Source organism: Streptomyces sp. NPDC050388 (assembly GCF_040655635.1).
Taxonomy (GTDB): Bacteria; Actinomycetota; Actinomycetes; order Streptomycetales; family Streptomycetaceae; genus Streptomyces.
Genome location: NZ_JBFAKH010000042.1, coordinates 1 through 46328 on the forward strand (window position 1 = coordinate 1; position 46328 = coordinate 46328).

General features: G+C 70.1%; 45 protein-coding genes and 1 pseudogene. 30 read left to right on the forward strand and 16 right to left on the reverse strand.

Going from position 1 to position 46328, the window contains the following annotated elements:
- Positions 1-710, forward strand: a 710-nt coding sequence (locus AB0I73_RS23525) for a pirin family protein (protein WP_363040334.1), incomplete at its 5' end; no start/stop codon positions are given.
- A gap of 530 nt (positions 711-1240) precedes the next feature.
- Here AB0I73_RS23525 and AB0I73_RS23530 read toward each other — a convergent pair.
- The 4 genes and pseudogenes from AB0I73_RS23530 to AB0I73_RS23545 all read right to left on the reverse strand — a co-directional run bounded on the left by AB0I73_RS23530 (position 1241) and on the right by AB0I73_RS23545 (position 7105).
- Positions 1241-1903 (reverse strand): recombinase family protein, encoded by a 663-nt coding sequence (locus AB0I73_RS23530; protein WP_363040336.1) that lies wholly within the window; start codon positions 1901-1903, stop codon positions 1241-1243.
- Between the two features lie 407 nt (positions 1904-2310).
- Positions 2311-3552: an MFS transporter gene (locus AB0I73_RS23535; protein ID WP_363040338.1), complete on the reverse strand. Its 1242-nt coding sequence runs from the start codon at positions 3550-3552 to the stop codon at positions 2311-2313.
- 30 nt (positions 3553-3582) lie between these two features.
- Positions 3583-3669 (reverse strand): annotated as a pseudogene (locus AB0I73_RS23540) (beta-ketoacyl-ACP reductase); the annotation flags it as partial.
- 232 nt (positions 3670-3901) lie between these two features.
- Positions 3902-7105, reverse strand: a complete 3204-nt coding sequence (locus tag AB0I73_RS23545) for a Tn3 family transposase (RefSeq protein ID WP_363040340.1) — start codon at positions 7103-7105, stop codon at positions 3902-3904.
- A 119-nt stretch (positions 7106-7224) separates the two neighbouring features.
- Between AB0I73_RS23545 and AB0I73_RS23550 the strand changes: the two genes are divergently transcribed.
- On the forward strand, positions 7225-7458 hold the full coding sequence (locus tag AB0I73_RS23550) for a DUF6372 family protein (protein ID WP_363040342.1): 234 nt from the start codon (positions 7225-7227) through the stop codon (positions 7456-7458).
- A gap of 853 nt (positions 7459-8311) precedes the next feature.
- Positions 8312-8521 (forward strand): YozE family protein, encoded by a 210-nt coding sequence (locus AB0I73_RS23555; RefSeq protein ID WP_363040344.1) that lies wholly within the window; start codon positions 8312-8314, stop codon positions 8519-8521.
- Between the two features lie 237 nt (positions 8522-8758).
- Here AB0I73_RS23555 and AB0I73_RS23560 read toward each other — a convergent pair whose 3' ends face one another.
- The 4 genes from AB0I73_RS23560 to AB0I73_RS23575 all read right to left on the reverse strand — a co-directional run bounded on the left by AB0I73_RS23560 (position 8759) and on the right by AB0I73_RS23575 (position 13230).
- Positions 8759-10405: an ATP-binding protein gene (locus AB0I73_RS23560; protein ID WP_363040346.1), complete on the reverse strand. Its 1647-nt coding sequence runs from the start codon at positions 10403-10405 to the stop codon at positions 8759-8761.
- A 181-nt stretch (positions 10406-10586) separates the two neighbouring features.
- Complete coding sequence (locus AB0I73_RS23565) at positions 10587-11516, reverse strand: bifunctional DNA primase/polymerase (RefSeq protein WP_363040348.1); 930 nt, start codon at positions 11514-11516, stop codon at positions 10587-10589.
- Between the two features lie 302 nt (positions 11517-11818).
- Positions 11819-12367 carry a UTRA domain-containing protein gene (locus AB0I73_RS23570; protein WP_363040350.1) on the reverse strand — a complete coding sequence of 183 codons (549 nt, stop codon included), beginning with the start codon at positions 12365-12367 and terminating at the stop codon, positions 11819-11821.
- 11 nt (positions 12368-12378) lie between these two features.
- The gene (locus AB0I73_RS23575) at positions 12379-13230 is read right to left on the reverse strand and encodes a GntR family transcriptional regulator (protein ID WP_363040352.1); all 852 of its coding nucleotides are present in this window, start codon (positions 13228-13230) and stop codon (positions 12379-12381) included.
- Between the two features lie 258 nt (positions 13231-13488).
- Between AB0I73_RS23575 and AB0I73_RS23580 the strand changes: the two genes are divergently transcribed.
- The 21 genes from AB0I73_RS23580 to mobF all read left to right on the forward strand — a co-directional run bounded on the left by AB0I73_RS23580 (position 13489) and on the right by mobF (position 31235).
- Positions 13489-13776 (forward strand): hypothetical protein, encoded by a 288-nt coding sequence (locus AB0I73_RS23580; RefSeq protein WP_363040354.1) that lies wholly within the window; start codon positions 13489-13491, stop codon positions 13774-13776.
- Positions 13773-14018 (forward strand): hypothetical protein, encoded by a 246-nt coding sequence (locus AB0I73_RS23585; RefSeq protein ID WP_363040356.1) that lies wholly within the window; start codon positions 13773-13775, stop codon positions 14016-14018. Before AB0I73_RS23580 ends, AB0I73_RS23585 begins: the two co-directional genes overlap by 4 nt.
- A complete protein-coding gene (locus tag AB0I73_RS23590) occupies positions 14015-15409 on the forward strand; it encodes a DUF2637 domain-containing protein (RefSeq protein WP_363040358.1) in 1395 nt (464 codons plus the stop codon). Before AB0I73_RS23585 ends, AB0I73_RS23590 begins: the two co-directional genes overlap by 4 nt.
- Positions 15410-15412: 3 nt before the next feature.
- Entirely contained in the window at positions 15413-15793 is a 381-nt protein-coding gene (locus AB0I73_RS23595) for an RRQRL motif-containing zinc-binding protein (protein ID WP_363040360.1), read from the forward strand.
- Positions 15794-15883: 90 nt separating this feature from the next.
- Positions 15884-18163, forward strand: a complete 2280-nt coding sequence (locus AB0I73_RS23600) for an FtsK/SpoIIIE domain-containing protein (RefSeq protein ID WP_363040362.1) — start codon at positions 15884-15886, stop codon at positions 18161-18163.
- Between the two features lie 239 nt (positions 18164-18402).
- The gene (locus tag AB0I73_RS23605; RefSeq protein ID WP_363040363.1) at positions 18403-19113 is read left to right on the forward strand and encodes a hypothetical protein; all 711 of its coding nucleotides are present in this window, start codon (positions 18403-18405) and stop codon (positions 19111-19113) included.
- 169 nt (positions 19114-19282) lie between these two features.
- Positions 19283-20218: a DUF4097 family beta strand repeat-containing protein gene (locus AB0I73_RS23610; RefSeq protein WP_363040365.1), complete on the forward strand. Its 936-nt coding sequence runs from the start codon at positions 19283-19285 to the stop codon at positions 20216-20218.
- Positions 20219-20284: 66 nt separating this feature from the next.
- Positions 20285-20662 carry a hypothetical protein gene (locus AB0I73_RS23615; protein ID WP_363040367.1) on the forward strand — a complete coding sequence of 126 codons (378 nt, stop codon included), beginning with the start codon at positions 20285-20287 and terminating at the stop codon, positions 20660-20662.
- Positions 20663-20786: 124 nt separating this feature from the next.
- Complete coding sequence (locus tag AB0I73_RS23620) at positions 20787-21032, forward strand: hypothetical protein (RefSeq protein ID WP_363040369.1); 246 nt, start codon at positions 20787-20789, stop codon at positions 21030-21032.
- A gap of 68 nt (positions 21033-21100) precedes the next feature.
- Entirely contained in the window at positions 21101-21601 is a 501-nt protein-coding gene (locus AB0I73_RS23625; RefSeq protein WP_363040371.1) for a hypothetical protein, read from the forward strand.
- A 12-nt stretch (positions 21602-21613) separates the two neighbouring features.
- The gene (locus tag AB0I73_RS23630; protein ID WP_363040373.1) at positions 21614-21781 is read left to right on the forward strand and encodes a pRL2-8; all 168 of its coding nucleotides are present in this window, start codon (positions 21614-21616) and stop codon (positions 21779-21781) included.
- 2 nt (positions 21782-21783) lie between these two features.
- Complete coding sequence (locus tag AB0I73_RS23635; protein WP_363040375.1) at positions 21784-22419, forward strand: hypothetical protein; 636 nt, start codon at positions 21784-21786, stop codon at positions 22417-22419.
- Positions 22420-22925: 506 nt separating this feature from the next.
- On the forward strand, positions 22926-23120 hold the full coding sequence (locus AB0I73_RS23640) for a hypothetical protein (protein ID WP_363040377.1): 195 nt from the start codon (positions 22926-22928) through the stop codon (positions 23118-23120).
- Between the two features lie 41 nt (positions 23121-23161).
- Complete coding sequence (locus AB0I73_RS23645) at positions 23162-23653, forward strand: transcriptional regulator (RefSeq protein WP_363040379.1); 492 nt, start codon at positions 23162-23164, stop codon at positions 23651-23653.
- 59 nt (positions 23654-23712) lie between these two features.
- Positions 23713-24198, forward strand: a complete 486-nt coding sequence (locus AB0I73_RS23650; RefSeq protein WP_363040380.1) for a hypothetical protein — start codon at positions 23713-23715, stop codon at positions 24196-24198.
- 3 nt (positions 24199-24201) lie between these two features.
- Positions 24202-24612 carry an RNase adapter RapZ gene (locus tag AB0I73_RS23655; RefSeq protein WP_363040382.1) on the forward strand — a complete coding sequence of 137 codons (411 nt, stop codon included), beginning with the start codon at positions 24202-24204 and terminating at the stop codon, positions 24610-24612.
- A gap of 97 nt (positions 24613-24709) precedes the next feature.
- Positions 24710-25066, forward strand: a complete 357-nt coding sequence (locus AB0I73_RS23660) for a hypothetical protein (protein ID WP_363040384.1) — start codon at positions 24710-24712, stop codon at positions 25064-25066.
- Between the two features lie 66 nt (positions 25067-25132).
- The gene (locus AB0I73_RS23665; RefSeq protein ID WP_363040385.1) at positions 25133-26020 is read left to right on the forward strand and encodes a hypothetical protein; all 888 of its coding nucleotides are present in this window, start codon (positions 25133-25135) and stop codon (positions 26018-26020) included.
- Positions 26021-26051: 31 nt separating this feature from the next.
- Entirely contained in the window at positions 26052-26333 is a 282-nt protein-coding gene (locus AB0I73_RS23670) for a hypothetical protein (RefSeq protein WP_363040387.1), read from the forward strand.
- Positions 26330-26620, forward strand: coding sequence for a hypothetical protein (locus tag AB0I73_RS23675; protein WP_363040389.1), 291 nt, complete (start codon positions 26330-26332; stop codon positions 26618-26620). Before AB0I73_RS23670 ends, AB0I73_RS23675 begins: the two co-directional genes overlap by 4 nt.
- Before the next feature lie 475 nt (positions 26621-27095).
- Positions 27096-31235, forward strand: coding sequence for a MobF family relaxase (gene mobF / locus AB0I73_RS23680; RefSeq protein WP_363040391.1), 4140 nt, complete (start codon positions 27096-27098; stop codon positions 31233-31235).
- 67 nt (positions 31236-31302) lie between these two features.
- On the opposite strand, the gene AB0I73_RS23685 is transcribed toward mobF, so the two are convergent.
- Positions 31303-31746, reverse strand: coding sequence for a hypothetical protein (locus tag AB0I73_RS23685; protein ID WP_363040393.1), 444 nt, complete (start codon positions 31744-31746; stop codon positions 31303-31305).
- 328 nt (positions 31747-32074) lie between these two features.
- Between AB0I73_RS23685 and AB0I73_RS23690 the strand changes: the two genes are divergently transcribed.
- A complete protein-coding gene (locus AB0I73_RS23690; RefSeq protein ID WP_363040395.1) occupies positions 32075-33337 on the forward strand; it encodes a competence protein CoiA family protein in 1263 nt (420 codons plus the stop codon).
- 140 nt (positions 33338-33477) lie between these two features.
- Here the strand turns inward: AB0I73_RS23690 and AB0I73_RS23695 are convergent, their stop codons facing one another.
- From AB0I73_RS23695 to AB0I73_RS23705, 3 genes are all read right to left on the reverse strand, one after another.
- Positions 33478-34374, reverse strand: coding sequence for a recombinase family protein (locus tag AB0I73_RS23695; RefSeq protein ID WP_363040397.1), 897 nt, complete (start codon positions 34372-34374; stop codon positions 33478-33480).
- Between the two features lie 329 nt (positions 34375-34703).
- The gene (locus AB0I73_RS23700; RefSeq protein ID WP_363040399.1) at positions 34704-35213 is read right to left on the reverse strand and encodes a hypothetical protein; all 510 of its coding nucleotides are present in this window, start codon (positions 35211-35213) and stop codon (positions 34704-34706) included.
- 249 nt (positions 35214-35462) lie between these two features.
- The gene (locus AB0I73_RS23705) at positions 35463-38777 is read right to left on the reverse strand and encodes a type ISP restriction/modification enzyme (RefSeq protein ID WP_363040401.1); all 3315 of its coding nucleotides are present in this window, start codon (positions 38775-38777) and stop codon (positions 35463-35465) included.
- Between the two features lie 29 nt (positions 38778-38806).
- Between AB0I73_RS23705 and AB0I73_RS23710 the strand changes: the two genes are divergently transcribed.
- Together AB0I73_RS23710 and AB0I73_RS23715 are read left to right on the forward strand one after the other, a co-directional pair.
- On the forward strand, positions 38807-39079 hold the full coding sequence (locus AB0I73_RS23710) for a hypothetical protein (protein ID WP_363040403.1): 273 nt from the start codon (positions 38807-38809) through the stop codon (positions 39077-39079).
- Between the two features lie 82 nt (positions 39080-39161).
- Complete coding sequence (locus tag AB0I73_RS23715) at positions 39162-39857, forward strand: DCL family protein (protein WP_363040405.1); 696 nt, start codon at positions 39162-39164, stop codon at positions 39855-39857.
- A gap of 16 nt (positions 39858-39873) precedes the next feature.
- Here AB0I73_RS23715 and AB0I73_RS23720 read toward each other — a convergent pair whose 3' ends face one another.
- The 4 genes from AB0I73_RS23720 to AB0I73_RS23735 all read right to left on the reverse strand — a co-directional run bounded on the left by AB0I73_RS23720 (position 39874) and on the right by AB0I73_RS23735 (position 43747).
- Positions 39874-40782 carry a hypothetical protein gene (locus tag AB0I73_RS23720; RefSeq protein ID WP_363040407.1) on the reverse strand — a complete coding sequence of 303 codons (909 nt, stop codon included), beginning with the start codon at positions 40780-40782 and terminating at the stop codon, positions 39874-39876.
- Positions 40783-41260: 478 nt separating this feature from the next.
- Positions 41261-41695, reverse strand: coding sequence for a hypothetical protein (locus AB0I73_RS23725; RefSeq protein WP_363040408.1), 435 nt, complete (start codon positions 41693-41695; stop codon positions 41261-41263).
- 41 nt (positions 41696-41736) lie between these two features.
- Positions 41737-42948 carry an XRE family transcriptional regulator gene (locus tag AB0I73_RS23730; protein WP_363040410.1) on the reverse strand — a complete coding sequence of 404 codons (1212 nt, stop codon included), beginning with the start codon at positions 42946-42948 and terminating at the stop codon, positions 41737-41739.
- Positions 42941-43747 carry a hypothetical protein gene (locus AB0I73_RS23735; protein WP_363040412.1) on the reverse strand — a complete coding sequence of 269 codons (807 nt, stop codon included), beginning with the start codon at positions 43745-43747 and terminating at the stop codon, positions 42941-42943. Before AB0I73_RS23735 ends, AB0I73_RS23730 begins: the two co-directional genes overlap by 8 nt.
- Before the next feature lie 258 nt (positions 43748-44005).
- Between AB0I73_RS23735 and AB0I73_RS23740 the strand changes: the two genes are divergently transcribed.
- From AB0I73_RS23740 to AB0I73_RS23750, 3 genes are all read left to right on the forward strand, one after another.
- The gene (locus AB0I73_RS23740) at positions 44006-44689 is read left to right on the forward strand and encodes a hypothetical protein (protein WP_363040414.1); all 684 of its coding nucleotides are present in this window, start codon (positions 44006-44008) and stop codon (positions 44687-44689) included.
- A gap of 213 nt (positions 44690-44902) precedes the next feature.
- Complete coding sequence (locus AB0I73_RS23745; protein ID WP_363040416.1) at positions 44903-45736, forward strand: ParA family protein; 834 nt, start codon at positions 44903-44905, stop codon at positions 45734-45736.
- Positions 45736-46197, forward strand: coding sequence for a hypothetical protein (locus AB0I73_RS23750; protein ID WP_363040418.1), 462 nt, complete (start codon positions 45736-45738; stop codon positions 46195-46197). Before AB0I73_RS23745 ends, AB0I73_RS23750 begins: the two co-directional genes overlap by 1 nt.
- The last annotated feature ends 131 nt before the right edge of the window (positions 46198-46328 follow it).

Consider the following 46328-nt stretch of genomic DNA (forward strand, 5'->3'; position numbering starts at 1 on the left):
CCGGCTGGCTCGACTCCCGGCACTCCTTCTCCTTCTCCCGCCACTGGGATCCCAAGAACACCCACTTCGGACTGCTGCTGGTCTCCAACGACGACATCGTCGCGCCGGGCACCGGCTTCGACACCCACCCCCACCACGACATGGAGATCATCACCTGGGTGCTGGACGGCGGTCTGGTCCACCAGGACTCCGAGGGCCACAACGGAGTGATCTACCCGGGCCTCGCCCAGCGGATGAGCGCCGGCACCGGCATCCTCCACAGCGAGAAGAACGACTCCTGGACCCTCACCGGTGAGCCCGCCCACCAGGACCCCGTCCACTTCATCCAGATGTGGGTCATCCCCGACGAGGCCGGCATCAAGCCCGGCTACGAGCAGCTGGACATCAACGACGAACTCGCCCGCGGCGGCTGGACCACCCTCGCCTCCGGCATGCCCCGGCACGCCCACCAGCGCGCGATCGGCCTCCGGCAGAAGCACGCCGCCCTGCACGTCGCCCGCATCCGCCCCGACGAGACCCTCCCGCTCGTCACCGCCCCCTTCACCCACCTCTTCCTCGCCCGCGGCAGCGCCGAACTGGAGGGCGCGGGCCCGCTGGCCACCGGCGACGCGGTCCGCATCACCGGCGCGGAGGGCCAGCGCATCACCGCCGGCCCCGACGGCGCCGAGGTCCTGATGTGGGAAATGCACGCCGCCGTCACCACGGCGTGACCCGCGCACCGATCCGTGCAGTCGGCCTGTGGGGTACGAGCTGACGAAAGCTTCCGCAATGCGGCCGGTTCAACGGATCCTCCCGTCCCGGGGCCGAAGACCGGCCGGCGGAAGCGGACAGCGCATACGGGCTCCGCACCGGACCGCCCGGGCCGAGAACCGGCGGGCGCCGTTCCGGCCCTCCAGGTGCCCCGCGCGGTGGCCTCCTCCCGGGCTGGTCGGTGAACTTCGCCCCGCACCGCGTGCACACCGGTCGCCATGCCTCCCGCCCAGCCGCCCGTCACCGCTCCTCTTCCGCATCGGTCTGCGCGGCCTGGCGGCGGTAGAGGACCTCGCCGTCGGGGGTGTCGAGCACGGGGGTCGGCGTCCGCACACCGTCGCACCCCAGGCGCCGCCGCACCACCGCGTCCGCACCCCGCTCGCAGCTGCTCCAGGGTGGTGACGACGACGGGCACGGCCTGGCCCCAGTCCCGGGCCGTGATGGGGTCCAGCCAAGGTGAGGCCAAAAGCCACAACGGCTCCGCCGTGAGCTACGAGGTACTGCCTTCGAGCTGGCGCGGAACGCGGGAGGCGCGTAGTTCGCGCAGGTCGGGGATGTGGTTGTAGAGGGTGCCGACGGAGACACCGAGGAGTTTCGCGATGGACTCGATGCTGTTCTCCGGGTTGGGGAGCATGTCGCGGGCCGCGCGCAGGAGCTCGGGCGTGATGACCGAGGGGCGCCCGCCGGTCCGGCCGCGGGCACGGGCGGCGGCCAGGCCCTCGTTCGTCCCCGCGACGATGAGCTCGCGGATGAACTCCGCGAGCGCGGCGAAGACGTGGAAGATCAGACGCCCACCGGGCGTGGTGGTGTCCAGGTTCTCGTGGAGCGAGGTGAAGCCGACACCGCGCTCGCGCAGCTCGGCGACCATCGTCACGAGGTCCTTGAGAGAGCGGCCGTAGCGGTCGAGGGAGGGCACCACGAGGGTGTCGCCCTCGGCCAGGAAGGCGTGGCACGCCTTGAGCTCGGGGCGCAGGTCGTTCCTGCCTGACTTCTTGTCGGCGAAGACGCGGCGGCAGCCGGCCGCATTGAGCGCGTCGAGCTGGCGGTCGAGTTTCTGGCCTCCGGTGGAGACCCGGGCGTAACCGATCTTGATGTCGGTCCGTACGGCAGGCTCGGCGACGAGGAGTTCGAAGGACTCGGAGGGTGCGTTCACCCCCGGATCTTCTCAAGAAACGGTGGTCGGAGGTTGTTGAAGCACCAGGGTTTTTGAGGGAGTTTTTGAAGGCGACCCGGGGGCCGTGCGCACCGATTCCGTGATCCTCAATAAACGATGGTTTCTTGAAGGTCACCGAACTCCAGGAGGTCGCACCACCGCAGCGAGCCCGAGCCAGAGTGCCACGCTGAGCTACATGTCACTTGGTTCGCAGGTCGTTAATGGCACCCCACAGGGTGAGACCGCAGTTCGCCGCGGGTGACGGCGCGGTCCAGCAGGGCCCACGGCTCGTCGTCAGGCCCCCGCCGCAAGAAGTCCTCGCCCCACCAGTGCGCGCCCGACGCGGCCGACAGCCCTCCCGCACTCATGCGTCGAGCCGATCGTCATACGGATGGCCGGGCTTGCCCTCACGCCTCATGACCTTCCCTTCTCGCCGCGGGTTTCGCGCCGTCGCGCATCGAACCGGTCTCGCTGATGCCGCCCGACGGTGTGAAGTACCAGCGAGCGGTGAGGAGCATCGGAAGTCCCATCACACTGGCCACGATCATCGCCGCGGCCGAGACGGACGTACCCGCGAGCCATGCGCCGAAGGCGCTCCCCAGGAACATGCAGGCATCGCCCACGGGGATCAGCGCGGCGTAGTAGTAGCCCATGACGGAGCGCGGGATCCGGATCTGCACCTCGGCGTAGTACAGGACGTAGCCGGCCGACTCCATGATCCCAATGATGATCATCACGGCCATCGCGGCGGAGAAGTTCGGCAACCACGGCAGGGACAGCCACCCCACCGCCTCGATCAGCATCACGGCGACGTAGAGGGCGCCGGTGCTGCTCCGCTTGAAGCGCCCGATGAGCAGGCTTCCGCACAGGCCGCCCACGCCCATCGCGGCCAGCATCCAGCCGTAGAACCCGGAGATGTCGGAGTAGTGCTGCGCCCCCATGACGACCAGCATCATCCGGCCCAGCGTCACGGCCAGGAGATAGCTGAACGAGGTGAGGGTCGCGCCGCGGATGAACGCGTCGGCCGAGATGACGCGCAGGAGCGCCCGGGTGCTGGTGACGTACGCCGTCCTGAGCGCCTTGCGGTCCTTGGCGCCCGGGGACTGGGCTTCCTCGCCCGCGGCCGGCGGCAAGGGCGGGACCCGGAGCATCATGACCACCGCGACGAGTGAGGTCGCCGCCTCGAGGAGGAAGGCGACCCACAGCGGCCAGCCGATGGCGATGATGACGCCGACCAGCGGGGGACCGGAGAGGGTGGACACCCGCTGAGCGGCCATGAGCAGGCCGTTGCCGCGTCGCTCGTCGCCCTCGCTCACCACCGCGGGACGCAGAACGAGCCGGGCGGGGCCAGCGAGCATCACGGTGAGGCCGATGCCGAGCGTGAGGATCTGGATCTGCCACAGCGCCCCGCACACCGGGATGAGCGCGGCGAACAGGGCGGACAGGAGCGAGCTGAGCATGGCGATACGGCGTGGGTCCCGCCTGGCCAGGAGCCTGCCCACGATCGGCCCGGCGGCCATGCTGGGAACCAGCCTGATGGCCAGGGTCAGCCCTGCGGCCAACGTGGTTCCGTAGTCGCGGATCAGGAGCAGGGGAAGAGCGACGGCGGTCATGCTCGTTCCCAGGTCGACAGTGAAGATGCTGACCATCAACGGGATGAGGCCCGGTTTCCGCACGCGTCAATGCCCCATGCCCAGGCCGCCGTCCACGGGGATCACGGCCCCGGTGACAAACCCCGCTCCGGGCGAAGCCAGCTGCTGCACCGCGACGATCTCGTCCTGTCGTTTCTGGGTGAGCCCCTTCCTCATGTCCGGGCCCAACTCCCTTGCGAGGGAACGGGTGAGATCGACGATGCGCGCGGCCTGGCGGCGGGTGAAGGCCGACAGGAAGGAGCTGATCCGCTGTAATTCTGAGTTTGGCATGGGGGGAGCGTAGGCAGCCGTGGACCACAGCCGCCTGCGAATTACCCCCGGCGGGGCGCAGGCTTCTCGGGAACCTTCAGGCCGCTTCCGCTTCTGGGACCGCGTCGGGGTCGAGCTGGGTGAAGTCGACGTCGAGGTGCACTTCGTACGCCTCTGGCGTGTCGCCGAGCTCGTGGGTGGAGTATTCGCCGAATCGCATGATGTGCTCGGTCAGGTACGGGGAGATCTCCGCCAGGTCCTCCGGCTCGATTTTCCAACCTTCGGCCTGGAGCTCGCGGACGATGTCGGCGATGTCCAGGGTGTTGTGAAAGATGACCGTGTTCGTGAGCAGAGAGTTGAACTTCATCGCTTTCTCTTGCTCGATGGGGTCGTTGTCGGCGATGACCCCGCGGTTGCCGAAGTGCAACCACTCGGCGAACCCGTTGTACGCCTCAACCTTGTTCGTCGCGGCCGTCACCCGCCGACGTATGGACGCGTCTGAGAGGTACGTCAGCAGCTGGACTGTGCGGATCACGCGCCCGACCTCGCGGAACGCGGCGTAGTGCGCGTTCTTGCGGGAGCCGGAGCGCAGGCGCCGCAGCAGCAGCGTGGAGGAGATCGTGCCTTCGCGTACGGAGATCGCCACCCGCATCAGGTCGCGGAAGTGCGTCTCGATGAGGTCCCAGTTGACAACGTTCTTGCCCGCCTCGCCGAACAGGGCGTCGATGTGGCGGTACTGGACGGTGCGGGTGGGCCGGTAAAAGTTGAGGTCCTTCCAGTTCCTGATCCTGGGCATCAGCTCGAAGCCCAGCAAGTGGGCGAGGCTGAAGACAGGGAAGCTCTGGCCCTGGGTATCGGCGTGGATGGTGGTGGGCTTGACCTCGGAGGCGTTCTTGAGCAGGCCCTCGATGATGTAGACGGCCTCCCAGACCCCGCACGGGATGAAGTGCGTGAACAGCGCGATGTAGGTGTCGGCGATGTGGTGGTAGGCGATGCCGCCGGACTCCCCGAGCCGTACCGAGGTCTCGGAGAGCAGATTGTTGAGGTAGGTGTCCATGTGGGTGCCGTCCGCGCCCACCGTCGTCCCGTCCCCCCAGGCCCGTGACATATCCAGGCGGGCGTGCGCGTTGACGACGTCGGTGATCGCCTCGTTCAGCTTGGCGATGTTGAAGTGCCGGTTGGCCGCCATCGACAGCTCGTGACCGGACACCCCGGCGATGTGCCGGGCCGCCTCGTAGGGGCCCATGTTCGTGCCGTTCACGAAGGTGGTGATGACGTACCGGCCGAACGGGTCCTTCAGTTTGGGGTCGTTGCCCGAGGCCGGTCCGAACCGGCGCCACCATTCGATCCAGTACGCGGTCCGGGCCAGAATCCCGATCAGGGAGCGCTCCGGCATCCGCGCTTTGATCTCCTGTTCCAGCCGCTTCGCGCTGGGCCGCTGGTCGTCCGCGCGGCGCTTCTTCAGCGTCGGGACGCCGGTGGCCGGGTCGATGAACAGGTCCTCGTTGTCCGGGTAGCCGGCGTCCGCGGCCGCGGCGGCCGCGGTGAGCTTGTCCTGCAACTGGGCAGTGAAGGCGGCCGCGTCGAACGGACTGTCGTCACCGGCCTCGCGTAGGCCCACCTCCACCAGGTAGGCGGGCAGCTTGGCCTGCACCGCAGACCAGGGCAGCAGTTGCTCGCTCCAGTCGGCGTACTCCTCTGAGCCGATCACCGCGACGTCGCCGGTTCGCAGTTCCTCGGCGAGAGAGCAGAACACCATTGCCTCGAAGTGCTTGCGGACGAACGCCCCGGGCCGGTTCTTGTTCCTGATGGCCTTCTGCCAGTTCTGGGTGGCGAAGGAGACGTCGATCTTCCGCCCATCCTCGCCGATGTCCGGGATGGTCTCGCGGGAGGTCCTGTACCGCTTGGCGTGCGCGAGCGCGTCCAGCACCCGCCCGTCCTCGCTGGTGGCCCTGAGCTCCAGCAGCCCCGTCAGATCGAACATCACCGCACGGTCCCGGCCGATCTGCCCGTACAGCAGCACCTCCCAGTTGTCACCGTGGTGCGCGGAGACCTTCTCGATCTGCTCGTACTGCTGGGCAAACCCGCCGAAGCCGTCCACCGCGGCTGTTACTGCGCCGAGCCCGCCGGCCTGCACGCGCAGCGCCTTGGCCAGGGCCAGCAGCGCGGGCGAGACCCGGCCGTCCAAACGGCGGGCGGCCTCGGCCGCATCCGCTTCCTCCTCCAGGCCCGCGACAGCCCCCAGCACCTCGCCCGTCATAGCCGCGGCCCTGGCCCGAGCAGTCTGCGCGGGCCCACCGTCGTCGACCTGCTGGAGCAGCGTGCGGTAGTTCCCGACCAGCGCCTCCACCATGGCCTGCTGGTTCTTGCGGATCTCCTCCAGCTCCTCCTTGGCCTTCTTCACCTTCGTGGCAATGCGCTTGGTGAACATCGTCGTGAGATCGTCCCGGGCCCGCATCCGTGCCTTGTGGACCAGGCACGCGATCAGCGCGGCCCGCTTCATGGGCGTGTAGTCGCGCAGCACGCCCGCGTCCGCGGCGGCCGCCTCCCCGGCGAAGTCGGTGACCTTTCCCGATGCCACTCCGTCCAGCCACACGGCGGAATCGCCCAGTCCGTCGACCCACTCCAGGTGTTTGGCGAGGTTCTTGAAGTGTGACCAGGTCGCCCGCTGGGCGGGTTGCTTGAGCCGGTTGAACGGCGTCTTCCCATCGAGCCCCATCACGTCCAAGAGTCCGAGCAGCCGGGCCCGGCGGGCCTCGCTCAACCGGTCGTGGATACCGACGCAGATCGCGGCGTTCACCTCGCCGCGCAGCGCCGAGGCCATCGCATCCAGGGTCGAGAAGGCCGGCAGCTCCAGCCCAGCCTCCACCAGCTTCTCCAGCGCGATGTTGATCAGGTCCGCCGGATTGTTCTTCGCCTCCGCCTCGGCACGGATCGTCTCCCCCGCCACCGCGCGGGCACCGGCCGCGTCGTACTTCGCGCCGAGCCGCTTGCGGACCAGGGCGCGGTGCTGCTCGGCCGACCGCTGCGAGGCGTACACCGGCAGGGTCCCCTCCGGCAGCTCCACCACCCGCCGCACGAAGTCCACCACCATGTTCGGGATCTCCGCCAGCTTCGGGAAACACCCCATACGCTGGTACGACTTCAGCATCAACAGCAGCGCGAGCCGGTGCTCAGCCGACTGCGTACGGCTCACCGCCCACTCGGCTTCCTCCCGGCTCGGCGAGAAGAACAGGTGCAGCTCACGCGCGGTGATCAGCCGCTTGAACCGCGGATACGCCGTCCGCTCGATCGAGGTCACGCCCCACCCCACCCAGGTGCCACAAGCCGTCGTGACTCCAACGACATTGCGCCGAGCGGGTGACGGCCTCCACGGGCTCAGAACACCCCGGTCGCCTCGTTGTGGCTTTTGGCCTCACCTTGGCTGGACCCCTACTGACCATCGTGCTGCCCGCGATGTTCGAGTGGGAGCAGGACCGGCCCGGCGGGTGCCGGTGCGCCTGCGCCGTCTTCCACCAGTCGCAGATGCGCCCGGCCTGCACGCACCCGGCCGATCCGGGTCTGCTCGTGCGGGTGCAGACGCCCGCCGAGACTTCCCGGCCACTGCCGGTCTGCCTGGGCTGCTATCACGACCTGGTCCCGCTCACCGCCTGAGCCAGCCCCGGCTTTCCGCCCGCGTTTCCACCTGCTTTTCCGCACACGGGAACGCGGGCGCATTGCTGTCCGCGGCCCCGTCGGCAGGGACGCACCCGCCGACAGGGGCACCTCGGCGGCGCGACCTGGAGGGGAGAAGCAAAGCGGACGGGCGTGTCCACGCCCGGCGCCCCGGGTGCGGCCCCCCTGCGGGCCGCGCGTTCACCGGCGACGGCCGAACCGGCCGCGGCCGGCCTCCCGGCCGTCGCCGGGCGCGGCCCGCCGCCTGCCCACGTCACGCGCCCCGCCCCGCTCTTGCGGACCGCTGAGCGCCGCGGCCCGGCTCACGCAAGGTGGTGCCTGCCTTCTGTCCTCTCGCGGCTTGAGGCCGCAGGGGGCTGATCGGTGCCACCCAAAGGCGGGGCGTGGTGCTCGGCGGTAAGGATCGTCGCCGTCTGCGGCACGGAGGTGATCACCGTCTGTAGATCGGGGGTGCGGTTTGCCCGGTATGCGAGGGACGCAGGGACGCACTTTTCCCCTGCATCTCTGATCCCTCTCCTCTTCTCTTCTTCTCCTTGTCATTCCAACAGAGATGAGGGGGTCAAGTGCGTCCCTGCGTCCCTCCAAAAGCCGCATAGCGGATACGCGGCAGGTCAGAGGCAGGGACGCACCAGGGTCGCACCAGGGACGGACTGCGTCCCCAGGGACGCACTTGGCGCCCCGAGGGACGCACTTTTCACGGGTGCGTCCCTGGGAGCGTCCCTCCCGGAGGGCAAGTGCGTCCCTGCCGTCACTCACGCAGCGTGAGGAGCGGCTGCCGGGGGCCGGCGGTAGGCTCCGGCCGGTCGGACCAGACACCTCGAAGGGGCGGCACGTGAGCGGATTCGGAACCTGGCTGGAGCGGTTCACACAGGTCAGGAGCGCAATCGGCGACCTCGCCCGGGACGCGGCCGCAGACCCCGACTGGCCGGACGGCCCCGACGAGCTGGAGACGTACGCCGACCACCTGGAAGAGGCCGGAGCCTCCGAGGCCGCGCTGGAGACCCTGGCCGACGCCTGGGCCCGGTACGCCGCCAGCCGCTGACCGTGCCATGCCCGGCCGCCGGGCCGTCGCGCCCTCCCGCCGAGGAGATCAGCGTGGTCCTGCCGCCGTCGGCTGAGGTACCTCCGCCCCGCCGTCCTCGGCGCCCCCGCCGCCGGGGTTGCCTTTCTGTGGCTGATGGCCTGCGCTTTCGCGGTTAATCAAGCTAGATAATCCGCCCCTCAGTGTGGGCACGCCGAAGGCCCGCCCGTGCGCGGCACGGGCGGGTCGGCGGTGGCGCTACCCGGTGAAGGTCTCTTGCACCGGGTCCGGCTGCTGTGGCGGCGCGGCGGGGTCGGGCTTCGGGATGTAGGTGATGAACAGGGAGCGCTTCCCGTTCGACTTCGAGCGGGCGATGTCGACCCCGAGCTTGTCGAGGTCGGAGGCGACGCGGTTGATCCGGCCGGACAGGGTGCCCGGTGTGCGGGGCCACTTGTCGTTGGTCATGCCGATCTGGCTGGTCAGCTCGTCCAGCAGCTCGGCGGTGGTGCCGTCCCAGACGCGGGCGCCGTCCTCTGGCCGGGTCGGCATCCGTTTCATGAGGACCAGGAGCTGGGTGGCGACCTGGTTGGACTCCACCACCTCCTCCGCCAGCTCGGTGCGCTGCTGGAGGTAGTCGCGCAGGATCGACTTCTCCGGCACGCCGTACACCTCGTCCAGCGCCGCCATGATCAGGCCGTAGTCGGCCATGCGGGGCAGCGGGATCTCCCCGCGGTCGGCCTTCTCCCGGATCGCCGGGAGCTTGTTGAGCGTGGCGACCAGGAGGTCGAGCAGCGCGCCGAGGATGCGCGGGTGGGCCTCGTTGTACGCCTCCCACAGCGCGGTCTCGGTGCGCCGCTGGGTGATCCGGTCCAGGTGCACGGGGATCATGCGGTCCGCGAGGTCGCCGCGCAGCGTGCCGACGTCGATGCCATTGACGATCAGCACCCGGCGGAACTCCTGGACCGTCACGTCGGAGTCGGAGTACAGGGTCCGCTTGACGTTGGCGTCACCGGTCGCCGCCCGGCACATCGCATCCGAGAGCCACTCCGGGATCCGGGACAGGTTGTCCAGGCCGACCACCCAGGAGCCCACGGCCGCGGTCGCCCAGTCGTCGGGGTCCTTCGGCGTCGACCGCGCCGGCGCGGCGGACGGGTCGATGAGCTGGACGAGCATCTTCGTCGCCGTCGACTTCGCCGTGCCCTGCTCACCCGAGAGGAACAGCAGTGGGTGCGGGATGCCCGGCACGAGCCCGGAGACCAGCCACGACACCATCAGCGGCCACGACGCGTCCGTCACGTTCAGCAGCTTGCGCAGCTCCTTCAGCGACCCGCCCTTGACCGGCTCGGGCAGCGGCTGGGTGAGCTGGGAGCGCCGGAACAGCGGCTGACCCTCGGCGGCTGGCCCCACCGACCACCCGGCCCGGGTGATCGCGACGACCTTGCCGTCCGCCCGGCCGAGGTCGAGGACCAGGCCGTCCTCGGACCGCTTGCCGAGCGGGGCGACCCGCAGGTGCAGCGGCACCGGGTCCTCCGCCTGCGCCCGGCCCTCGATGGCGAGCATCGCGTCCGCCAGCGCCGACGACGACGCCGCCTTGTGGTGCAGCCCGTAGTAGGTCCGGGCCAGCTCCGCCCGCAGCGAGATCCGCCCGCCGCGCAGCAGACGCGCGATGCGCGGGCCGTCCTTCGGCACCGCGTACAGGTCGCCCGCCTCCGAGCTGCCGAACTCGTACCGGCTGTCCGCCATGGCGATGACCTGGTCCGCCACGGACATCTTGTCGTTGCCGCCGTCTGCGGCGCCGCTCTTCTTCTTGCCGCGCGGGGCCGGGGGCGCCGCCCGGGTCGACTCCTTCCAGGCCCGGAAGGCCGCCAGCTCCTCCGGGCTCGGGGTCGCGTCCATCTCGGTCATGCCGCACCCCCGCTCACCAGCGGGAGACGCAAGCAGGTCCGACGGCGTACGAAGGTCTCGCATTCGAGGCCACTCCTCGGGTGCCGGGCCCCGGGGCGGTGGTGCGCCTGCGGGGCCGTCATCAGGTCCGAGGCGTGGTGTACGTGGCGCTGACCCTTTGTGTCCTGGGGTGCGGTTCGCATCAGGCGGCACCGCCCATCCGGCGGACCGGAGCGGTCTGCATCCGGCGCGGACGCGCGAGGCCGGCGGACATGCCCGACCGGAGCGTCTTCTCGATCTCGCGCGGGGTGTCGGCCCCGAGACCGCACGCCTGCGCGGCCTCCGTCAGGTGCTCCTCGGCGACGGCCTGGTCCACGAGCCCGGCCGCCACCAGCTGGCCCGCGCGGTACGCCGCGAGGTTCAGCCGGTTGTTGCGCCCGCCCGGCTGCTTCATCGCCGCCAGCTCGTCACACTCCGACCGCAGGATGCCCGCGGCCCACCGCTGCTCGCGCGTGCCCTGCCGCGTCAGCTCCCGCAGCCGGGCGACCACATCGGCCCGGCGCGGCGCTCCCCCGGCTTTGGGTGGCTCGGGTGCGGCCGTGACCAGGGTCAGCAGCCAGTCGGGCAGCACCGCCGGGTCGGTGGGGCTCCCGTCCTCGAGCACGTACGCGGCCCCGTCGACCACCGAGCCGATGCCGACGACGTAGCCGCCCGCCGCCCGGGTGTCGAGGCAGAAGCCCAGGGTGCGCGCGGTGTTCCGCACCGCCACCCCGGCCGGGGCACGGTAGACCCGGTGTCGGCCGCCGCTCGGCGTCCGGACCGTCATGGTCGGCGTGACCCGCGCGCCCGGCGTCCGGGCGGCGAGCGAGTGCAGCATCGTCATGCCGTCCACGATCTCCGGGGAACCGGACACCTCCCCCTCGTGCGGCAGGTCCAGGTCCAGCGCGACCAGCCCGGAGGGACCGCACGCGACGCCGATGTTGAACGGGGCCCGGCCCCACGTCCGCTCGATGACCTCCGGGTCGCGGGTCGCCCGCGCCTCCCAGTCCAGCCACCTCGGCTCCTTCGCGCCCACCAGCAGCGGGTGGACGTACATCCCGCGCTCGGCGTACCGCAGCGCGCTGGCCAGCAATCTTGCCCGGAGCGCCCTGGTTGCAGCCGTTTTGCTTTCCCGGGATTGTGGCACCGGGGCCGATACATCTCGTACCCTCATGTTGAGAGCTCCTGAACTGTTCTCTCGACTTCGCCGGGATTTGCGGTCCCGGCCTTGCAGTGACCGAGGCGCCCTGGCAGGGGCGCCTTCGGCGTTTCTGGGCCCTTATCGTGCACCCGCATCGGCTGTGGATCTTCATCATTCAGGACGACGCGGGGTGTAAGCCCCGGTTTATGGTGCTGAACGGCGCGTGGGGCCCGAAGTTCCGGGCCCCACGGGCGTTAGCTCAACGGAGTGCTGAAGCGGAGGACCCACCCGGGCCCCGGCCGGTGCACGGTCGCCTCGACCGCGCGGCCGTCGGAGGTGTGGCCGATGTGGGTGATCTGCAGGAGCAGGCTCCCGACCTCCACCCCGAAGGCGTCGGCCTCCACCTGGGTGGCCGGGTACTGGAGGACTTCCTCGATGACCTCAGTCTGGGTGAATCCGGCCTCTGCCATCCGGCTGATGATGCCGCCCCGGCCCGGGTCGGGGTTCTCGATCCCGGCGGCCTCGGCGACGTCCACCGGCACGTACGAGTCGGCGAGCTGGACGAGCTGGTCGTCCTTGTACATGTGGCGGGCCCGGATGACGGTCTCCTCGGTCTCCGAGATGCCGAGGATGGCGGCCACCTCCGCCGGAGCTGAGCCGCGACGAACCTCGGTCTCAACCCGAGGTGTACCGCCGAGCCGCTTGATCTCGGTCTCGAAGGCGCCGCGGCTCTCGCCGGACTCCCGACGCTCCTTCAGGTACCGCTCGGTCGCGTCACGGACGATCGCGTTCTTGGTGCTCAAGGTGGGTCCTCTCAGATTTCGGGCTGGTCGATGGGCCACTCGTAGCTGAGCGACCACAGTGTGGTGGGCAGAATGTGGATGCAGACCTCGACGGCTCGTCCCTCGGCGGTGAGACCGACGTGGGTGATCTCGTAGATGGAGCGGGACGCCGGGATGTTCAGGGCCTCTGCCTCGTCCTTCGTCGGAGTCCGCACGTCAATCTCTTCACGGATTCGAACTTGGGCGTGGCCAGCCTCTGCGAGGCGGGACTTACTGCCACCCTCGCCGGTGTCCTGTTCTTCGAGCTGGGTGCCGAAGGCGACGTCCCCAGGAAAGTACGAGGTGGCGACCTGAACGGCGGTCTCGTTCGCGCGCATGGTGCGCGCCCGAACCAGGACCTTCGCCGCGTGATGAGTGCCCAGGATCTTGGCGACCCGGGCCGGGGGCTTGAGACGACTGATCACCGTCTCGGAGTACGGCGTCATGCCCAGGCGGGCGATCTCACTCGCGAACGCGCCGCGAGCGCCATCCTCCTCGCGGGCGGCCTTGATGTACCGGCCGGTCCCGTCACGGTGGATCTTGCCGAGGATCGGAGAGACGAACGTCCCCTCTCCCCGGCGGGAGAAGATCAGCCCTTCGTCTTCCAGCACCTTGTACACGTCCCGAGCCGTTTGGAAGGCGACCCCTTCAGCTTCCTGGAGGTCGCGGACCTTCGGCAGGGGGGACCCGGGCGGATACACGCCCCGTCGGATCTTGTCTCGAAGCTCAGCGGCGAGCCGCTGAACCTTCGGGACCTTGCTCTCATCCACGCCTGCTCCCTCATGTGTGATTGCGCGTCTCCAGTCTGTCAGAACTAGTTCTGTCTGGACAGCCAGGGCGACCATACCTTGGGTTGCGTCACTCGGGAAGCTCAGAACTAGTTCAGATTGCGAGTCTGAACTAGTTCTATTGACACTGGCTCCGGAGAGTGCCTTAATCGTCACGTCGCACCGCAGAACTAGTTCAGCGGAACGCGGCGAAGGACCCGGTATGCCGTCTGTATCCGGGTCACAGCCATGCCCAAAACGGGCGTGGCCCCGCGCGCCATTGCGGGGCGCATTGCGGGGCCACTAGGGCCGTTCCACGAGAGGAGCACGACCCACATGAACATCATCGTCGCAGGTCAGCACATCGTTACGGACTCCGAGTTCCTGGAGGTCGCGGTCGGCTTCGGCTCCGAGGTCGAGCCGCTCGACCTCGCCGAGGAGTTCACCGCCGGCGGACTCTCCAGCCGGGACGCGCTGGACAGCTTCCTCGCCGACTTCCAGGTCGAGACCGACACGGACCGCGAGGACGCCGAGTACTACGCCGAGCTGCTGCGCCGGATGCCCACGCCGCTGCGCCGCCGCACCGCCCGCCGCATCACGACCGGGACGGGGGTCGCGGCATGAAGCGCGCCCTCGCCCACACCGCCCTGTTCCTGCTGACCGTGCTGGAGATGACCCTCGGCGTGATCGCCGGGATAGCGGCTCTGGTCAGCGTCATCACCGAGATGGTGGCCCGTGCGACGGCCGCCGGCGGCGACACCTTCGCCCGGCGCCTGCGCATCCGCACCGTCTCCCCCCGACTCCGCACCGAGATGGCGAACGTTCTGTCCGGGCTCGCGAACCCGGCGGCTGGAGGTACCCGATGAGCTACCGCGAGGAACGCCGCGCCGACGAGGCGCTGAAGGCAGAGCAGTCCCGGAAGAACGCCGAGCTGCGGGCGGAGCAGGCCCGCGAGGACCGCCGCCTGGAGCTGGAGGCCAAGCTCAAGGCTAAGGAGATCGCGGCCGAGCAGAAGCGCAAGGACGACGAGGGCAGGGCCGAGCAGGCCCGGAAGGACGCCGAGGCCAAGCGCCGCCAGGAGCTGGCGGACAAGCGGGCCCGGCAGCAGGAGAAGGACCGGAAGAAGGCCGCCCGCCGGGCCAAGGTCACCAAGCTGACCGGCTGGCTGAACCGGAACCCGGTCACGGCGTTCGTCGGCTTCGTGATGGTCTGCTCGATCGTCCCGGCCGTCATCTCGCAGGTCGGCGCCCTGTCCGACGCCAAGGTGAACGTGCTCCTGGCCGCGCTGCTCTCGGCGATGCTGGAGGGCACAGCCTGGGCCCTGACCTTCATGGGCAAGGCCGCCGAGGACGCCGGAAGGCCGGCGGGCAAGTACCGGGTCGCCACCTGGTGCACCGCCTTCCTCGCGGCCGCGGTGAACTACTGGCACTGGGCCGCGACCCTGCCGAACGACCAGTGGGTCGCGATCGTGTTCGCCTGCTCGTCCCTCATCGCGATCTACCTGTGGGACATGAAGACCCACGGGTCGCACGGCAAGACCAAGGAGGAGCGGCGCCAGGAGAAGGCCCGCCGCCGGCACCTCGCCGACCGGCGCAAGCACCACAAGGACATCGCCTCCGAGGCCGACCGGCTCCTGTCCGCCCTGCCGTTCGAGTCGATCTCGGAGGAGGAGGCGTTCGCCACCGCGTGGCGGATCAAGCGGGGTGCCGAGCCGGGTCTGTCCGCCGAGGTCTACGCGGACGCCACCAACGCCCGGGTCGCGCTCGGGGCGGCCTTCGAATTGGGTGAGCACGTCCGCCCGGAGCTGGTCCGCGCGGGGATGCTCGCGAGCCTCTACAACCCGCTCCCGCACCGCCTCTCCGAGGGCATCCCGACCCTCGGTCCGGCCCTCCCGCTCCCGGCTCTCCAGCGGCCCTCCGAGGGCGCTACAGCCCTTGCGGGAATTGGGATGTACGGGTCTGAGGACGCAAGCGAGAAAGCCCGCGAGAAGGCCAGCGGGAAGGCTTCCGGGAACGCTGGCGACGACGCCAGCGGGAACGGTCGCCGGGGCCGGTCGGACGAGGAGCTGGAGGCGCTCCTGCCGGACGGGCTGAAGGTCGCCGCCGAACTCGTCGCGGAGGGCAACCAGATCTCCGCCGCCGCCCTGTCGAAGCGTCTCGGCATCCGCCGGGACGACGCGCGGCGGCTGCGGGACCGGGTCGTCGCCGAGCGCAAGCTGCGGCTCATCGACGGCGACGCCGCCGCGGTGGGGGCCTGACCGATGGCCCGCCGGATCGCTGATCTCTGGGACCCCAAGGGGGAGCGGCACGACGTGCCGACCTTCCCCTGGGGCCTGGCCCCCGAGGGACTGGCGACCCGCGACCAGCTCGTGGCCAAGGGGCTCCGGCCCCGGGGCCCGGCCGTCGCGCAGGTGATGTGGTTCAGCCGGAAGTCGCCGGCGGAACCGCGGTTCGCCCGCCTCTACGAGATCGACCGAGCCACCCCGCCCAAGCCCCGCTCCCCCGGCCAGCTCGCCTCCCTCGCGGCGGCGATGCGGGCCCGGAGGACCTGCCCCGAGTGCGGCGAGGTCAAGACGTACTGCATCGCCACCTCGCTCGGGGCCTGCACCCCCTGCGCCGACGGCTTCACCGCCGCCGCCTGATCCACCGCCCCCCGAAAACGCGGGGCCCTGGCGCTCCACCTCCTACAGCGACCGCCAGGGCCCCGCTCCTCCCGAAGGAGAAGCACCAGCATGACCGAGATGCCGACCGGCCCGAGCCAGGAGAGCACAGACCTGGCCACCGTTACCTACGTCCACGGCGCATGGCCGGCCGCCGACACCAGCCCGCTGCCCGCCGCCCCCGCTTTGGGTGGCACGACCGAGACCACCGACCGCGCCGCAGTTCTCGAGTCGGCCCGCTGGGTCCTGGAGGGCACGGTCACTTCGGCCCCCGCCGAGGTCGAGAAGACCGAGGTCGACCTGGACGCCTTCGACGACCGCCCGCTCATCCCGGCCTGGGCCAAGACGCCCGAGGGCTGGGCCATGTACTCCGGCGTCGTCTACCGCTCCCGGCTGCGGGCCTACCGCCGCTGGGTCCGCCGCCAGCGCACCGACCGTGGCCACGCCGCCCAGTTCAAGCGCGGTGCCCGCCGGATGCAGGACTGGGTCACCGGCTTCGAGGGGATCCAGACGCAGGCCCTCGCCCACCAGGCGCACGTCGCCGCGAAGGAGGCCCGCGCCGCCGCCCGCGCCGCCCGCTACACCCCGGCCCTGATGAAGAACAAGAAGCAGACCGCGCTGAGGGAGGCCGACCGGACCCAGACCGTCGCGATGCAGGCGGTGAACGCCCACAAGCAGGCCAAGAACTACCGCCGTAAGCTCCGTGCCCTGCGCGCCGGCGCAGCGTACGGCCCGCCGCTGACGGCGATCAGCACCGGATACCTGGGAGCCGGGGCACTCGGCGCGACCGCCGGTGCGCTCGCCACGTTCGCGGGCGGCGCCTTCGCGGGCCGCGAGGTGGTGACCGAGGAGACGGATTGGTCGGCGGACTGGCGCTCCCTCGGCGACGGCGACCCGATGAGCGTGCCCATGCTGGACGAGGTGTTCCGCCGCGCGAAGGTGATCGGCGCGGAGGAGAGCCTGCACATGGTGAAGATGCCGATGCTGGACGCGCGCGGCGCCTGGTCGGCGGTCATCGACCTGCCGCCCGGCATTCCGGCGAAGAAGGCGATGCGCGCCCTCTCCGAAATCGCCTCCGCCCTCGGGGTCGAGGACGCGCAGGTCAACATGGTGAAGACGAAGGGAAAGGGCGCCCGCTCCGGCCGCCTGGAAATCTACGTCTCCAAGGACCTGCCGTTCACCGAGAGCGCCGAGGCGGGCCCGCTGCTCGCCCTGGAGGCCGCGACCAACTTCTGGGGCCGCATCGCCATCGGCCCCGACGTGCGCGGCCTGCCCATCTCGATCTCCGTGGTCGAGCGGTCCGGCCTGGTCGGCGGCGAGCCCGGTGCGGGCAAGTCCGCGTCCGGCAACGTGATCCTGCTGGCCGCCGCCCTCGACCCGCGGGTCATCCTCTGGCTCGCGGACGGAAAGGCCGGCGGCGACCTGGAGCCGTTCGCCGAGCTGTGCGAGTACTTCGAGGGCGACGCCGACCCCGAGGCGTTCTACGAGATGCTCAAGGCCGCCGTCGCCGACATGAAGGCGCGCTACGCCCTGCTCAAGAAGCTGGGCAAGCGCAAGGTCACCGAGGAGCTGGCCGACAAGTACCCGCTGCTGCGCCAGAAGCTGCTGTGGGTGGACGAGCTGATGTTCTACACGACCGACGACGAGTTCGGGAAGAAGATCACCAAGCTGCTGCGCAACCTGGTCTCCCGGGGCCGGGCCGCCGGGATCGTGACCTTCTGCGCCACCCAGAAGCCCGGCAGCGACGTGGTGGACACCAGCCTCCGGGACCTGCTGTCCATCCGGTGGGCGCTGCGCTGCACTACTCCTGAGGCGTCCGACACGATTCTCGGCAAGGGCGCCGCGGCGGCGGGCTACTCGGCGAAGACCATCGAGCCCGAGATGCGCGGTGCCGGCCTGCTGTGGGCCGAGGGTTCCAACCCGGTCCTGGTCCGCGCCGACTACTACACCGACGACCAGGTCGAGCTGCTGCTCAAGCTCGCGTACGACCGGCGCGAGGCCGCCGGCACCCTGCCGGACGGACCGAAGACCCTCGCCGACCAGCTCCGGGACAAGGGCGAGGCCGACGCCGACGTCCTCGCGGTCCTGGTCGACGTCTTCAACGCCTACGACCAGGAGGCGAAGGAAGAGGATGCCACCGGCGAGGTCGACTGGCTCCCGGGCACGGTCCTGGTCGACGCGCTCAAGGCGGCCGGACTCGACATCACCCCCGAGAAGCTCGCCCGCCTGGTGGTCCGCGAGGACGGCGAGAAGAGGAAGCGCACCTGGCAGGACAGCACCTCCGCGCTCAACGGCTACCCGCTCACGGCGGTGCTCCGGGCGGCCCAGACGAAGTACGGCCTGACCGCCTGAGAACTCGGATCCACCCCGGACGGCCGCCCGGAATGCCCCGGTATCACCCCGGACCGGGCGGCCGTCGACCCGGACAGCACCCCCCGGAACCTGGACGGGCCCCGTCCAGGTCCAGCCGGGCCCCGTCCAGGATGCTCACCCCCTCTGACCTGCATCGATACCGGCGCCGTCCAGGCCCGATCCAGGTCCCAGCACCGCCCGAACCCTGACAAACCGACAGAGTCGAGAAAGGGCCCGCCATGGATGCGAAAGCCGACCTGAAGCTGCTGGGCATGGCGCACGTGGACGGCACGGAGCTGCTGTGCTCCGGGTGCGGCAACGGCCTCTCCCTGGAGATCCACAAGCACGGCTTCCGCGAGGTCCACCCCGCCTGGATCTGCTGCCCGTCGTGCGGCAGGGGCGAGGACTCCGGCGTCGTCACCAACGGCCTGGTCGACGCCGTCCTCGCCACCCGCGCGGCCCGGATCAAGGAGGCGGACCGGGACGTCTTCCGCGCCGAGTGGCGCGGCATCGTCATGACCGGCGAGATGCGGCCGCTCATCGACATCCACCAGCTCATCGGCGCCGCCAAGGCCGTGCACGAGGCCGCGGCCCCGGAGGTGAAGCGGTGGTGGCGCTCGAAGAAGAAGGAGGCCAAGGCCCAGCTGAAGGAGAAGGCCGGCGCGGTCACTGGAGCGGCGAAGGGCAAGGCGAACGAAGCCGCCGACGCCGTGAAGGAGAAGGCAGACGAGGCGATCAGCACCGCGCGGGCCACCGCGCTCACCACGGCCTGGACGCTCCAGACCGGCGGGGCCGGGCCGACGGCCAGCCCCCGGCCCAAGCGCCGACGCTGCACGGTCAAGGGCTGCCGGGCCGGGATGGTCACCATCTCCACCCGGGTCCACGCCGCCACCGGCAAGACCTCCGAGGTCAAGATCCGGTGCGGCGTCTGCCACCGCAGCAGCACCTGACAGACGCTCCTCCGGAAGAAATTTCCGGGCGCTGACCTGCACGGACCCGCTCTATGCAGACTCCGAGTCTGCGAACCCCTGGACATGCAGACTCGGAGTCTGCATCATCTAATTACCGCAAGCGAAAAAGACAGCGAAAAAGAAAGCCGATTCGTAGAGGAGAAAGTCTGTGACCACCCGAAAGCTCGCCGCCGAGACCACCGGCCCCGTCACCATCGACGCCAGCCTCCTGGGGCACGGCGGCGTGATCTCCGTCCGTGCCGAGGCCGACTGCGAGCGGGCCACCCTCACCATCAGCACCACCGACGAGGAGGGCCCCGCCGCCGACGCGGTCCGCAAGGCCACGCTCCGCCAGTCCGCGACCGGCCTGAACGCCACAGTGCACGGCAAGGGCGGCGTCAGCGGCACCACCGTCATCACCGGCGGCCGGGGCGGGATGACCGTGATCCAGAGCGCCGGGACCGTCCACGGCGAGATGACCGGCATGACCTTCAACGGCGGCGTCATCGGCGGGAACTTCGTCGGCGGCGACGTCTACGTGAACGGCGTGAAGGTCACCGGCGGCGACACCACGGTCATCAAGGGGGCCGCCCCCATCGCGATCACCGCCGTCGTCCCGCTGGGCAGCAAGGTCATCGGCCACAGCCAGTCCGCCGACATCGAGGCCATCGGCTCCTTCGCCGTGGTCTCCGGCCACACCCAGTCCGGCAGCGTCCGGGTGGACGACGCCGAGAAGGTCACCGCCTCCACCCAGTCCGGCTCCGTCAGGGTCAACAAGGCGGCCGACATCAGCGCCAAGACCATGTCCGGCGGGGTGTACCTGAACCTCACCGACGTGGTCGACGCCCACACGATGTCCGGCGCCATCGACATCCGCGACTTCGGCGGCACCGCCCGGCTCAAGACGATGTCCGGCGCCATCAGTGTCCACGCGACCGCCGGCGGCGACATCGACGCCAACACGATGTCCGGCGCCATCGACGTCACCGCCACCCAGGCCGCGCTGGACGAGCACCTCGATGTCCGCCCGCGCTCGATGTCCGGCCGGATCAACGTCCCCTCCCGCCGCACCCCCGGCGCCGCCCCCCGCCGCCGCGGCTTCTGACCGCCAGCGAAACAGCCAGCGAAACAGCCAGCGAATCCGCCAGCGAAAACGCAGACAGGAGACACCGTGCCGAACGCACTGACCAGGTTCTTCATGGCCCTCACCGGCAAGTCCTGGGCCTACGAGTCGGTCGAGCAGGTCCGCGAGGCCATCGCGAAGAACGCCTTCGACTCCCTCCCGGAGCGGGCCCAGGAGCACGCGACGGGCGCCGCCGGCCTCAGCGACCCCTACGCCTTCCAGCCCGGCCTGATCGCGCTGCACGACGACATGCACGACGTGTGGCACTACCTGACCGCCCTCGCGGACCGCGCCGATCACCTCGGCTGCGCGAGCCTCACCGACAGCCTGAGCGACGCCGCCGACTCCGTCCGCCACGTCCTGAAGCACGTGGCCGACGCCGCCGAGGCGACCGTGCCCCACCCCCAGGTGCCGCTGAGCAGGTAGACACGCCCCGGGGCGGCCGTCACCCGGCCAAGGATCACCGGCCGCCCCGGGCCCCGCATCCCGCTCCGAACGGCAGCGGGAGGGAGCCCCCATCGTCCCTCACGACACCGAAGGAGCCCGCCCCATGGCAGCTCAGCCCAACCAGGAATCCCGCGACGCGGCGAAGGGCCGCTTCACCGAGCTGAAGAAGGTCCGCGACCAGGCGCACGAGGACGCCGAGAAGGCCAAGGCCGCCGCCGACGAGGCGATGTGGAAGGCCATCGCCGCCGAGCTGGACGCGGGCAACGCGCTGCAGCTCGACGTCGTGGACGCCACCGGCTTCTCCCGCGACCACGTCCTGCGCCGCACCAAGCCGTACCGCAAGAACTGACCGCCCCGGCCCCCGGGTCCGCCCCGGGGGCCGGCGCTTCCCCCGACACAGAAAGCCGAGGTCGCCCCGTGAGCACCGAGAACCCCGCCGCCAGCCGCCCGCTCAGCGAGTCGGAGGCCGAAGCCGAGGCCCGCCGGATCATCGAGGGCCTGTGGAGGTCCGAGCCCGCGACGACCTCGACCTCGTACGTCGACCGCACGCCGGTCCCCCCGTACGGCGCCACGCCGCCCGTGCCCCAGCCGGACCACCGGATCGTGCCCCCGTGGGCCGCCGGGGTCGCCGTCGCCTCCATCGGCGTCGGCGCCGGCATCACCGGCGTCGGCTGCGGAGTCTGGCTCGTCTGCCAGGGGTTCGCCGCCGTCACGCTGACGTCCGTCCTGTTCGTCACGCTCCCCATCGCCGCCGTGGCCGCCGCCGTCGTCGCGGTCGGCTCGGTCGTCCGGTCCGTGAAGGCCGCGAACGTCACCACCCACCACCACTACTCCGGACCCGTCCAGCAGGAGCACACCACGCAGGTCACGAACCACGGCAAGTGGTTCGGCCGGTCCAACACCACCGTCAACCACTGATCGGAGACCACGATGGAGAGCCAGAAGGCCCTGAACCCGCCGAAGGGCGAATGCCGACAGTGCTGGTACCACGCCCACGCCTCCCGCGAGGCGCACAAGGGACTCGGTCCCCGCGAGGACTGCCCGGCGTGCGTGGACCACATGGTCAACGGCCACGGCAACATGATCGTGAAGGGCTGACCATGAAGCTCCCCTGGATGAGCCGCGCCGACCGGCGCCGCTGGAGGTCCGCGAGGACCGTCGCCGACCTCGGCGAGCTGATGGCCCGCTGGCTGGAGGGCGCGATCGCCTCCCGCCCCGGCTACCAGCCGCGCTTCGGCCCCGACGAGGAGACCGCGCACCTGGTGCCCACCCTCGCCGCGCTGTGCCGGACCGGGTACGTCACCACCTGCTCGCAGCCCGGATTCGCCGGCACCGGCGCGGACGGCCTGTGGTGGGAGCAGCGTGCCGCGGTCGAGCTGGTCGTCACCGACCACACCCGGCTGCCCCGCCTGCTCGGCGCCGCCCGCGCGGCCGGGATGCTCGTCCGCGTCAACGACCACCGCCGCGGCGGCGTCCGGGACGAGCCCGTCGTCGTCACCACCCGGGACGGCGAGCCGGTCACCGCGTTCGGCGGCCGGATCGGACGGGCGGACATGGCCATCCAGTGGACCGGCCTCGACCGCGGCCTCTACGACCAGGTCGCGCACGGCACGTACGTCTCGATCGCGGCACCGGAGTACGGCCCCGCCGGGGAACGGCTCTGGGGCGTCCTCGACTTCCTGACCGGCCTGCGCCGCGAGGAGCCGGACGACCCGTGGACCCGGTCCGCCGGCTGACCCGCGCCCGGCGACGTCGCCCCGCCAGCGCCCGCCCTCCCCCGCTTTTGGGTGGCATCCGGGAGCCCCGCCGAGCCGCAGCGCTCAGTGGGACTTCCGCCGCGTGGCGGGGCGGGTGACGGACGGAAGGAACGGCGGTCGCGCCCGGCGCCGCCGGGGAGGCCGGCCACGGCCGAGCGGGCGGCGCCGGTGAACGCGCGACCGCCATAGACGGAGAGCCGGGACGCCGGGCGCGGACGCGCCCGTCCGCTTTACCCCTCCCTCCTCCCGGCGGCGCGGGGCGTGGGTGCGCCCCTGGGGAGACGCACGCCGCCCGTTCTGTGCGCCGGGGGAGCGGACGACGGGCCCGGCCGGCGAGATTCTTTCCGGGCCTGACCAGCACCGACCCAGCCTATGCAGACTCCGAGTCTGCGAACCCCTGGACACGCAGACTCCGAGTCTGCATCATCTAATTACCGCAAGCGAAAAAGACAGCGGAAAAGCAAGCGACCGACCCAGGGGATGACATGCGACAGACCATGCCGACGGCCGACGACAACGCCCGCGCCCTGGAGCTGGCCGGGCAGGTCGCCGCCCTCCTGGACCAGCTCGACGCCATGCGGCCCGGCAGCGTCCAGGCCGGTCCCGGCCGGATCTCCGGTCCCGGCCTGGAGATCCGCCGCGGCCTCGACGGCGCATGGACCGTCCGCACGGACCGCTGACCAACCCGCCGAGCACCACCTCCCGAAGGAGCCCAGCACCCATGACCGCAGCCGTCTTCGCCGCCGTGTTCGTCGCGCTGTACGTCGCGCACAGCGTCGGCGACCACTGGGTCCAGACCTCCCACCAGGCCGCCCACAAGGGCGAGAACGACAAGACCCCGGGCCAGTCCAGCCGCGCCGGTCGGATCGCCTGCACCCTGCACGTCATCGGACTGACCATCACCAAGGGCATCGCCCTCGCGGCGGTCGTCCTGGTCCTCGACCTCCCCATCACGGTCACGGGCGTGGCGGCCGGCCTCGGCATCGACGCGGCGACCCACTGGTGGGCGGACCGCCGGAGCACCCTCGCCTGGCTTGCCAAGACCACCGGCAAGACCGAGTTCCTCACCCTCGGGACACCCGCCCACCCGGCCCACCCGGTGACCGCCCAGGGCGGGTACGCGCCGACGCTCGGCACCGGCGCCTACGCCCTGGACCAGAGCTTCCACCACCTGTTCCTCGGCATCGCCGCTCTCCTGATCGCGGCGCTGTAAGCAGCGCACACCCAAGCAATCCAGCTAGATAACCCGCAGCTCACCCCGGAAGGACCCCAGTGGACAGCACCCCGAAGATGACGCTCGACCAGGAACTGCAGGCGGCCGTCGCCATCGTCCGGATCGGCCTGGACCGCATCCGCGACGCCGCGTGCCGCACCGAGGAGGCCGGCCCGCACGCCGCCGCCCTCCAGGCGCTGTACGACCCGGCCAAGCCCGACGCGGGCGTCCTGGCGGCCGTCGCCGACGTCGTCGGCACCATCACGGTGTCGGTGACCGAGGTCGACCACGACGACATCGAGCGCGTCACCGAGCTGCTGGACGAGGCCCAGGGCCACGTCCAGGACAGCACCGGCGACCGCATCCGCCACGCCCTCGACCTCCTGGCGCCGCTGCTGCTGCGGTGCGAGGAGTGCGGCAAGCAGAGGGCGGACGTGGAGGTCATCCCCGACCCGTTCTCCACCGCGCTCTACCCGGAGGAGCCCGACCACCGGCAGATCCCGCTCTGCCCGCCGTGCGCCACCAAGCGGTTCGAGGAGAGCTGACCCATGACCGTCCGCATCGTCTCCTTCGGCTACGGCCACGGCCCCACGCCCACCGCCGACCTGGTCTTCGACCTGCGAGCCCTACTCCGCAACCCGTTCCACAACCCGGAGCTGAAGCACCGCACCGGCCTCGACCAGGAGGTCTACGACCACGTCATGGCCACCCCGGGCGCCGAGCGGCTCGCGTTCAACGCGGTCGCCACCGCCCGGGCCCTCGCCGAGGACACCGGCGCCGACGTCACGATCGCCTGGGGGTGCACCGGCGGCCGGCACCGCAGCGTCGGCCTGGCCCGCGCCTCGTACGAGCTGCTGCGCGCGGTCGGCGACGGGGTGACCATCGAGCACCGCGACGTCGACCAGGCGCTGCTGCCCGCCGGAGTCCACAACCGGGAGCCGGGTCCCGGCCGGGCGTAGTCCCCGAACCGGCCCGGCCTGTCAGACCCGCACGACAAGATGACCCCGGGGCCGCCGCCGTGGTGGCCCCGGCCCGTTTCTGGAGGAGTTCGAACCCATGACCGACAAGACGCCCGCCCAGCTCGCCGACGAGGCCGCCGAGGCGATCCGTGCCATCAACCACCTGACGCAGGGCTCGCCGCGCGACGACTGGCGGTACCCCGGCGACGTCTACAGCCTGGTCGCCAACCTCTCCCAGATGGCGATGATGCTGCCGCAGGCCCTGGAGCAGGCCAGCCGCTTCATCACCGACCTCAACGAGGGCGGGCACCTGCGCAGCGACAAGGACCAGTTGGAGCACGACCTCGGGGAGGTCCTCTACGGCCTGGACGACGCCCGCAACGCGGCGCAGAGGCTGTACGGCTCCCTGAACCGTGCCCACAACGGCCTGGGCCCCATCGGCTACAAGGACTGACGGGTCCCGCGCTCGTTGAACCCCGGGGCCGGTCCGCGGCCCCGCTCCACGACAAGGACGGACTGCATGACGAACACGAACACCCCCTCCCGCCACCTGCGGGTGGCGCCGCTGGGGTTCCTCCCCGAGAACGGCCTGGCGCTCGACCTCGGACACGGCGCCGCCGCCGTCACCGTCACCCGCGACGGCTGGAAGGTCGTCCAGGCCGACACCGGGCTTCCCGAGTTCCGGCGCACCGCCGCCACGAAGCCGCTCCCCGTGCCCGCGCCCGGCGGATCGCTCACCGAGCTGCGCGAGCTGCTCAACGTCGGGGACGAGGAGTGGCTGAAGGTCACGGCGTGGCTCCTCGCCGCGCTCCTGCCGGACATCACCCGCTCGGTGCTGCTCCTCACCGGAGTGCCGTGCAGCGGGAAGTCGGTGACCGCCCTGCTGCTCCAGCACCTGGTCGACCCGGGCTCGCCCTTCCGCCGGCTCCCCGCCAACGAGGACGAGTGGATCGCCGCCACGGACGCCACCCGGGTCGTCGGCTTCGACGACGTCGCCCGCGTCCCCGACTGGCAGTCGGACGCCCTGTGCGCGGCCGTCAGCGGCACCGCCATGACCAAGCGCGGTCTGGGGGAGCCCTTCCCCTTCGTGCCCCGGCCCGACCGGGCGTTCATCCTCGCCGGGAGCCTCGCCCCCGACGAGCTCCGGGCCGACCTGGCGGACCGCACGGTCACCGTGGAGCTGCCGCGGCTCACCGAGCGCCGCCCGGAGTCGGAGCTGTGGAAGGCGTACACCGAGGCCCGCCCGCGCATCCTCGGCGCGCTGCTCGACCTCCTGGTCGCCGTCCTCGGCACGCTGCCGACGGTCCGCGAGAAGGCCGACCGGGGCGAGATCCCGAAGCTGCGCATGGTCGACCACGGCCTGGTCCTCGTGGCGCTCCAAGAGGCCACCGGCGGCCGCGCCGCGTAGGACACTCGAACCACCGACCGAAGGAGAGGCAGTGACAGCCCAACCCGAGCACCCGGCAGACGGCCGGGTCCCCGCGATCCCGCACACCATCAACGCGATCGGTGACGCCCTCACTGGTGAACAGCGCGCCCGTTTCTACGGCGAGGTCCTGGCCGCCGAGGAAGACGACGTCTCCGGCGTCATGCGCCGCTGGTGGAAGGTCGCCATGCTCGACCGCGCCCGGGGCGCCGAGACCAGCCGGGCCAACGCCGCCGGCCGCCGCCTGGTCGCGGTCGAGGACCTCCTGGAGCAGGTGGAAAGGGCGGCCGGATGACCGGCCAGCCACGGCGCGGCTGGACCGTATGGACCGAGGAAATCCCGGCGAGCATCATGCTCGATATGCCCCCGGATCTCTCCAAGAAGGTCTTAAATTTCCTGCTCGCCCTGGGAATTGAGGCGGGCGCCGCTGTCGACGCGGACCGCGAACCGCCCGGCGATCCGATGGACGACCTCGGGGTGCGCTATTCGCTTGAGATCGCAGGAGAAGCGGTCATCATCGAATACGCCGTCATCCGAGAGGAACGGCAGATCAGAATTCCGGTCCTGGTCTGGTTCCACTGACCGCAATGCATGAAGAGACCCCCGGCAGGGTTAGTGCCGGGGGTCTCTTCGCGGCTCAGGGTAGAGGCCAGCGGCTGCGCACGCCGGACCGCACGCAGCCGGGCCAGCATTCTCGCAAGCCGAAAAGCTGACCGGAACGCTGGCTGCCCGGACGACACGGCCGCCTGGTACTGGATCTCCGGTCACTGACCGGGAGCCTGCCCGTACGGCGGACCCCGGGGGAAGTTCTTGCCCGCGGTACGGGAGCAGAACGGGTTCGTAGGACCCCGCTCCACTAAACGTCCGTGGTCAGTGGCATGGTGCCGTACATCGGCAGTCTGTTGGTCAACGTGGTGTGTGTGGCGCCTGTTGGCCTCCCTCCGGTTCATGATCGGAATGAGGGAGAGGACAAAGGGGGTTCCCCTCGCGGGGAACCCCGGCAGGCCGGGTGAAAGGCACAAGCGCGCGGGGAGCGCAGCACGGGGAGGGGCGGCCGGTGGCCTGGGTCACGAAGATCACGGAGGACGCGCAGGTCGAGTACCGGCTCAAGCAGCAGGCCGGATGCGACGTGGTCGAGTCCGAAGCTGAGCAGACCGTCGTCCTGGACGATGGCGAGGACCAGTCCGTCGACTACCGGCTGCGCCCCGAGGGTGGGTCCGCCCTGGTCTGGATGGGCAGCGGCCTGGAGGCCGTCGGCCTGGTCGAAAGCGCCGAGCTCGACGAGGAGGGCAAGCAGGCGGCCCGCCTCCTGATGGCCGGCTGCCACCCCGAGACCGGCGCCCGCCTGATCAAGTCCCGCACCTCCGTGCGCGCACACGAAAAGGCTCAGCTGACCACCGCCCGGCTTGTCGAGGCCATTGAAAAGGCCGCCGAGGAAAAGGGCGTTGAGCCGGGCGAACTGTTCGAGGAAAAGCCGAAGCAGAAGCGCGTATTCGAGCAGCAGCAGCGCAACGTTCACCGCCTGGGTGACATGCACCGCATGCAGGTGACCACCCTTCACAAACTCGCGCGTGCCGCCGGGATTTCCCTGAACGACGTCTATGGCGAAACGGAACTCGCCACGGCATGGGAGAACAAAGACCTTCGTGTCGACGACCGTGTCCGAGGCTGGGACGTGGTCCTCGACCTCCCCAAGTCCGACAGCGTGGTGCAGGCCCTGATGGACTCGCTCAGCGAGCAGGAGATGCGCGACCTGGTCCACCAGGCCAAGCGCGACACCTTCCGGCAGATGGAGCGGTGGGCCGGGTACGCGGTCGGCAGCAAGGACGGCGAACCGATCCGGCTCGCCACCGGGGGACTGCTCGCCTGGAGCGTCGAGCACCAGAGCGCCCGCCCGATCCGGGCCGGGGAGCCCGGCGACCCGCACCTGCACCTGCACGTCACCGTCGCCAACATGGCGCTGTGCGAGGACGGCGAGTGGCGGTCGATCGCCAACAGCGGGCAGGACCTGCACCGCCACGCGTCGGCCCTGGATGCCTACTTCAAGGCCCGCGTCCGAGCGCTCACGCACGAGCGCTTCGGCATACGGCGCGCGCGCAACGAACGCACCGGAGCCTGGGAAATCGTCGGCATCCCCGACCAGGTGCGCGACCACTTCTCCCGCCGGGCCGCGCTCGTCGACGAGAAGGCCGGCGCCGACGCCAGCCGCCAGGAGAAGCAGGCCGTCTCCATGGCAACCAAGCGAGACAAGCTCGACGTCGACGCGACCACGATGCGCGAGAGCTGGAGGCAGCGCGCCGAACAGGTCGTCGACGACGTCGACGCGATGGTGGCCGCGGCTGCCCCCGGTCCGCCCGGCCCGGACGGCGGCGCCGGTCTGGACGGGCCCGGCACCGGCCCGCGCATCCCTTCGCCCGGCGACATCGCGGCCGTCGTGTTCGACCCCAAGGAGGGGCTGACCGCGAACGACAAGACGTTCAGCCGCGCGCAGCTGCTGGCGGCCGTGGCGAACGCGCTGGAGTTCGGGATCGACGCGGACCCGGACAGCCTGGAGCGGCTCGTCGACGACGTCCTGGAGGTCGAGGGCCACGCGGTGCGCGTGCCCACCCTCGGCTCCACCGTCATGTCGTCCATCGCCCGCTACACCACCCAGGACATCCTCGACGCCGAGGAGACCGTCCGGGCCCAGGCGCTGGAACGGTTCGACAGCGGCGCCGTGCAGCTCACCGCCGACCAGGCCGCGGCCGCCGTCGACATCTTCCAGGTCGCCGCCGGGTTCGAGCTGTCCGCGGAGCAGTCCGCCGCGGTGACCCGGGTGCTGACCGCCGGGCACGGCATCGACGCCCTCATCGGCGTCGCCGGGGCGGGCAAGTCGACGCTGATGGAGGCGTGCCGGATCGGCTGGGACGCCACCGGCACCACGTACGCCGGCGCGACCCTCGCCGCGGTCGCCGCGAAGAATCTGACCGACGCCTCCGGCATCCCGGCCCGGACCGTGGCGGCCTGGCTCGGCGAGATCGAGAACGGCAACGGGCTGCGCGGCGTCGACGTCCTGGTCGTGGACGAGGCGACGATGGTGGACGACCGCGCCGCGGCCGTGCTGATGTCCGAGGCCGCGCGCACCGGCACGAAGGTCGTCGGCATCGGCGACCACCTCCAGTTGCAGGCGATCGGCCCCGGCGGCTGGTTCAGGGAGACCCACCGCCTGGTCCACGGGCTCACCCTCACCGAGAACCGCCGCCAGGAGGACGCCGCCGAACGGGCCGCGCTGGACGTCTGGCGCACCGGCAACCACGAACTGGCGCTGCGTATGCTCGCCGATGGTGGGCGCGTGCACCCCGCCGAGACCGCCGAAGACGCCCGCTCTCAGATCCTCATGGCTTGGGACGAACTGCGTCTGCAGGAGTGGGCCGACCCGCACGACCTCATCGCCAACATGGTGGTGCTCGCCGCCCGCAACAGCGACGTCGACGCGCTCAACCTCGGCGCACAGGCGATCCGCCGCGAGGCCGGCGAACTCGGCGACGAGCACACCTACGCCCTGCCCGGCGGCGACACCCTCACCCTCGCCGTAGGCGACATCGTCCGCGTACGGGAGAACGACTACCGCAGCCGCCGCGGCGAGGGCCCGGACATGCTCAACGGCTACCGGGCCGTCATCACGGCAATCGACGACAACCACCGTGTCGAGATCACCTGGCGGGTCAAGGACGCCAAGGCCCCCGGCGGCCACCGCACCGAGTCCGGCTGGGTGACACCGCAGAAGGTCGCCAATGGCGCGCTGTCCCTCGGCTACGCCATGACGATCGCCGCGAGCCAGGGCCTGACGTGCAACACCTCGCTCATGTACGGGCACGGCGCGAACGCCTTCGCCACCTATCCCGGCATCACCCGGGCCCGGCGCCAGAACCACCTGTGGCTGCCGCTGGCCGTCCTCGAGGACGAACAGACCCGGGCCCGGCTCGGCCAGTCCCGCACCGAGAAGGAGCGCCTGGAGCGCGCCATCGACGCCTTCGCCCGCTTCCTCGGGCAGTCCCGGCCGGACGGCATGGTCTCCGACCTCCTGCAGGAACCGCCGGCCCCTGCGCAGCTCCCCCGACAGCGTGACCTTTCCGCAGAGGAGGCCCACGCCGAGTCCGAACGCAGGCTCCGGCAGTCCCGCATGGCACGGGCGGGACGAGCCAAGTCGGTGTCCCTCTCCTCCCGCCAGCAGCAGGACGAAGCCCAGCGCGAGGAGCGGGCCCGGCGCTCCGAGGAGAAGGCCAAGCAGTTGCTCGCCCGCATCCAGGCCGGTGCCGAGGAACGCGCAGTCCCGTCGTGGACGAAGCGCATCTACGGCACCGCCTCCGCCCAGGAGCTGAACCGGCTCATCGCCGAGGGCGACCGGCTCGCCGCCGACGCCGAGGCCAGCGCCGCCGAGGCGGAAACCAAGGCCCGGGAACTCGCCGCGCGACTCGACCACGAGAAGGCCACCGGCCGGCCCACCCGCGGGCAGCGGTTCGCCGCAGAGGCCGGGGAGGTCCTCGACCAGGCGGACGCCCATATCGCCACCGCCCGGGAACATCTGGAGACCGCGTTCGCTGCGGCCGGCCACGCCGACGACCGCGCCCGGCAGTTGGCCAAGGTCGCCGAGAGCGAAGGCAAGGGCCGTATCGCGCTGCGTCTGGCGGGGACGTCGCTGAAGGAGTACCGCGAGCTGACTGGGCGCCTGACGGGGGAGCGCGCGGCGTACCTCCAGCTGGAGGCCGACGCGAAGCGGGACGCACGGCAGGCCCTGCGGGAGGCATGGGACGTGGTGAAGGAGAGCCGGTTCGCGGAGAGCTTCAGTGTGGCGAGTACGCCGGTGCCCGACCACGTGGAGAAGGTCGCCGAGCGGCTCGTGGAGATGCGCTCCGTCGCCGAACGGCGCGGCCACAGCATGGACAAGCGGGATCGCGACGACGTCGGCCGCGCCACCCGGCAGGCGGGCGAGTTCAGGGGGTGCGCCGCCAGCCACCGCGCTCAGGCGGCCGACGCCCGCGCCGAGAAGGCCCTGCGCGCCACGATCGCCGAGAAGTACCCGGAGCTGTCCGACCGGGAGGCCACGGCCCGCCGCGCCCACCAGCAGGTACAGCAGGCGAAGCAGGCCGCTCAGCACCAGCCAGCCGCCGCCGTACACCCGCAGCCGAGCCAGTCCAGGGGGCGGGGCATGAAGTAGAGGGTTGGGGAACAGAACTAGAACCGGCGCTAAGCCTGGCGGTGGGGCCCACAGCCTCGCCCCCCAGTCAGTCGTGGATCGGCGGGACGGGTTTCGCGATCCGCATCGGTACGAACAGAGCTATGTAGTACCCGACGAACACGAACACGGTGACTCCCGCCCGCATCACTACACCGCCCCCGTTGAGGGGACCCGCAGGCCACCACACGAGGCCCAGCGCAGCCGCTAGGCAGCCAATCCACCACCACATCAGCGCCCACCAGGCCTGCAACTTCTTCCGGTGCTCCCGTCCTTCGGCGGCCCGTGTCTCTGGGGTGTCGGACCAGATGCGGGCGTTCCAGGCGAGATAGGCCATGCGCTGTTCGTGCTCCATGTCGTCCCAGTCGGCCGGGCGCAGTGGTACCTGGAAGCCGTGCTCTTCCAGGTACGCCGTACGGCGTTCGCCGCTCATCTCGCGCCAGCCGTCGGGCGGCTGCCACGCCATGAGTTCCCTGCTGCTCTTGGGCGTCATGGCTGGATACGGTACTGACCGGCTGCTCGCCCGTGGGCTCGTTCACCCCGAACCGGTTTCGGGGGAGGAACATCGACGTCAAATCGTGCGGTAGCGGCAGGTCGGCGCGATGTCGCAGATAACCGCGATGCACGCCGACGACTTGTCTGCAGCGCCCTCTCCCGGCGGACCGGAGTGCCTGGCGCGCGAGGTTCCTGGACTTTCTGGACCGTCCTTCGCACGCGCGCGTGTGCGGCAAGTGCTCACATGTCCGAGTTCTGCAGCGTGCCCTGTCAGTGCCCGGGCGCATCATGACCGCGAAACCGGAGGCGGTAGAGGGGGAGGGCCAGTGCAGTTGACTGCCGATCACGCCGAGTGGGGGCGGCTGGACGTCACCCTGGACGATCTGGGCTGCGGCAAGTCGTGGCAGGAGATCCACCGGGTGCGTGGTGTGGAACTGACGTGCCCGGAGTGCGGCGGTCAGGTCCACGCCCGTCTCTCCAAACTGGGCACCCGGCACCTCTACCACCGCACCAAGCCGCCGTCGTGCTCGCTGGCGAACGAGTCGCTGGAGCATCACCTGCTCAAACTGGAGCTGGTGACCTGTGCGCGGGCCGCAGGCTTCCGGGCCGAACTGGAGGTGGCCGCACCCACCGGGGAATGGCGGGCGGACGTGATGGTCTTCAGCCCGGACGGCACCCGGCTGATGGCGCTGGAGGCGCAGCTGTCCCCCATCACCGTTGAGGACATCGCGGCCCGCACCGGTCTGTACGAGCGGGACGGGGTGCAGGTGTGTTGGTTCGCCTTTCGGTCGCGCCCGTGGGTGGGCGCGGTGCCCACGCTCCTGGTCCAGGCTCCCGAGGACCGCGGGCAGGAGTGGAGGGTGGCCGCCGGCCTGGCTCGCTTATCCGCGAGGCCGGTGAGCTGGTCGCCGGTCGGTGCGGCACTGAGCGATGCGGTGGCGTGGATGCTGACGGGCCGGATCGTGCCGCACGAGCCCCTCGCCAGTGCCCGGCGGGTCACCGACGGAGACAACTGGTACAGCTGGGCAGAGGGCTGGACCAGGTCCTGGAACGACGGGTGGCGTCTGTGGTGGACGGCCCCCGCCTACGCGGCAATGGACGCCGAGTGTGCCCGGGAAGAGGCTGAGGCCAGGCGCCGGCGGCAGGCGGAGGAGAAGGACGCGGCGCGGCGGCGTGCGATCGAGGAGAAGGAAAAGGCCAGGAAGAAGGCGGCCAAGGACCACGCGTACGCCACGTTCTGGAGCCGCACGGGCCTGGACCAGCGGCAGTGGAAATACTTCCGGGCCATCGCCGAGCTGTTCTTCGACCGGGACCTGGTCTTCGGCGCTCCGGATTCCCGGTACGGCGACGGCAGACCGGTCTATGAACGCGGCGGACCCGACGGCAAGCAGTGGACGCTGGTGGGAGTCGCCTGTCCGGACCCGTGCCGGCTGAGGGCCTGGGCGGAAGAACTGCCCCTGCTCGTCCCTTTCTATAGCGAACTCGACGCCCTCGCTGGCCGGGCGTGGGCGCCTTTCCAGGTCTATGTCCTCGACCCGGACACCGGCGAGATGTACCAGGAGCGCGTACTGCCGGCAACCGCGATCTGACTCCGATGTTCCTCAACCCCCGACCCCGAATGACCGTCAGCTCTTCGCCCGGCGGCTCTCATCGCGTCCTGGCAAACTGAGAAGGGCCCCAGGCCGCCCGTGAGCAGCTCCAGGGCCCTTCCTGCCGCCGTGGGCTCTTCTCAGGCGCTCCCAGCGCCCTCCAGCGCCGCCATAGGCTCCGTCGCGCCCGTCTGTTCGTCGTGCTCGCGCAGCATTCGCATGACGGTCGCCGGGGAGGGGTGCTTGCCCTTGCGGGCTCCCTTGGTGATGACGAGCCGTGCAGCGATCTCGCGCAGGCTCAGTTCCTGGCCCCGCAGGTGCAGCGCCATGCCGAGCATGTCGTCGTTGGTGACGCTCGCGCCGCCGATCGACTTGCCCCGGGCCCGTGCTGACTCGTGGCCCTCCAGGGTGCGGTCTCGGATGTACTCCCGCTCCATGCCTGACATTGCGGCAAGCACGGTGAAGACGACGCCGCCCGGGTCGTGGGAGCCCTGGAGGTCGCCGGTGAGGAACTGCAGGCCGACGTCGCTGGCGCGCAGCTCCTCGGCAAGCACCGCGAGGTCCATGCCGCGGCCGAGCCGCTTGTGCTCGTGTACGACGAGGGTCACTGCGACGCCGGAGGCGCGGATCTCGCGGGCGAGGCTGACTGCCTTTTCCAGCTCCGGGCGCTTGGTGGCGCGAGTCGAGATCTTCTCCGAGAAGATCCTGGTGACCCCGGCGGCCGCGAGGGAATCAAGCTGGGAGTCGAGCGACTGGCGGGCGGTTGAGGCGCGGGCGTAGCCGATGCGGACGTGGCCGACCGGTTCGGCGCCGGCCCCGGCCGGGCGCGGCAGTTCCACCCAGGCCGTACCCGGCCTGCGCACCGGAGGGACGGGGACGTTCAGGACCTTCGCCAGCGAGGGCGCGAGGCGGAACCGGGCCGTGTGGTACTGGATCGCCACCCGGCCCTTGGTCGTACGGCACGGCGAGCCCGCCGGGGCGGCGCAGGTGGACATGGGGCAGTCGTGCGCTTCAACGCGCAGGTAGTCGTCGCTCACGCGATCACTGTTTCATGTGTCTGTTTCAAATGACAACCCGTTTGAAACGACCCATGAAACAAGGAACGTGCAGCATGATCGCCGTGCGGCGGGGTGTTTCATGAGCGACCACCTATGAAACGCCGCCGGCAGCTCTGCCCGCCGCTGGCCCCACACTCCAACACCCTCAGAGCATCACGCTCAGCTACATGTCGGTTGGATCACCATTCGTTAAGGCCCGCTTCTCCTATCTCGGACACCGGCCGCAAGGTACGGCGTCGGCATGAAGCAGACGTTGATCCCCGACACGGGTTGTCGACACTGCCGACCTAACGGAGCTCTACCAGCGTTCAGTCCTGTGGGTCGGACCCCGCGGTTTCCACTTCGGTCTTCAGGCCATCTTCGGTCCGCGTCCGCTGGGCTAGGGGCAAGGTTGGTGGTTGAACTGGAACCATGCCGTAACCAACCCTCCGAGCTCGCCATGCCTTAAAGCGGCCCCAGAGCTGCCACCATTGCGGATCGTAGGCAAGGTCCAGGCGGCCGGCGTCCAAGAACGCGCCCTGCCTTCGCTGAAGTTCGTAGACCATGTCTACGAACTCCCTCTTCTTCGGCTGACCAAGGTCCAAGACATTCGGGGTTACGGCGAAGAGGTCGTGAGCAGCCAGGAGAACCGGAAACGGCGCACAAAGTTCAAGGTCGAACATTGCACACTTCAACTCAGCAACAGCCTGGACATACCCATGGCGAGCAGCGGCTGCAGTTTGTGGCGTGTGTCCAGACTCGCTGTCTGGCAGGAAGCACCACTCAGCATAGGCAAACTCGACCTGCACAGTGGCTTCCAGAAAGCGCCGGTAAGCCAAGGCCCGGTCCTCTCGGCTGCCAACTCGGACAACCCCAGACGATTGGCGGCGAGTTGCCAGGGCTCGCGCGACGGTCGTTCCTGCGCGGGCAGTCAGGCCGAAGGATGCTGGTTCCATGCTGGTGTTCTACCGTCCTTTCGCCGGCCGCCACTCACCGATGGTGAAACTGCTCGCCCGAGGGCCTCAGGAGTCCATGGACGGCCCACTGCACTGCCGATGCCCGTCCGATGGGCGTGCCTCGCCGTGGTGTCAGATGAGGGTGTCACCCCCGCCGTCGGGCGCAGAGTCCAGCGAGAAGCGGGGCTTCCTGTCCGCCGTGCTCCGCGGCCGGCGGGCCCCTGCGGCGGCGAGAGCGTCCAGCGTGACGACGCCGCTGCTGAGGATGGACTCCAGGGTCTCGGCCTGCTGGGGCTCGAGGCCGACCAGACGGGTCAGGACGGAGAGCAGGTCGAGAAACTCGCCGGTCCAGTCCGGATCCCACGCCGTGGCGTTGACGTCGTCGAGCGGCGAACTGCGGCGGCCGCCGGGTTCCCTCTTGCGGTAGTCGAACCACGACTTGATGACGTTGCGGCCGCCGACCGCGTAATCCCACACCTGCCGCGTAACCGGCCCGAACTCTCCATCGCCCATGACGATGGCCTGCCGGTCTTCGACGTAGACCAGCATCTCCGGCAGCGCCGTGACCGGCTTCTGGCACAGCGGGCGCTGCGGATCGCCGACGGGCAGGCGCACGTCACCGGCGGGCCTGCCCTCACCGGTGAAGCACTGGCCGTAGGTGTGGAGCCACAGCACCTGACGGCCGAGACCGACTGCCCTGGTCCAGAGGGCGGCGTCCTCGGTGACGGGGATCCGTATGCCGGGCGTGGTCAGTTCGTCGGCGAACGTCTCGGTGAACGCCGGGTGGGCGACGACGCCGGCGACGTACGCAAGGACGTCCTCCGCGGTGACCTCGGCGCCGAGGATGCCGGTGAGCGCCGTGGTCAGGCCCGGCGCGAGGTTGGGAGTGTTGTCCGGATGGAGGAACGGGAGGGTTCTGCCGCCCTCGGAGCCCTTGAAGTGGTCGAAGTCAGGGAGCAGGGCGGAGAACACCACGCCCGGCCCAGATCGGATGATCTTTCGGTGCTGTTCGACGACGAACACTTGCCCGGGTATGCGTGCGGCCCACAGGTCGCGGCGGGGCATGTCCATCACGCGGGGGTCGGCGACCACCCACTGCCGGTCGAAGGCCCGGTAGCCGACGCGGGCGGTGGCCGGCTTGGTCGCGGTCTCCTGGAGGAGGGGCTTCCCGGATGTGGGGCTGGTGTCGTCACCGGGCAGGCGGGGTTTGGTCTTTTTGAGGTGGGCGTCCCGGCCCTCCTTGAGGAGCTTGGCTTTCCGGTCGCGGTCGCCTTCACCGATGAGCTGGGACCATCGGCGCTGGAGGACGCCGCGGCTGGGCGCGTACACCCAGGTGCGGGTCGGGAACACGCCGGGCGAGTACCAGGGCAGCAGGTCGTCGAGGGCCGGATAGGTGTCCCACTGGCTGGTGCTGGCGGGGGTGAGGGGGGCCGTCCAGTCAGTGCGGCAGTCGCGCCATCCGTGGTCGTCGAGCTGGGTGGCGGCCAGGGCCGCGAACTTGTCGGGCCGGCGCCCGGTCAGGGCGCGGTGGCGGATGCGGGCCGGTGTGGCGTTGTCGGTACCGGCGCGGCGGACGAAGATTCCAATGGCGAGGGGCTGGCGCACGCCGGGGAAGATCCGGGTCGGTATGTCCGGGGTCTGGCCTTCCGGGGTGCAGTCGATGATCCATCCCTCGGAGGCGTAGCGGCGCAGGTAGGCGCGCATGCCCTCGAAGGCGGGGCCGGTGAGGTAGCCGGAGGTGGTGATGAAGGCTATGACGCCGAGGTTGCCGTCGTGGTCGGTGGGGGTGGATTCCCAGACCTTCCAGGTGGCCCAGCGCCAGAAGAAGACGTACAGGTTCTTGAGCTTGGCCTTAAACCGGCTCATCCCGGGGACGATCCAGTCGTCCAGGATGGCCGTGGTGCCCTTCTTGGTCTTCAGTTCCAGGCCGCCGTTCTCGACCCAGCCGCCGGTGCCGTTGGCGAGTTCGGCGTAGGGCGGGTTGCCTATGACGACGGTGACGTTCGCCCGGGCCTTGATCTCGTTGGCCTTGCGGCGGGAAGCCGCTATCAGCTGGAGGGCGGAGCGGAACTGGGTCTCGGCCGCGTTGGGGTCGTCGAGGGTGTCGGTGACGAACAGCTTGAGCCCGCCGTCCGGCGGGACGGCCTGGTAGCTGTTCAGCTGCTCGGTGGCCCGCAGCTCGGCCACCGCGTACGGGCCCATCTGCAGCTCGAACCCAGCGATCCGTTCGGCGGCCCGGGTGACCGCGCCGGAGACGGCGCCCGGCCCGTCCTGGGCAGCGGCATTCGCCGCGATCCGCTCGAGTACCGCGTGCAGGTAGGTTCCCGTTCCCATGGCCGGATCGACCGTGAAGACCCCGGGGTCGGCGAAACCCCGTTGCTTGCCGAGGCGGGTAACCAGGACGTCGTCGGTGAGCCGGACCATCTGCTCGACGACCTCGACCGGCGTGTAGTACGAGCCGGACCGCTTGCGCAGCTCGGGGTCGTACTCGTCGAGGAAGTGCTCGTACAGGTGCAGGTACGTGTCGCGGCCGCCGCGGCGGATGCGGGCCCAGTCGACGGCGTCGACCGTGCGGGCCAGCAGGTCGAGCGTGACCCGGAAGTCCACGGCCACGTCGTCGGTGAGGAGCTGCAGCGCCCGCCCCATCAGGGAGTGGTCGGCGCGGAGCTTCTCGCCGATCGTGTGCAGGGACTCGCCGAAGACGGTGATGTCCTCGGTGCGGGCCAGCAGCAGGGCGAAGGTCACGGTCTGCGCGTAGCCGTCGGCGAACGTCGCCTCGTCGGCCTGGGGGAACAGCATCGCCCGCCACTCGGCGGCCAGCCCGAGGAAGGGCTGCAGGCGCTCGTCGGCGCCACCCCGCACGGCCGCGTGCTCGGCCGCCAGCTGGTCCAGCACCTCCCCGCGCAGCAACCGCGTCATCCGCGCGATGGCCGTGACCAGGCCGCCAAGACTGGTGATCGGGGCCGGATTCCAGGTCAGAAAGTCCGCCAGTAACGCCTCGAACTCCGCCGGAGCGCTCACCCTGCCGTCGTAGAGGTCCCCTGTGAAGTGCACCGTGCGCCGGTGCACACCGTCCTGGTACAGGCGCCACTCGGTGCCGTTGGTGTACAGCAGGTTCGGCAGGTCCTGCTGCCGTTCCCACTGCACCTTGTCGTGCCCGCGCAGCGCGGCCGGAGCGATGGCCTTGCCGGGCGCCTTGACCTCGACGTATCCGGTGATCGCCCCGTCGACGCTGACCCCGTAGTCCGGCCGCACCCGCCGCTCGGTGTCACGCACCTCGTCGTGGAAGACGGCCCGCACCCCGAGCTCGGGTCCGGCCGCCCGTAACAGCTGCTCCAGCGGGCTGCGTATCGCAGCCTCCGGCTCCCCCGGGCCGGCCAGCTTCGCCCCGCACTCCGCCCCGAACCCCTTGACGGCTCCGGCAAGCCAACGCGCTATCTCTCCCACACGCCCCCCCAAACAAGCAGAACGCGATCATGCCAGATCAGAGATTCAGAGTTAACACCCCGTCAGGAAGGCTTCTAGAGAGGGTGTGTACCCCTGCTGGCCGACGGCACACTGAGCCCCCGCTGCCCCTCCCTCTGCCGTACTTCGGCGGCCAAGAGCTCGCCGAAGGTGGTATCGGGGACGGCGAGGATCTCCTCGCCGCGCTGCTCAATGTGGCCATCGAGATCGACACGTTCGAGGTAGACCCCGCCACCCTGGTCTTCCAGAACGAGGCCGCGCCGCCTCCAGGAACAGCCAGATGACTCCTGACCACGAGTAGGCCCTAGGTTCGTCCCGGACCACCTATGAACTCCAGGAAGACCACGGCCCGAACGGAGACCACCCGTGCCCAGAGGCATCACCATCGGCGCGACCCACTACCCCACTAAGGAAGCCGTCCGGAACATCTGCCGCGGCATCGTCCAGCGATACGGCATCGGCGGTGACGTCACCGACCCCCAAGACGACGCGTTCCTCCGCCACCTTCTCGAACGCCATCCCGAATACGACCTCAAGCGGGGCGCCGGCATCGCACACTTCCGCGTCATAGCCCACACCGACCACGGCCGCAGAAGCATCGGGCTCGCCCTCGTGCGGCTCAACAGCGAAGTGGCCGACTTCTCGTGGAACGCCTGCTTGACCCCGCTCAGCCACCGCACCCAGGTTCTCGCCGCACTGCGGCACGCGATCGACGCCCAGGTGGCGGCCGCACGGAACGCGGCGCTCAACTCCGGGCAGCCGCTCGTCTGCTCCGTCACAGCCGCGCCGATCCCGTCCGCTGCCGAGCTGCATATCGACCACGCGGCACCAACGTTCCTCGACCTGGCTGAGGAGTTCATCGCTGGCAATGGTGGCGTGGACGCTTTCCGGATCCTGCCCGACTCGGGTGCCGGGGTCAGCTACATCGAGCTGGAGGACAAGGTGCTTGAGCGGCGCTGGCAGGACCACCATCAGGAACGTGCCGTGCTGCGGCCGGTACTGAAGCGGGTCAACCTGTCGGATCTGCGACGGGCGGGTGGGCCCGGCACTCCCGCTCCATGACTGGACCTGGCCGACGCTACCGGCGGGAACCACATCCGAGAGTGCGTGGGGCCGGCACCCTTTCCGCGTCGCGTACCGGTATCTGCCTGGTGGGGGCAGCGTCTGAGAAGACCACGGCGCGGTGAAAGTCTGGTGACGCCACTACGACGTCGGTGACCGGGCGAATCGCATCCCAGGGGAAGGTCCCCAGCTTCTTCCAGGTGCCCGGGTACACGTTGAGTCGGAGGGCGAAGTAGAGATCCAGCACGAAGCACACCACCCGCCGGCTTTTGCCCTGCCGTTCGGCCAGGTCGAGTTTTCGCTGAACGTCTGTTCTCTGCCCGTCAGCGTTCGGCCGGAGCAGACCCATGATCTCGTGCACCAGGTCAAACAGCCCCCGGGAGTCCAGGTTCTCGGACACGCTGACGACCACGTTCCCGTTCCGGGAGGCGAGTAGCCCCTCGTCGTCCACGTAGGCGTGGAAGGGCGCGGTGCACGCAACCTGGCAGAACGTGCATATCCGCCCGTCCGATCCGGCGGGGCAGCGGCGACCGCCGCATCCGTAGGTGCGGTTTGTGCGGATACCGACCCGCTCCATGGAATGCACTGCCTCCAGGACCGTGTCCAATTGGCTGGTGGGAGTGCGGGCGGGCACCTCGATCACCCACGGCAGGGTCAATCCGAACTCGGCCGGTTCCCCCTCGATCGGTCCGGGGTGACGCTTGTTCCAAGAGGAGAAGTTCCTCAGCGCGGAGGAGTTGACGATCGACACGACCTCGACGGCCACGCTCTCACCCGCGAAGTCGTAGCGGCCGTTATGAGGATCTCCGTGGCTGGGCGGGATGTGCATGCCCCCGCAGCCGAAGCACCTGTCGTAGGGAAGGATCGGGCCGAACAGCCTGCGGCACGTCCAGAAGGCGAACTGCTCCGAAACCTGTCTGCGCACAGCCCAAAGCTCCCCTCCTACTAAGCAGTTGTCGTCGGCTCATCATGCGTCGAAGAGCGTGCGAGGGCATCGGCATTACACGGTTCCCCTCCTCGTGACCCAGGTGGCCTTGCCGCAGTGCGTGCGCACTGCGGCCCGGGGTCAGCCGATGAGGGGGCAGCCACGGTCGACAATCGTGGCCGCGGGGGTTTACCCATCAAAGGCGCCGCTCCTCGTTCGACAAAACGGGCCCCGACGGGGACAGCCGTCTCCCACGGGAGACCGATGAGCAGACCGGATACCCGGGGTACCTGCCACGCTCCTCGGCGCCCACCTCCGGCCACCGGCCTTCTCCCTCGCCTTGACCCCCTTACTCGCCGCCGGGCAGTGCCGGACGCGGTGGACGCTCCCCTGCCCTGACCAGGGCCCGCCGGCCATGACTGCCCAGGAGTCCTCCACCCTCCGCCGGTGGACCTCCCGGCGGACCTTCGTGCAGGAGTCAGCCGGTGGTCCGTACGCCCTTCCAGCCTGGTCCGAGTCCGCGCCGGCGCACCCGTCCGGAGCCCGGCGCGGGCACCTCAGGGACGTCCTGGGTGGCGGCCGGGGCGAGTCGGCGACGCAGTGCGGCGGTGGCGGCCGGGACCGCCGCAAGGGCTCGCGCGGCCTCCGGGTCGATCGCCGCGAGGGCCTCGGCGAGCATGTCGATGGCGTCGGCCGCGTCCTCGACCGCACCCGTGCTCCAGGTCCTCGGCGTCACCGTGTCGACCAGCTCGCACGTCGCGTCGGCCACCGCCGCCGCCCGCTGCTCGACTCCCGGCCCGGCTTCTCCCAGCTCCATGTCCCGCCCAACAATCGCGCCGTCCGGCCGGATGTCCAGCACCACGGCGAAAGGCCCGCGCAGTGTGAGCGCGGGCCCTCGTATCGTCCCGGACAAACCGGAGTTGCTCCTCGCGGTCATCGCCAGCGCAACGACACTTAGGGCGCGCTACCGACCAGGCGGAGGGCCGGCCGGTCTTCCTCGGCGCCGAGCATTCGACGAACCTGAGGCACGCTCCAGGCCAGTTCACGTGCCAGTTCCGTGATTGTCAGGCCATGGTCGCAGGCAAGGGCGAATGCCTGGGATAGCAGCGCGGGCTGCTCGCTGGGGTAGCCAGCTAGGGGGTCCGGAGCGAAACCGGGTTGCCCCTGTAGGCCGTGCAGGCGCTGATAGGCGCGGCTCGCCGAAGAGTCCGACAGGAGGCCGAGTTCTCGGCAGCGGTACAGCAGGGAGTGCACCGATACTCCCCAGGTGTCGCGCAACTGCGACAGCTTGTGCAGGTCAGCTCGTGCGGGCAGCTCGGACAGGATCGACTCGCGGGGTGTGAGGAACTCCGCTGCGAAGGTGTCGGCTTCACGTTCTTGGGCGATGTCACCAGGGCTGGCGTCGCCGTGCAGGATCAAATGGCCCAGCTCGTGGGCGGCGCTGAAGCGGTGCCGGTAGACGTCGTCGGTCCTGTTCGGGGTCAATACGATCAACGGCCGTGGAAGGCGCGATGTGGAAAAGGCGTCGACTGATCGCAGGTCCTCGTCGCGCTGTGGAGTGATCACTACTATTCCGCGCGCTTCCAACCGCCGGATCAGGTGGGTGATCGGACCGGCGCCCAGCCCCCACGCGACTCGTAGGGCTCGGGCGGCGGAAGCTGGGTCGCTGGGCAGTTCGGTGCCCGAGAGGACCTCCCCACCCGCGAAGCCGGGCAGGTCAACCACCGGGAGCCGGACACGCTTCTCCAGTGCGTAGGTCAGCTCCCATGCCTGTTCGGTGAACGCGATGGCTTTGGCACGCTGGTAGGACCGCGTGCTGCGCAGGCTGCGGAAATGCGCGGCGGAGGGATCCAGCCGTGCATGGGGGCGCCCCGACAAGAAGTACATCAACGGCACCTCCAAGATCTCTGCCAACCTCGGCAGGAGGTCAGGGCGAGGCCGGTTGGTGCCCATCTCGTACTGGCTCACCGCGGCCGGGGTCACTCCAAGCTCGTCGGCCAGACGCCTCTTCGTCATCCCCAGGAGGCTGCGCGCCTGGGCCAGCCGGGCGGGATCGAATGCCTCGTGTACTGCGGCCGGGGAGGGCTGTTCCAGACCCGCGCGGCCTTTGCGAGCGCTGCGGCTGCCGGATGCGGTGAACAGCGGTGGCTGGGTTTTCTCACTCATCGCCGTCTTCTGTTTCGGGGTTCGTTGGTTCCTGCTCGGCGGACGGATGCTTGGTGTCCTTGAAGCGCGGGACGACATTCAGCGAAGGCACCTCGCCGCCGGCCCAGCCCTGTGTGGGGATGGCGGTGCCCGCATCGTGCAGATCACCGCGAGAGCGGCTGGAGTCTTGCGCGGTGGCGATGCTCATGTCGAGCCGCTCGGGCTCCCACCGCATGGTGCCGTCGTCTTCCAGCGAGTAGGGCGTGCCCCACCAGGCGGCCAGAATCTCGTCGCTGTCGGCGTTGGCCACATACGCAACGTAGATCACTGTCAGCTTCTCCGCTTTGGCCGCCGCAACGGCTTCAGCCACCGTTGGGTTTGCCTCCGCTTCGGTGGCGTCAGGAGTGTCGAACAGAGTCGGAGCGGGGTCTACGCCGTTGTCACGGGACACCTTCTGAGGGATCTTCGTGCTCAGCTTCGCACAGGAGATCGGCTCCTTCAGTGATGTGGCGTGCCGGAAGGGGATCAGTACCCGCCCGTTGACCACAGCCAGGCTGTACGACGCCCCCTTGGGCTTGTGAGCCTCGTAGCCAGGTAGCGAAGCCAAGTCGAACTGCAAGACGACTTGGTGGTAGCGCGTGGCCCACATACTGCCGTAGGGACGCTTGTCCTCGGCCCCTGCGGACTTTGCCGTCACCTGAACTAACCGGGCCGCCTTTTGGCCACGTGCCAGGCCGGTAACCACGTGCCGCATCACATCTGCGGCGTGCTCACCGAATTGCTCGACGGCCCACCGCGACGGCGTGACCTCACCAGCCATGATCCCCCCAGAGGACTAGTCGCGTACTCACTTACCGAGCGAGCGTCAAAGTATCACGATCACTTAATTTCTGGCCGCCAAACGCCCACTTGATAGGTGGCTTGCGCGCATTATCTAGCTTGGTTGCACATTTCTCGCAAGCGGAAATAATGGCGAATAAGCAAGCACCTTGGGACTCGTGAGACCGTCCGACGCGCGCACCCGCGAAGGAGCGGAGAACGGATTCCGGACCCCGGCTATCTAGCTAGACTGCGCGCCATGTCGCTGATGCCTTTCGTGGTCGCTGTCGAGCCCGATGATCTCCTGGCGCTGAACGAGGTGGTGAGGGTCGGCAAGAAAGCCGAGCAAGAGTGGCTGACCGAGGCGCGGAAGGCCCACGGCACCCAGTTCCTGCGGGGCAAGGCGCTGAGCGAGGCCCGCGGGGCGATCCGCTCGGAGTTCCGCAAGCTCCGGGAGCGGGGCAAGCTCGCCGGGACCCGCGACCTGGTGGTGGCCCGCGAGGTGCGCGCCGAGCTGAAGCGGCGGGGGATGGCCGGCGAGTATGACCCCGTCCCCGCTGAGGAGTTCGCGGTGCCCGGCCGCCGGGTCGGCACCGGACCGCAGCACTACCAGCGCCACGGCTCCGAGCCAACCAAGCTGACCGGCCGGATGTACGTCAAGCTCCCGGGCGCCCTCGGCGACCAGCTCGTGCGCGCCTGCCACTGGACGTCCGCCCCGGCCGTGACCGCGCTGTGGGAGTGGCAGAAGCGGTGGGGGGACGGTCCGGAGGTCATCTTCCGGGAGGCCCAACGGTCCGGCGCCGTGACCCTCCTCGACCTGTGGTGTGCCGCGATGGCGCCCCGGCCGGACGCCGACAGCATCCTGGAGAAGGCCCAGCTACAGGCCCAGGTGGTCACTACCGGCGACGTCATCCGCACAGCGGTCAAACGCGCCACCCGCTGACGGCCCCCGCCGAGCGCTGATCCCAGCGGGTCTCTCGCCTGCCCCATTGCGCGCAATCTAGCTAGATTGCGCGCAGGTGGAACGCGAATTCCTGCTGCCCTGCTGCTGGCATTTCCGCTGGCGGGTTCACGGGCGGGAAAGCGTGCGGGTCAGCTTGCGCTTAGGCATGCGCGCCGGTCACTCTTCGGCTTACCTGAACAGGAAGGAGGACCCGTGGCCGAACACGAGCCGGACATCGTCGCTGAGGTCAGCGAGAAGGGCGGCGTCGGGAAGACGTCGTTGACGGCGGGCCTGATCGCCGTGGCCGCCGAGCTGGGGCTGAGGGTCGGCGGTGTCGACCTGGACCCGCGGTCGACCCTCACCGACGAGCTGGGCATCATCGACCCGGAGCTGTCGGTGAACGACGTGTACTACGTCGACCCCGACAAGCCGCCCCGGGATCCGGCGCAGATCGCCCGGGACGCGTTCGTCCCCGCGGGCAAGGACTGGCCGTCCAACGTGTGGGTGCTGCCCTGCATCCGGAAGTTCGGCAACCGGGAGACCGACGCGACCACCGGGATGGAGTTCCGGCTGAAGCGGGCCCTGTGGGGTCTACGGGACCTGGTCGACGTGCTCTTCCTGGACGTGCCGCCCCGCGCCGGCGGGAAGATCGTGGGTTCCGCCCTGATCGCGACCAAGAAGGTGCTCATCCCCGCGACCCTGAGCGACGACGGGCACGACGGCGCGGTCGAGGCCATGACCTCGATCGGGCACTACACCGCCCCGGGCGGCCTCAACGAGGGGCTGGAGATCTCCGGGATCGTGCGGAGCATCGTGCCGCGCGGCGACTCCTACCGACAGATCCACCAGGACTGGAGCGACCGGCTCGTGGAGGACTTCGGCGACCTGGTGCTGCCCACCCTCATCAAGAACTACGCGATCCGCGAGGTCTGCCGCACCGGCTCCATGCCGATCACGGCCGCGCCTGGCCGGGAGGCGAAGATCCTCCAGGGTGTCTACCGGGAGATCCTGTTCCACACACTGCCGCACCTGAAGGAGAAGTCCTGATGCCCACCTTCGCGGAGAAGGCCCGCCAAACTCAGCGGGCCAAGCGCGCCGGCCGGGACGAGAAGGACCCGGCGGACCTCTCCGGCGCGCAGGAACCGGACTGGGACAACCCCGAGAGCTGGGGTGGGGGCGGTTCCGACGCTGGCGATCCCGCCAGCGGGAATGCTGGCGATTCAGCGGGCGGAAACGAGAGCCCGGAACAGAAGCCACCGGCCGCACCCGCTTCCGCCCCGGCCTCCAAGGGCGGCGCGCGCCCGCCGCGGCGGCGGGGCCGGCCCCGTGGTCCGGAGCGGGTGCCGGTAACCGTGCGGATCCTGAAGTCGACCGACCGGAAGCTGACCGCGGCGGTCGAGCAGACCGGACTCAACCCGCAGACCCTGGTGGAACAGGCCCTGGAGGCGCACTTCCGGCGGCTCAAGGTCGAGGACCCGGGCCCCGAGTCGCAGGGGGACGTCGCGTGACCACGTTCGACATCGAGTCGCTGCCGCCCGTACTGGGGGTCCAGCCAAGGTGAGGCCAAAAGCCACAACGGCTCCGCCGTGAGCTACGAGGTACTGCCTTCGAGCTGGCGCGGAACGCGGGAGGCGCGTAG

Excerpts from the sequence above, each read along its gene's own strand:
- AB0I73_RS23535 (WP_363040338.1), bottom strand. The coding sequence starts at position 3,552 with ATGGTCAGCATCTTCACTGTCGACCTGGGAACGAGCATGACCGCCGTC.
- AB0I73_RS23560 (WP_363040346.1), bottom strand. The coding sequence starts at position 10,405 with ATGACCGAGATGGACGCGACCCCGAGCCCGGAGGAGCTGGCGGCCTTC.
- AB0I73_RS23575 (WP_363040352.1), bottom strand. The coding sequence starts at position 13,230 with ATGGTCGCCCTGGCTGTCCAGACAGAACTAGTTCTGACAGACTGGAGA.
- AB0I73_RS23580 (WP_363040354.1), top strand. The coding sequence starts at position 13,489 with ATGAACATCATCGTCGCAGGTCAGCACATCGTTACGGACTCCGAGTTC.
- AB0I73_RS23585 (WP_363040356.1), top strand. The coding sequence starts at position 13,773 with ATGAAGCGCGCCCTCGCCCACACCGCCCTGTTCCTGCTGACCGTGCTG.
- AB0I73_RS23590 (WP_363040358.1), top strand. The coding sequence starts at position 14,015 with ATGAGCTACCGCGAGGAACGCCGCGCCGACGAGGCGCTGAAGGCAGAG.
- AB0I73_RS23595 (WP_363040360.1), top strand. The coding sequence starts at position 15,413 with ATGGCCCGCCGGATCGCTGATCTCTGGGACCCCAAGGGGGAGCGGCAC.
- AB0I73_RS23600 (WP_363040362.1), top strand. The coding sequence starts at position 15,884 with ATGACCGAGATGCCGACCGGCCCGAGCCAGGAGAGCACAGACCTGGCC.
- AB0I73_RS23605 (WP_363040363.1), top strand. The coding sequence starts at position 18,403 with ATGGATGCGAAAGCCGACCTGAAGCTGCTGGGCATGGCGCACGTGGAC.
- AB0I73_RS23620 (WP_363040369.1), top strand. The coding sequence starts at position 20,787 with ATGGCAGCTCAGCCCAACCAGGAATCCCGCGACGCGGCGAAGGGCCGC.
- AB0I73_RS23630 (WP_363040373.1), top strand. The coding sequence starts at position 21,614 with ATGGAGAGCCAGAAGGCCCTGAACCCGCCGAAGGGCGAATGCCGACAG.
- AB0I73_RS23635 (WP_363040375.1), top strand. The coding sequence starts at position 21,784 with ATGAAGCTCCCCTGGATGAGCCGCGCCGACCGGCGCCGCTGGAGGTCC.
- AB0I73_RS23640 (WP_363040377.1), top strand. The coding sequence starts at position 22,926 with ATGCGACAGACCATGCCGACGGCCGACGACAACGCCCGCGCCCTGGAG.
- AB0I73_RS23645 (WP_363040379.1), top strand. The coding sequence starts at position 23,162 with ATGACCGCAGCCGTCTTCGCCGCCGTGTTCGTCGCGCTGTACGTCGCG.
- AB0I73_RS23655 (WP_363040382.1), top strand. The coding sequence starts at position 24,202 with ATGACCGTCCGCATCGTCTCCTTCGGCTACGGCCACGGCCCCACGCCC.
- AB0I73_RS23660 (WP_363040384.1), top strand. The coding sequence starts at position 24,710 with ATGACCGACAAGACGCCCGCCCAGCTCGCCGACGAGGCCGCCGAGGCG.
- AB0I73_RS23665 (WP_363040385.1), top strand. The coding sequence starts at position 25,133 with ATGACGAACACGAACACCCCCTCCCGCCACCTGCGGGTGGCGCCGCTG.
- AB0I73_RS23675 (WP_363040389.1), top strand. The coding sequence starts at position 26,330 with ATGACCGGCCAGCCACGGCGCGGCTGGACCGTATGGACCGAGGAAATC.
- AB0I73_RS23685 (WP_363040393.1), bottom strand. The coding sequence starts at position 31,746 with ATGACGCCCAAGAGCAGCAGGGAACTCATGGCGTGGCAGCCGCCCGAC.
- AB0I73_RS23710 (WP_363040403.1), top strand. The coding sequence starts at position 38,807 with ATGCCAGATCAGAGATTCAGAGTTAACACCCCGTCAGGAAGGCTTCTA.
- AB0I73_RS23730 (WP_363040410.1), bottom strand. The coding sequence starts at position 42,948 with ATGAGTGAGAAAACCCAGCCACCGCTGTTCACCGCATCCGGCAGCCGC.
- AB0I73_RS23735 (WP_363040412.1), bottom strand. The coding sequence starts at position 43,747 with ATGGCTGGTGAGGTCACGCCGTCGCGGTGGGCCGTCGAGCAATTCGGT.
- AB0I73_RS23740 (WP_363040414.1), top strand. The coding sequence starts at position 44,006 with ATGTCGCTGATGCCTTTCGTGGTCGCTGTCGAGCCCGATGATCTCCTG.
- AB0I73_RS23750 (WP_363040418.1), top strand. The coding sequence starts at position 45,736 with ATGCCCACCTTCGCGGAGAAGGCCCGCCAAACTCAGCGGGCCAAGCGC.